The organism is Achromobacter sp. 2789STDY5608621 (assembly GCF_001299375.1).
GTDB lineage: Bacteria > Pseudomonadota > Gammaproteobacteria > Burkholderiales > Burkholderiaceae_B > Achromobacter > Achromobacter insuavis.
The window spans coordinates 89,230-130,626 of record NZ_CYTU01000003.1 but is presented as its reverse complement, the minus strand read 5'-3'; the positions used below and the strand labels follow the sequence as shown (position 1 = coordinate 130,626).

The following is a 41,397-nucleotide window of genomic DNA, read 5'->3' as shown; positions in this document are numbered from 1 at the left end:
CGCCGCTTTGGCGATATGGCGTTGCACCGTGGCCAGCGACAGCTTCAGCTCGGCGGCGATGTCGGCCTGCTTCATGCCGTCCAGTTGCGACAGCAGGAACGCCTTCACCACCGGCGCCGGCAGGGTGTCGAGGCGGCGATCCAGTTCGACCAGGGTCTCGATCAGGATGGCGCGGCTTTCGGGGCTGGGCGTCGTCTGCTCGGGCAGGGCGGCCAGCGTCGCCAGATAGGCTTCCTCGATGCGCCGCCGCCGCATGAAATTGGACAGCACCCCCTGCGCCACCGTGGTCAGCAGCGCGCGCGGCTCGCGCACCAGCGGCGGCTCGTCGCGGGCGATCAGGCGGATGAAGGTGTCGTGCGCCAGGTCGGCCGCGTCGAACGAATTGCCCAGCCGCCGGCGCAGCCAGCCCTTGAGCCAGCTGTGATGGTCGACATAGAGCATCTCGATGCTGGGCGGGGGCATGGTCGTTCCAATCGGGGGCGGGGCGCGCGTGAACGGGCAGCCCGGATAATGAGAATGATCCGCAATTCTATAACTAGGGAAAGCGGCCCCGCAAGGCGAGGGGCGCGCGTCCCTTGTCTGCTTTCAGGCATCCCTCGCCCGCCTTTATGGCGCCACGGTCATTCCTGCGCGCGCCACGACTTGCGCCGCCGCGCCCGCGGCTTGGGGACCACGCCGATGCGAGGGTCGCGCGCCAACGCCAACTCCACCAGCCGGGTCGCGACGCTTTCGAAGGCCTCGTCGGTCTGCGGCAGATACAGCCACTTGCCCAGCACCGGATGCGGCAGCAGGCTAGGCAGCTCGGCCAGCAGCGCCGCATGGCGGTCCTGCGAGGAACACACCAGCACGCCGCTGAAGGGTTCCTCGCGGTCGGCCACCACCAGGTACAAGGCGCCGTCCAGGTAGGCGGCGTCGCAGCCGAACATCTTGCGATGCAGGTAGCCGGCGTCGCGCTCGATGGGGTCGAGGATCCACAGCAGCGAATTGACGCGGGCGGCGCGGCGCCGGGCGGGGGGCTGGAACGGGTCGGGGCGGCGGGACATGGCGAAGGCGTGATGCGTGAACACGGGGGCTGGGTCAGACGATAGCCGATCCTCGGGACGGCCGCCCCGCGTCCGCACAAAGCAGATATGCGATCCCGCGCATAGCGCCGCCGCCGGCCCGCGCCTACCATGCTGCAAACACAAAAACCCCCAGGGTGGAGACAGCATGAGAATGGCAAGTGCGCTGACCGCGGTCAGCCTGTGGCTCGGTGCGGGCCTGATATCGGCGGCCGTGGCGGCCGGGGCCTATCCCGACCGGCCGGTCAAACTGATCGTGCCGTTCCCGGCCGGCGGGGCCACCGACCTGATGGCGCGCTCGCTGGCGCAGGGCCTGGGCGAAAAGCTCGGCCAGACCGTCGTGGTGGAGAACCGCGGCGGGGCCGGCGGCGCGATTGGCGCCGAGGCCGTGGCCACCGCCGCGCCCGACGGCTACACGCTGCTGTACTCGACCATGGGCGTGCTGACCATCAACCCGTCGCTGTACCCCAAGCTGCGCTACGACCCGCAGCGCAGCTTCGCGCCGGTGTCGCTGACCAACCTGACTTCCAATCTGCTGGTGGTCAACCCCGCGCTGAAGGTCGATTCGGTGGCCGCGCTGGCCGAACTGGCGCGGCAGCGGCCGGGCGAGCTGACCTTCAGCTCCTCGGGCAACGGCACCACCAGCCACCTGGCGGGCGAGATGTTCAAGACGGCGGCGCATGCCGACATCCGCCACATTCCCTACAAGGGCACCTCGGGCGCCATCAACGACTTCCTGGCCGGCCGCATCTCGATGATGATCGACACCTCGTCCAACTTCATCGAGCAGGTCAGGCAGGGCAAGGTGCGGGCGCTGGCCGTGACCAGCCGCCAGCGGCTGGCGGCGCTGCCCGATGTGCCATCGATGTCGGAGACGCCGGGGTTCGAGGACTACGAGGTCAGCCTGTGGTCCGGCGTGCTGGCGCCGGCGGGCACGCCGCGCGCGATCATCGATCGGCTGAACGCCGATATCGAGGCGGTGATGACCGCGCCGCAGATGGTCGAGCGCATGGCCGGCTACGGCATCCAGACCACCCACAGCACGCCCGAAGCCTTCGCCGAACGCATCCGCGTCGATACGGCGAAATGGGCGCGCATCATCGAACAGTCCGGCGCGCGCGCCGATTGAGGCCACGGCCCGGCTCGCGGCCCGCCCGGCGGCCGGGCCCCTGGAAGGAAATCCCATGCGATTGATGCTTCGATCCCTGTTGGCGACGGTGGCCCTGTCCGTCGGCGCCGCGTCCGCGGCGGCGGCCTATCCCGACCGACCCCTCATCCTGGTCAATCCCTATGCCGCCGGCGGCCCCGCCGACGTGGTGGCGCGCAGCCTGGCGCGGGCGCTGGAAAAGCGCCTGGGCCAGCCGGTGGTGGTGGAGAACAAGGCCGGCGGCGGCGCCTCCATCGGCACCGGCTTCGTGGCGCGCGCCAAGCCGGACGGCTACACGCTGCTGCTGGGCACCTCGGCCGGCCATGTGGTCACGCCGCTGATGCAGAAGACCGCGTACGACGGCGTCAAGGGCTTCGCCTTCTGCTCGGTGGTGGCGGTGCAGCCCATCATGCTGGTGGTCAATCCGTCGCGCGGCATCCGCTCGGTGGCCGAGCTGATCGCCCGCGCCAAGGCCGAACCCGGCAAGTGGAGCTACGGCTCGGCCGGCGTGGGCGGCGCCACGCACCTGGGCGCCGAGCTGTTCCAGCAGGTCGCCGGGGTGCAGCTGAACCACATTCCCTATGCCGGCGCCTCGCCCGCCATCAACGACGTGGTCGGCGGCCAGACCGACCTGGCCATGCTGAACCTGTCGGCCAGCCTGCCGTTCATCCGCCAGGGGCGCCTGCTGGCGCTGGCCTATGCGTCGGACAAGCGCTCGCCGCTGCTGCCGGACGTGCCGACGCTGGCCGAGGCCGGCGTGGCGGGCGCGGACGCGGCCACCTGGTACAGCCTGGCGGCGCCGGCCGGCACGCCCGCCGACATCGTGCGCACGCTGAGCGACACCGTCCGGGCCGTGAACGACGATCCCGACTACCGCCGCGTCATGCGGGAGCAGGCGATAGAGTTGATGGCGTTGTCGCCACAGGAAGCGGACGCCTACGTCGCCAAGGACCAGGCCGACATGCGCCGGCTACTCGGCGCGCTGGGGCTGCTGGCCAAATGAGGACGCGAGGAACGCATCCATGAATTTCGATTTCAGCCAACTGAGCACCACCAATGCCTTCAAGCTGCTCTCCAGCGTGGTGGTGCCGCGCCCCATCGCCTGGGTGGTGAGCCAGTCGGCGCAGGGGCAACGCAACGCCGCGCCGTTCTCGTTCTTCAACGTGGTCAGCAGCGATCCGCCGATCGTGGCGCTGGGCATCGGCCCGCGCGGCGGGCAGTTGAAGGACACCTCGCGCAACATCCTGGAGACCGGCGAGTTCGTCATCAACCTGGTGTCGGCCGAACTGGCCGCGCAGATGAACCACACCAGCCTGGACTACGTGGCCGACGTCGATGAGCTGACGCGCGCCGGGCTGGCGACCGAGCCCTCGCTGGTGGTCGCGCCGCCGCGCATCGCGCTCAGCCCGGCGGCGCTGGAATGCCGCGTGTGGCAGGTGCTGGACGCCGCGCCGCAGCGCGTCATCGTGCTGGCGCGGGTGGTGGCGCTGTACCTGCGCGACGACGCGCTGCTGGACGCGCAGCGCTTCCATGTGGACACCCCCGCGCTGCGCCTACTGGGCCGCATGCACGGCGCCGGCTGGTACGCGCACACCAGCGACCTGTTCCAGATGCGCGCGCCGGACGCCGCCAACGATCCGGCGGTGCGGCCCGCGCAGGGCCATTGAACCGCATCACGATATCGAATCTCCTGGGAGCCTCTTGATGAAACTGCATTGGTCGCCGCGCTCGCCCTTCGTGCGCAAGGTGATGATCGTTCTGTACGAAGCCGGCATTGCCGACCGCGTGACGCTGGTGCGCACGCCAGTCGCCATGGACAAGCCCAACTTCGACCTGGTGGCCGACAACCCGCTGATCAAGCTGCCGACGCTGGTGCTGGACGACGGCACGCCGGTCTACGACTCGCGCGTCATCTGCGCCTATCTGGACGGCCTGGCCGGCGCCGGCCTGCTGCCGGCGGACCCGGCCGCGCGCCTGCTGGCCGAGCGCCGCCAGGCGCTGGGCGACGGTTTCCTGGACGCGCTGCTGCTGTACCGGCAGGAACGCAACAAGCCGGTCGAGAAGCAGACCCAGGCCTGGCTCGACGCCTTCGCGCTGAAGACCGGCGCCGTGCTGGCCGTGCTGGAAGCCGAGGCGCCGGCCCTGCGCGCCAGCCGCTTCGACCTGGGCCTGATTGCCATCGGTTGCGCGTTGTCGTATCTGGACTATCGTTTCCCGGACCTGGCCTGGCGCGATGGCCATCCGGCGCTGGCCGCCTGGCACCAGGACTTCAGCGCGCGGCCCTCGGTAGCGCGCAGCCAACCCGACGAAACGCCTTGAGCGAAGGACGATGATGAGCCGCATTCCCCTGCCCACGCCCGACAGCATGAGCGACGACCAGAAGCGCGTCTACGAGCGCATCGTCTCCGGTCCGCGCGGCCGGCTGGTCGGCCCCTTGCGCGCCGCGCTGCACAACCCCGAGCTGGCCGAGCGCTGGCAGGCGCTGGGCGCCTTGCTGCGCTTTGGCACCAGCCTGCCGCCGCGCGTCAGCGAGCTGGCCATCGTGGTCACCGCGCGGCGGTGGAACAGCCAGATCGAATGGCACATCCACGCCCAGGCCGCCCGCGCCGCCGGCATTGCGGACGCGGTGCTGGACGCCATCCAGGCGCGGCGCGAGCCGGCCTTCGACAACCGCGACGACGAGATCGTCTACGCCTACGCCCGCCAGCTGCAGGAGACCGGCCAGGTCGAGCCCGCCCTGTATGCCGAGGCGGTGCAGCGCTGGGCCGCCGTCGGCGTGGTCGAGCTGACCGCCGTCATCGGCTACTACACCATGGTGTCGATGACGCTGAACGCGCACGAGATCCCGATGCCGGACGACGCGCCCGCGCCGCTGGACCTGCCGCAACAGGACGGCCATCCGGCGCTGAGCCGGCTGGCGCCGCTGGCCGGGGAGGGCCAGGCATGACCGCCGCCCGCGCCTACGTGCCCGACCGCGTCGAGACGCCGCGCATGCCTGCCGCGCCCGTGCAGCCCCTGCCGCCGCGGGCCTGCGACACGCACTGCCACGTGTTCGGCCCCTACGACCGCTTCCCGCTCTGGCACCCGTCGTCCTATGCCGCGCCCGACGCGCCGGCGACGCGTTATCTGCGCATGCTGGACACCCTGGGCGCCGCGCGCGGCGTGCTGGTGCAGCCGGCGCCCTACGGCACACACCCCGATGCCTTGCTGGACGCGCTGGCGCAAGGCGGCGATCGCCTGCGCGGCATCGCGGTGGCCGACCCGTCGGTCAGCGATGCGCAACTGCAAGCCCTGTATGACGGCGGCGTGCGCGGACTGCGCTTCGTCGAGGCGCGCGACCCCGCCGGCAACCTGTTTCCGGGCAGCGTGGGGTTCGACCAGGTCGCCGCGCTGGCCCCGCGCATGAAACACCACGGCCTGCACGCGCAGCTGTGGGCGCCTTGCGATACCTATCTGCGCCACCTGCCGGCGCTGGCGAAGCTGGACCTGCCGCTGGTGATCGACCACCTGGGCAGCCTGGTCCCGGCGCGTGGCGACCAGGACCCGGCGTTCCAGCTGCTGCGCGGCCTGCTGGCCGACGGCCGCCTGTGGATGAAGCTGACGCTGTGCCGCGTCGGCAGCGCGCCGGACTACGAGAATGCGCGCTTCATTCACGACGCCTTCGTCGCCGCCAACCCCGACCAGGTGCTGTGGGGCTCGGACTGGCCGTTCGTGCGCATGGGCGAGTCGGCGCCGTCCGCCGACGCCCTGGTGGCGGTGGCGCAGCGCTGGCTGGGCGATGACGCCATGCGCCGCAAGGTCTGGGTCGACAATCCCGCGCGGCTCTACGGCTTCGATTGAAGCGCCGGCCCCGTCAGGGGCTGGCGTGCCACACGCCTTCGCCGCCGATCTCGCGCACCAGGCTCTGGATCTGCGCGGCCACTTCGGTGACGGTGCGGCCCGGCCCCTTGGCGCGGGCGAACGCCATCGAGATGATGCGGCCCATGGCCGGATCGCGCAGCGCGGCGATGCCCAGGCGGCCTTCCTGCACCTCCTGCCAGACCGCGTGCAGCGGCAGCACCGTGTACATGTGTTCGTGCTCGACGATGGACTTCATCAGCGGCAGCGAATCGGCCTCGATCAGCGGCGCGATGCTGATCTTGCGCGCCCGCGCCAGCCCGTCCAGCGCATTGCGCAGGCCGTTGGGCGCGCCGGGCAGGATGAAGGGCAGGCCGTCCAGCTGTTCGAACGCGACCTCGCCGCCGCGCGTCAGCGGGTCGCCCGCCGCGCCCACCAGGTACGAATCGACCGAGGCCAGCGCCTGTTCGCCCGGCGGGCACTTGTCGCCGTAGCGGTACAGGATGGCGATATCGACGCGGCTGTCGGTCAGCCATTCCTCGATCTGGCCGCTGGAGCCTTCCAGGATCTTCAGGTGCACCTTGGGAAATTGCTTGCGCAGCCGCGAGAACAGCCGCCGGATCAGCGGGTGCGCGGTGGACGGCAGCAGCCCCAGCGTGACCTCGCCGGCCGGCTCGCGCGCCTCGCCGTTCAGCTCCAGTTCCAGCCGCTCGGCGTCGCCCAGCAGCGTGCGCACCAGCGGAAACAGGCGCTCGCCCACTTCCGACAGGTGCACGCCGCGCCCGGTGCGGTTGAACAGCCGCGCGTTGCACTCGCGTTCCAGCGCGTTGATGCGGCGGCTCAGCACCGACTGGTCCTGGTCCAGATAGAGGGCGGCGCGCGAGATGCTGCCCAGTTCCGCGATCGCCAGGAAGGCCCGCCACTTGTGCAGGTCGGCGGTGACGTCCAGGCTCAGGCCCGTGGCTTTGGCAGGCGGCATGATCGATAAGGCGGCAACGAAAGAGACGGCATAAGGGTACGGCAAAAGCGGGCCGGCATGGGACTATTCCAGCCCCAGCTTGCCGCGCCGGATCACCTCGCCCCATTTCTTCGACTCGGCCTGCATCAGCGCCTGGTAGGCCTCGGGCGTGGTGGCCGTGGGGATGGCGCCCTGGTCGATCATCTTCTGCCGCAGGGCCGGCTCGGCCAGGGTCTGGGCGATGGCCTGCGACATCTTCTGCACGATCTCCGGCGGCGTCCCGGTCGGGGCGATGATGCCGTAGTTCGATTCCACGATCACACCGGGAAAACCCGCTTCCTGGGTGGTCGGCACGTCCGGCAGGCCCTCGAAGCGCGTCGGGCTGGCCACCGCCAGCGTGCGCAGCTTGCCGGCCTTGATGAAGCCCAGCACCGCCGAGGCGTCGCCCGGGAACATCTGCACCTCGTTGGACAGCAGCGCCGTGACCGCGGGCGAGGCGCCCTTGTACGGCACGTGCATGATGTCGATGCCGGTCTGCTGCTTGAGCAGCTCGCCGCCCAGGTGCGGCGTGGTGACGTTGCCGGCCGAGCCATAGTTGTACTTGCCGGGCTGGCGCTTGGCGCTGGCGACGAAATCGGCCAGCGTGGCGTCGGGCAGGGACGGGTTGACCACCAGCACCAGCGGAATGCGCGCCACCAGCGACACGTACTGGATCTTGGAGACGTCGTACGGCACCTTCATGACGTGCGGCAGGCCGGTGATGGCGCCGGGCACGCCGAAGCCGAAGGTGTTGCCGTCGGGCGTGGCGCGCACCGTGGCGTCCACGCCGATGGTGCCGCTGGCGCCGGCCTTGTTCTCGATCACGATGGTCTGGCCCAGCCGCTGGCCCAGCGCCGGCGCCAGCAGTCGCGCCAGGTTGTCGACCGAGCCGCCGGGCGGGTAGGGCACGATCAGCCGGATCGGCTGGCTCGGCCAGGGCGCGGCGGCGTGGCCCGGGGCGGCAAAGGCGGCGCCCAGCAGCAGGGCGGCCGCCGTCAGTGCGGTAGCGTGTTTCATCTGTCTCTCTCCTGTGGCGCCGGCTCGCGGCCGGCGCGTCGTTGTCATGCGCCTTCCAGCCCCAACTGCTTGGCGTAGATATTGCGCTGGATCTCGTTGGTGCCGCTGAAAATGGTTGCCGCCAGCGCGTTGACGTACGGCGCCAGCGCATGCACCTGGCCGTTGCCATAGCCCAGGCGCATCGCCGCGCCGCCGTATTCCTCGGCGATCTGGATCAGCAGGGCGCCCAGCCGCTCGTGCGTCTCGGTGGCCCAGACCTTCAGCAGCGACAGCTCGGGCGGCAGCGGCCGGCCGGCCTTGGCCAGCTCGGCGAAGACGCTGTACATCGCGGTCAGGTCGGCCGCGTCCAGCCGCAGCTCGGCCAGCCGGTCGGCGAACGCCGGGTCGGCCAGCAGGCCGCGCTGGCGCGCGATGCTGAAGATCTGCTGCAGGGCATGGTTGGCGTGCTTGGGGCTGCCGCTGAACAGGCGCTCGAAGCCCAGCAGCGCCTTGGCGATGCCCCAGCCGGCGTTCAGCTCGCCCACCAGGTTGGCGCGCGGCACGCGCACCTGGTCGAAGAACACCTCGCAGAATTCCTCGTGGCCCGAGAGCGTGCGGATGGGGCGGCGGCTCACGCCCGGGCTGGCCAGGTCCACCAGCAGGAAGCTGATGCCGGCCTGCTTCTTGACCGTCTTGTCGGTGCGCACCAGCATGAACATGTGGGTCGCGTCCTGCGCCAGCGTCGACCAGGTTTTTTGGCCGCTCACGATCAGGTCGTCGCCGTCCACCAGCGCTTCGCAGCGCAGCGAGGCCAGGTCCGAGCCGGCGTTCGGCTCCGAATAGCCCTGCGCCCACACCGCCTCGCCCGACAGGATGCCCGGCAGGAAACGGGCGCGCTGTTCCTCGGTGCCGTGGCGGATCAGGATCGGCCCCAGCATCACCAGCCCCTGGTCGGGCGCGCGCGCCACGCCGTGGCGCTCGGCCTCTTCGATGAAGGCGATCTGGCGCGCCGGCGACAGCGCCATGCCGCCGTGCTCGCGCGGCCACGACGGCGCGATCCAGCCCTGGCGCGCCAGCGTGAAATACCAGTCCTTGATCTCGTCCCAGTGCAGCCGCCACGGCACGTGGCGCAGGTGCTCGGGATAATGGGCGCGGAAGAAGCCGCGCGCCAGCCGGCGGAAATCGGCTTCCGGCATGCCGTTCCAGTCGGCCTCGCGCGGAAAGTCCGTGATGGGCGCGGCGTCGTCGTCATCGGCGCCGGGCGCGGGCAGCGCCGCCAGCGCGCCGTAGCGCTGGCGATGGGCGGCGGCATTGCCCAGCCAGGCCGCCAGGTGCAGCGCGCTGCGGAAATACAGGCTGACGTCGCATTCCTCGGTGTAGCCGATGGCGCCGTGCAGCTGGATCGCCAGCCGCGCCGCCTCCAGGCCGGCGCGCGCGGCGCGGGCCTTGGCGCGGCTGGCCACCGTCTTGCGCAGGGTGGCGTCGCCCGGCCGCGCGGCCAGCGCATCGAGCGCGTCCAGCAGGCTGTTGGCCGCCAGCTCGACCTGCATGGCGGCATCCACCAGCCGGTGCTGCAGGGCCTGGAACGACGCCAGCGGCCGGCCGAACTGCTGGCGCGTGTTCAGGTAGGCCACCGAATCGGCCAGCGCCTGCCGCGCCACCCCCACCAGTTCCGCCGACTGCATCAGGCGGCCCAGGTCCAGCGCCTCGTCGACCGCGTCCAGCACGCCGTCGCGCGCCAGCAGCGCGTCCGCCGGCACCACGGCCGACTCGATCGCCAGGTGGCAGGCGGCGCCGCCGTCGGCGCGCGCGTGGACCTGCGCGGTCACGCCCGGCGTGCCGGCCGCGACGAAGAAGAGGGCGGTGCCGCGCTCGCCATCGGCCGTGACCAGCCAGCCATCGACGCCGGCCCCCGGCACCACGTGGCGCTTCTCGCCATTGAGCACATACGCGCCCTCGCGTTCGATCACGCTGACGCCGAAGGCCGTGGCGGCCTCGCCGGCCTCCAGCTGGCCCTCGGTTTCCTGCCAGGCCAGCCCGAGCAGCGTTTCGCCGCCGCACACGGCCTGCAACAGCGCGTCGCGCCGCGCAGCATCGACCGGCTCGATCCGCGCCAGCAGCGCCGCCGGCAGCACGCCGGCGCCGACCAGCGGCTCCAGCAGCTGCGCGCGGCCGGCTTCCTCCAGCACCGCCGCCATCGCCCGCCAGCCCAGGCCCAGGCCGCCCAGCGTCTCGGGCACGCTCATGCCGAGCCAGCCGACCTCGGCGATCTCGCGCCAATAGTCGCGGTCCGGCGGCGTCTCGGCGCGCTTGCGCTGGCGCTGGTCGCGCCGTTGCAGGAAGTCGCGCGCGCTGTCGCGGATCTCTTCGATCAGGTCATGGTCCACGCCGCTCATACGATGCCCTCCGCCTGCAGCCGGGCGATCTCGTCATCGGACAGCCCCAGTTCGGCGCGCAGGATCTCGGCCGTGTGCTCGCCCAGCAGGGGCGGCGGCAGGCCGCCCGCGATCGGCGTGCCGGAAAAATGGATCGGGTTGCGGATGACCGGCAGGGCGCCCAATTGCGGATGCTCGACGCTGCCCAGCATCTCGCGGTGGCGCACCTGCGGGTCCTCGAACACCTGGTCCATGGTGTAGATGGGCCCGCAAGGCACGTTGGCCGCCGCCAGCGCCTGATTCCAGTCCTGCACGCTGCGGGCGCGCAGCGCCGGCTCGATCAGCCGCGACAGCGCCGGCTGCGCGGCGGCGCGCTTGGGGTTGGTATCGAAGCGCGCATCGCGCCCCAGCTCGGGTAGCCCGATCACCTCGCAGAAGGCGCGGAACTGCGAGTCGTTGCCCACCGCCACCATCAGGTGGCCGTCCCGGCATTCGAAGGCGCGGAACGGCGCGGTGATCTGCGAGGCCGAACCCATGCGCGCCGGCAACTGGCCGCTGGCCAGATAGTTCATGCCGATGTGCGACAGCGCTGCGATCTGCGCGTCCAGCAGCGCCAGGTCGATGTGCTGGCCCGCGCCCGACACCTGGTCGCGGTGCCGCAGCGCCGCCAGGATGGCGCATACCGCATAGAAGCCCGCCGTCAGGTCCGACACCGAGTAGCCCGCCTTGACCGGCCCCGCGCCCGGCTCGCCGTCGGGCACGCCGGTCACGCTCATCAGCCCGCTCATGGACTGGAAGATCGGGTCATAGCCCGGCAGATGGCTGTACGGCCCGCTCTGGCCGAAGCCGGTGATCGAGCAATACACCAGGCGCGGATTGACCGCCGCCAGCGCGGCATAGTCCAGCCCGTAGCGGCGCAGGTCGCCGGCCTTGAAGTTCTCGATGACGATGTCCGCCTGCCGCGCCAGCCGCCGCACCAGCGCCTGGCCCTCGGGCCGCGAGATGTCGATGGTCAGCGACTTCTTGCCCCGGTTCATGGCCACGAACGACGAGGTCTGCGGGCTTGGCGCGCCATCGCGGCCGGGCAGCGGATAGCCCTGGTGGCGCACGTCGTCGCCGCGCCCGGGGCGCTCGACCTTGATCACGTCGGCGCCGAAGTCGGCCAGCATCTGCGCCGCCCACGGTCCCGAAAACACCCGGCTCAGGTCCAGTACCTTCACGCCGTCCAACGCGCTCGTCATGTCGTCTCCTTGGTATTTTTGCGAAGTGTAGGCAGCGCCGGGCCTTGCACCTACGGCGCCGCCGCAATAGCTGTTATGCGTGGGGTCCGTGCCGCTAACGGCCCTGGAACACCGGCGCGCGCTTTTCCAGGAAGGCGCGGCGCGCCTCCATGGCGTCCTCGGTCCTGGCGATGGCCGCGGTCATGTCCTGCTCGTAGCGATAGCCGTCGCGCAGGCTCATGTCCTCGATGGCGTTGAGCGTCTGCTTGGCCAGCATGGTCGCCAGCGGGCTCTTGGCGGCCAGCTCGCGCGCCAGTTCCAGCGCGCGCGGCATCAGCGCGTCCGCCGGCAGCGCTTCCTCGACCACGCCGAGCCGGTACAGCTCGTTGCCGTCCACCCGCAGCCCGGTCAGCATCATGCGCCGCAGCCGCGAATGGCCGAACAGCCGCATGCCATGGCGGCCGCCGCCCAGCAGCCCGACGTTGATCTCCGGCAGGCCCACCACCGCGTCGGACGCCGCCAGCAGGATGTCGCACGAAGCCACGATCGCCAGCCCCGCGCCCAGCGCCGCGCCGTTGATGGCGCCCACCACCGGCTTGGCGCATTCGCGGATCGCATGGAAGCACTCGCGCGTGCGGCGCGAATGCTGCGGCAGGTCGCCCGGCCCCTTGATGGTGGCGGCGCGGTTCTTCAGGTCGGCGCCGGCGCAGAAGGTCTTGCCCTGGCCCGACAGCACCACCGCCCGCACCTCGGGCGTCTCGGAAATGCGGTCCAGCACCCACGACAGCTCGTTCATCATCTCGGTGCTGAGCGCGTTGACGGGGGGATTGGCCAGCAGGATGGTGGCGACGCCGCCGTCGAGGCTGACGTCCAGCGCGGTGTAGGGCCCGGCCAGGTTTTCCGGCATGGTCATGGTGTGTCTCCTTGTTCTTTGGCCGGATGGGCCGGTCAGATGATCTTGCGGTCGCGGTAGTCCTGGATCTGCGCCGCGCTCAGTCCCAGTTCGGCCAGCACCTCGTCGGTGTGCTGGCCCAGCAGCGCCGGCGCGCGGTCCACCCGCAGCGCCGATTGGCCGAAGCGCAGCGGGTTCATCACCTGCGGCACCTCGCCGGCGGCGGGGTGGGGCAGGCGCCGCAGCATGCCGCGGTGCAGCACCTGCGGGTCCTCGAACACCTCGGGCACCGTGTTGATCGAGCCGGCCGGCACCCCGGCCCGCTTGAGCAGGTCCAGCCAGTGGGCGCGCGGCTCGCGGATGAAAATGGCGTCCAGCAGCGGATCGAGCGTGTCCAGGTTCTTCACGCGCTGGCTGTTGCTGACATAGCGCGGATCGCGCGCCAGGCCGGGCTGGCCCAGCGCCTCGCACAGGGTGGCGAACTGCGCGTCGTTGCCCACCACGATGACGATGTCGCCATCGGCGCAGGCAAAGGTGCGCTGCGGCTGGATATTCGGGTGCGCCGTGCCGGTGCGGCGCGGCACCCGCCCGCCCAGCAGGAAGTTCATGGCCTGGTTGGCCAAGAGGCCCACCTGCACGTCCAGCATGGCCACGTCGATGTACTCGCCCTGGCCGGTCTGCGCGCGCCGCAGCAGGGCGGCCACGATGCCCAGCGCCGCGTACACGCCGGTGGTCAGGTCGACGATCGGCACGCCCACCTTCTGCGGCCCGCCGCCCGGCCGGTCGTCGCGCTCGCCGGTCACGCTCATCAGCCCGCCCATGGCCTGGATCAGGAAGTCGTAGGCCGGCTCGGCCGCGCGCGGCCCGGTCTGGCCGAACCCCGTGACCGAGCAATACACCAGGCGCGGGTTGATCGCCGACAGCGACGCATAGTCCAGCCCCAGTCGCGCCAGTGTGCCGACCTTGTAGTTCTCCAGCACCACGTCCGCGTCGCGGCACAGCTGCTTGACCAGCGCCTGGCCCTCGGCCGTCTGCAGGTCCAGCGTGATCGAGCGCTTGCCCCGGTTGGTGGCCACGAAGTAGGCGCCGTCCGCCGTGTCCTGGCCCTGCTCGTCCTTCAGGAAGGGCGGCCCCCAGGACCGGGTGTCGTCGCCCTGGCCGGGCCGCTCGACCTTGATGACATCGGCGCCCAGGTCGGCCAGGATCTGGCTGGCCCACGGGCCGGCCAGCACGCGGCTCAGGTCGAGCACTTTCAGGTTTGATAACAGCGGCTGCAACGCCTTCTCCTTGACTGCTGTGAAGTGCGGCCAGTCTAGGATTTCCGCGCCGCGGCAGGCTCCACCCGGATGGCAAAGCTGTTATGCGTGATGGGACGCCGTCCCCGGTACAATTCGGCCCATCATGCCCGGGTCGCAAGGGGCATTCCGGTAGTCCGTGCAGCGTAGACAAAGGTCCCCCGATGCGCCTGAACCAGTGCCAGAATTTCCACGACTTCCGCCGCATGGCGCGCCAGCGGCTGCCCGGCCCGATCTTCAACTACATCGACGGCGCCGCCGACGATGAGACCACCTATCGCCGCAACACCGAGGCCTTCGAGGCCTGCGACCTGGTGCCCGACGTGCTGCGCGGCGTGGCGGATGTGGACATGTCCGTCACCGTCATGGGCCAGAAGCTGGCCTTGCCGGTCTACTGCTCGCCCACCGCGCTGCAACGCCTGTTCCACCACGACGGCGAACGCGCCGTGGCCGCCGCCGCCGGCAAGTTCGGCACTATGTTCGGGGTGTCCTCGCTGGGCACCGTCAGCCTGGAGGAGGCGCGCCAGATCAGCGGCGGCCCGCAGGTCTACCAGTTCTACTTCCACAAGGACCGCGGCCTGAACCGCGACATGATGGCGCGCGCCAAGGCCGCCGGCGTGCAGGTCATGATGCTGACGGTCGACAGCATCACCGGCGGCAACCGCGAGCGCGACAAGCGCACCGGCTTTGCCATCCCGTTCCGCCTGAACCTGGCCGGCATCGCCCAGTTCGCCATCAAGCCGGCCTGGGCCATCAACTACGCCACCCACGAGCGCTTCCGCCTGCCGCAGCTCGACGGCCACGTCGACATGGGCGGCGGCGCCATGTCCATCAGCCGCTATTTCACCGAGATGCTCGATCCCGCCATGACCTGGGACGACGTCGCCGCCATGGTGCGCGAGTGGGGCGGCCAGTTCTGCCTGAAGGGCATCATGTCGGTCGAGGACGCCAAACGCGCCGTCGACATCGGCTGCACCGGCATCGTCCTGTCCAACCACGGCGGCCGCCAGCTCGACGGCTCGCGCAGCGCCTTCGACCAACTGGCCGAGATCGTCGACGCCGTCGGCGACCGCATCGACGTGATGATAGACGGCGGCGTGCAGCGCGGCACGCACGTGCTCAAGGCGCTGGCGCTGGGCGCCAAGGCGGTGGGGCTGGGCCGCTACTACCTGTTCCCGCTGGCCGCCGCCGGGCGGCCCGGCGTGGAGCGGGCGCTGGAACAGATGCGCGTGGAGATCGAGCGCGCGATGAAGCTGATGGGCTGCCGGACGGTGGCGGAGCTGCAGCGGCGGCATCTGCGGTTCCGTTGAAGCAGCTGCCGGCGGCGGGTTTGATACAGTCGCGGAACTGCCCGATAAACAGAAACACCCTGCCGGTGGACCGCCGCCCGTCAGTTGGATAGCAATCCGGCTTGCGGGATGTCGAGGACCGGCCGGGCCCGGATCGTCGACGCTTTGGAGTCTTCATGCACATTCGTCCCCGTCTGACCGCTTCGATCGCCGCGCTGACGCTGGCGCTGCTGGCCGCGCCGCCGGTCATCGCCGCCTCTGCCCAAGCCGAAGCCCCCGCGGGCGCGACTACCTGCGCCTTCAGCGCCTGGGCCAACTACGACAAGCCGTCGATCACCGTGCGCGACGCGCCGTCCGCCAGCGCCAAGGCCCTGGGCCAGATCCCCGCCAAGCCCGCCGCCGGCGAGCCGGAGTATTCGTACAGCGTCACCTTCGACGTGAAGGAAGCCAGGGACGGCTGGCTCAGGATCGCCAACGCCAGCGATGCCTACAACGAGGAAGAATATCCGGAGCGCGCGCCGCGCAAGCTCTACAAGGGCGAAGGCTGGATCCGCGCCGACGATGCCCGGGTCGGCATCCAATCCGCGCGCGGCTATGCCAAGCCCGACGCCGCCAGCCAGCGCCTGGTGGACCTGGGCAGCGACTGGCTGACCGAAATGGGCAAGATCCAGGGCATCCGCGCCTGCCATGAAAGCTGGGTGCTGCTGGATTACCTGGTGGATCGCAAGCGCTCGCCCAAGGACGAGATCGTCGAACGCCCCAAGGGCGAGCAACTGGTCGGGCGCGCCTGGTTCCGGGGGCTGTGCGACGTGCAGGAGACGAGCTGCGACATGAAGTCGGTGGACCGGTAATGGCAGGCTTCATGCCGGTGATCCTGGCGCGGGCACCCATTGCGGAACCGGAATAGGGCGACCCGTGGCCGACTCCAGGATGGTTCAGCAGTGCCTATTCATGACTTCAGTGGATGAGGCTGACTTCGCTGCCGCGCTATTGAAAGCACGTCCCTCGATCCGCTTCATCGACATGCAGGAGCAGCCGGACGTCGAGCGGCCGGGATACAGGAATCGAATCGATGCGTGTGGCGGGGTTCACGTGACGATCGTGGATGCATCCATCATCTCCGAAGCGGATTTTCACAATCGCTATGTGAAACGTCATCCCTCGGGAAAGGGGTGGATCTACGCGCTGGTGGGATCGGGGCTGGTCAGCCTTTTGAGGTCAAGAACCGCGGACTTTCTTCCGGATTCCCTGCTCAACGGCGAGCTGCGGGCGTCCATTCCGGCGGGTGATGAGAATACTGAGGCATTCGTGGCGATCGTGCTGCGTGAGGCGAGGGCGCGCGGACAGAAGGTGGTGTCAATTGACGCTGCGACGGGTCAGCGCGGAGCACGGGTTGATCGGAAATTCATTGCGTGGCCAGACGCGGCACGGAAATTTGATGGCCTGAACGGCGCCTATCTGGCCAATGGAGCACATGCACTCTTTGCTCCGAAGGGTGCTAGCGCCGCCTGATACTCCTTCGCGATGCTGTTGCACGATTGTCGAACGCGTCAAGGGCAGGCAACCCGCCGGGCGTGCGCGGTTCGGCGGGCTCGGCGATGTGGAGTGGATGGCTTGCGATATGAAGTCGGTGGATCGGTAACGTTCCGGGGCTCGTCGTGCCGAACCCGCAGTTCACGACATCAGGAGCGCGAGTCAGGATAGCGCTCTCAGGGCGTTGTCGGTACGTCCTAAGTATTCAGCTCCCCACTTGACACTACCAATTGAATGAGATCGTATCTCATTATTTTCTTTGCGATGCTGATGCGCCTAGCCGATAAACGCTTGGCGGCCCTTGTCCCCCTGAAGAGGGAACGATGATCATTGTTGGAAAGTTGGTAAAGATGGCGGTTAAGGTTCTCGCGTTGGTCATGGCCGCGGTATGTATATCAACCGTGGAACCAATGCGCGCGGCGCGAGCGTTCGAGACTATCACCGAGTACGAAACCGCTTTCCAACAGCAAAACGGGGGCCGGAATCTGCGGTCTCTAAGTGTGCATCCCAACGGTCAGTATTGGCTGTTTTTGGAATGCCTCGATCAGGAAGATAGTTGTTTTGTCATGCGCTACAACTTAGGGTCGGGAATACTCTCCCGTTTTGTGTTGCCTGAAGGTTATTCGTATTCTTACGCGCATTATTCGCCTCGCGGCACATATATCTTGATGAGTCGCAACCCTCTCTATGGTAGGACCTACGCAGACTCTCAACGAGGGGTGAGCGCGTCTCAGATTTTGATGATGCGAAGTGATGGCACGGATCTTCGAATTTTGCCAGTTTCCCCTGGCGTGAACCTTTCGCCGGGAATGTCTCCGGACGAAAGGAAAATCGCGTTCTGGAGAAGTGATCGAGTTTTGCCTCCCGGCAGGGTTTCGTTATTGGATTTGAATATTTGGGAATACGATCTTTCGTCTAAGTCTGAGAGATTATTTACTGGCAAGAAGTTCGATTTTCTGAGTGGCAGAGAGTTGTTCTATCGCAATGGCAATGAAATCTTTCTTGGTTCTTATGGCCCGAGCTCCCGGTTAAGAAATCCGGGTTATGGAAAGAAATATGATGGCAATGAAATTTTTACGCTAAGTCGGGGGCAGCTTGAAGATCCAGTGCCTGTTCAATATCCCAATGTCATCAATGCCAGTTTTAGGACTGCTGATGACCAGGGAAATGTCTTTGTGTGGGCTGGCACGATTCAAGATCCATCTCAGGGCCTGATGCGTGTTTCTCCCGATCAGCGTCAAACCATTTGGAGAGCACGTACGCGCAGCTACCCCAAAGAACTCGCGGCGGACCCGGCGGGTCGTTTTGTGGCGGCAATATTCTGGGATCTTCCCATGAGTCGAGGTGAAAAGCGGGTGGGGTTTGCCAAATTCAGTCTTGAAACCCAGTCCTGGGAGAACGTGCGCGTACCCTCTGTAGAGCAAGCCACATTGATCCAAGTGTCTGCTGCAGATCTCTAAAACTGCGAGGCTCAGCTATACAAGCTCGGCGTGGTTTCTCTTTGAAGTGCTTCTCCGTTGCCCGGTTCGGCCAATTCAATATTGGAGTTGATTGATAATGCGCTACCACTTCTGTTCATGACTTCGATGAGGTGGCTAAATGGCTGCAGAACAACAATCAACTGGTGTTGATGGGTTTACTGTTTTTGATGCGTCAGCTTGGATGCCTGTTTACGGCGAGTGGTGCGGTCCTGGATGGTCTGCTGGGCAGAGAAATCCAAATATAACAATCCAGCAAATGCTGGACAGTCCTGTACTGATGCTTCCGGGAGGCCAGGCGAGTGTTATCGACACAATATGCAAGGCGCACGACATCGCTTATGCGAAGGCAGCGGGACAACCCAACGAGGCATATTTGATCGCTGAGGCAGATAGAGCCTTGCTTGAAGCATTGCGAGAGGTGGACTTCAAATCTCTTCCCGAGCAGGAGAGCGGATATGCGACGTTCATGGCGTTTGCTTTCTATCACAAGCTGATGATTATCGACTGGCCTCGGGCGGGTGTTGAGGCGCTTTGGGAAAAAATAAAGAGCCTCACTGCTTGGGTAGCGGGCATGCTGGATCGGCTCAACGGCTTGACGTATACGGATATTTTCGGCAATACCATTTTTGGAACGTCATTTTCCGGAAATGTGGAAGGTCTGGCCTATGTGATAAAGGGAGTGACCGGCACAAGGCCAGGTGGTAGAACTGCGACATTCACTCATTACAAAGACGGTTATCAGGACCTGTACTCTGGCGTTGATAGTGCTTATGACCCCAATGCAGGTGCAGTCCTCAAAGTATGGGTTGACGGAACGATTACTCTAATTGAGGGCCTTCGACAGATTCAGTTGACCAGCCCATCGGCGACTGGTGTGCCACAACCATTGGCTGGAAGTTTCGTTAACCCTGTGCCCGGCGCGGGCAAGGACCCTAACGCAGCGCGTTTTTTCTGGAACGGGTTTTACGTTTTTGACGGCACGCGATGGTCGAAAAAGGCATCCGGAGAATTCGATGCTTGGGTTTGCGTCTCTAATGAATGCGTAGCCGTACCCAAGATGGCACGATAAATGCTGAACATCGGGCCTGGTTGCTGCCCGATTGCCTCATGCATCGCAAGCGTTTACCCAGGAATGAGATCGTCGAGCGCGCAGGAGCGAGCAACTGGCCGGGCGCGCGAGGTTCGGCGGGCTTTGCGATGTGTGGCAGAAGAAATGCGATATGAAGTCGGTGGATCGGTAAGTCAATAAATTTCCCCGTTTATCGCGGGGGGGGGCTTCCATCTGGGAGCCGGCACCAATCACACGCGTGCCACGCGCTCTCCCTCAGCGCAACCCTGCGGGAAGCCTTCCGACTCATGCGATGCTTATTAGCAACACTAATGCACATGAGAATAGTTCGCATTAAACTTCCTTTCGCCTTGTTTCACCCGCTCTGCGAAAGGAAGCCATCATGCAAGACCCGCGGCCCGTCGGCCTCCACCTCTCCCGTCGTCCACGCGCCACCCTGCGGCGCACCACCAGCCTGGTATTGATGGCGTTAGCCAGCGGCGCCGTCCTGGCGCAGGAGAGTGGTGTCGCCACCTTGCCCGCCGTGCAGGTCCAGGCCGATGGCGACCCGACCACCACCGAGGGCACCGGTTCCTATACCCCGCGCGCCACGTCCGCCAGCACCGGCCTGCCGCTGTCGCTGCGCGAAACCCCGCAGTCGGTCACCGTGGTCACGCGCCAGCGCATCGAAGACCAGGACATGCGCTCGATCACCGACATCCTCGGCAACACCCCCGGCATCTCGGTGCAGAACTACGACAGCGAGCGCTACACCTTCAGCTCGCGCGGCTTCGCCATCAGCAACTACCTGTACGACGGCGTGCCCACCAGCTTTGATATCGGCTACGCCGGCGGTGAATCGTCGCTGGACTCCATCATCTATGACCGCGTCGAAGTGGTGCGCGGCGCCACCGGCCTGCTGACCGGCGCCGGCAACCCGTCCGCCTCGGTCAACCTGGTCCGCAAGCACGCCACCAGCCGCGAATTCAAGGCTGACCTGAGCGTCAGCGCCGGCACCTCGGACGCCTATCGCGCCAGCGCCGACCTGTCCTCGCCGCTGAACGCCAGCGGCAGCGTGCGCGGCCGCATCGTCTCGGCCTACCAGGACAACCACTCGTACCTGGACGGCTACCAGAACCGCAAGAAGGTCTTCTACGGCGTCGTCGACGCCGACCTGACCGCTCGCACGACGTTGAGCGTCGGCTTCAACTACCAGGACAACCAGCCGCGGCGCAGCAGCTGGGGCGGCTTCCCGTTGTGGTACGCCGACGGCGGCCGCACCGACTGGAAACGCTCGCTCAACACCGGCGCCGACTGGACCAAGTGGGCCAGCACCACCGAAGGCGCCTTCGCCAGCCTGGAGCACCGCTTCGACAACGATTGGCGCGTGCAGGCCAGCGTCTCGCATTCCAAGCACGAAATGGATGGCAAGCTGCTCTACCTGTATGGCTGGCCCGACCGCAGCACCGGCCTGGGCATGGGCGCCTCGGCCCAGCGCTACTACGGCGACCGTAAGCAGAACAGCCTGGATATCAAGGCCTCCGGCCCCTTCTCGTTGTTCGGCCGCCAACACGAAGCGGTGGTCGGCGCCAGCTTCACCCGCCAGTACGCCGAATTCTTCAACCGCGGCGCCGTCTCGCCGGCGCCGATCGGCAACTTCCTGGAATGGGACGGCTCGTACCCCGAACCGCAGTGGAGCGACACCTCCACCCTGGCCAGCCGCTACACCACCAAGCAGGCCGGCTGGTACGGCGCGCTGCGCTTCAGCCTGGCCGATCCGCTCAAGCTGATCGTCGGCGGCCGCTACAGCACGTGGAAGACGGACTCGGTCGGTTTTGGCGGCGGCAGCCGGCAGGCGTTCGACAAGGACGCGTTCGTGCCCTACGCGGGCCTGCTGTACGACATCAACGAGAACTACACGGCCTATGTCAGCTACACGGGCATCTTCAACCCGCAGAGCTTTCAGGATCGCAACGGCAGCTGGCTCGATCCGCTGGAAGGCAAGGCCTACGAGGCGGGGGTCAAGGGTGAGTTCCTCGATGGCCGCCTGAATGCGTCGGCATCCGTGTTCCAGGTCAACCAGGACAACCTCGCGCAGGAAGACACCGGCTATCTGATTCCCGGCACCATCAACCAGGCCTACCGCGCCACCAAGGGCACCCGCAGCCGCGGCTTCGACCTGGAACTGTCGGGCGAGGTCTCGCCGGGCTGGAACGTGGCGGCCGGTTGGTCGCACTGGACCGCGCGTGACGGCGAGGGCAGCCCGATCCAGACCGACCAGCCGCGCAGCCTGGTGCGCTTGTTCACGACCTATCAGTTGCCGGGCCATTGGAACCGGTTGACGGTGGGCGGCGGCGTCAACTGGCAGAGCCACGTCTACACGATCGCCAACGGTCCCAATGGCGAAGAACGCGTGGGGCAGGGCAGCTATGCGCTGGTCAACCTGATGGCGCGCTACAAGTTCGACAAGAGCCTGTCGGCGCAGCTGAACGTCAACAACCTGATGGACCGCAAGTACTACTCGCAGATCGGCTTCTACAGCCAGGGCGCGTGGGCGGCGGGGCGCAGCGCGACGTTGACGATGCGGTATCAGTATTGAGGTGACGGAGGTATAGCGTCAGTCTGAATAATCGCCCGAAACTGACGCGCTAGCCCATCCTTCAACGAAGGGCCTACGTACCCAAGCTGAGCGTGGGTGGGTGAGCGCTCGTGATTGGCATTAGGTGGCATCGTCAGAATAGACACCCATGCCTGACGAGACTCCGATGTGCCAGCGACTGGAGTTCAATCCGTAGGCTAGTCCATTGGAAGTTCGGGATCACTTTTCCCGTTGATTGGTCCGCGCCATAGTCGAGGGGCGGTTTGAGGGTAGCGGTTCTTCTTTGCTGCCACAGGAATATAAAAATAGATAAAATATGTTACCAACAGAATTGTGACGCACAGCCTGTCCTCCCAGGCTCATTACATCGAGGTAACCAATTGGCCATGACGACCATCGAGAGTCAGGACCTGACGATCGCCGGGGTTCTGCAGAGTTTTTACGTAGTTCCCGACTACCAGCGAGAATATGTCTGGGAGACTGATCAAGTAGAACAGCTACTTGGAGATATCTTTGGGGAGTTGGGCAGTCGTGCTGAGGGTGCGGTGCCGGAATATTTCATCGGCAGCATCGTAGTCTGTCCTGGGCCGAGTGGTGTTCTGGAACTGATTGACGGGCAGCAGCGGATGACGACGATCTACGTCGCTTTGTGTGCAATTCGTGACCATTTGGTAGAGCTGAGACAGACCCCTCCAGGAGCTCTAGGGGCGCAGATCGCCGCGACGTCCACTGATGTCAATGGCCAGGATCATTATCGGCTTCGGATGGATCTTCAGTACGAAGACAGCGGCGGCATGCTGCAACGGTTGGCCGCACAAGATAGCGATAATTATCCTGTTGAAAAACTGACCCGGTCGATGGCCAATATTCACAATGCGTATTTGACCGCGCGTAGCTTCTTGCAGCGGGAATTTGGGCTCAATAGTGAGGCGACGCGCGCTTTTTACGGTTATCTGACTAACCGGGTAAAACTCATACGTATCCAGACCCAGGATGTAGCCAAGGCGTTAAAGGTATTTGAAACGATTAACGACCGAGGGGTAGGCCTGGATTCGATGGATCTGCTGAAGAACCTTTTGTTCATGAAGGCCAGTCGAGATAATTTCGAGAAACTCAAGGTCACCTGGAAGGAGCTTCAGGACACAATATTTGCGATGGGTGAGAAGCCATTGCGATTTCTACGTTATTTCATATTCAGCAATTATGACGTCGATGTTTTGCGGGAGGATGAGATATATGGGTGGTTGACCAAACACGAAGCACTTTGCGGATATGCGAATAATCCACTGGCTTTTGCGAAGGAATTGGTGGCATCGGCATCTGCTTACCGTAATTTCTTCTCGGGCAAAGATCAAAATGGTAACGCTAATCGCTTTCTGGAAAACATGCAGTACCTAGGGGGCAAGGCTGCCCGCCAGCATTTGATCCTATTACTTGGGGGCCGTCATCTCACTGGGGAGCTGTTTGACCGTCTTTGTTCGGAAGTTGAGAACCTCTTTTTCTGCTATGTGATCACGCGTGAGCCTACACGTGACTTTGAGCGAGACTTTGTACGCTGGGCAGCTGAACTTAGGCAGGTGAAAACTTCTGATCAGTTCGAAAAATTTGTCGCGGAGAGATTCACTAGCGCACGGATTGCGTTGTCCTCCAGGTTTCTTGACGCTATGCGTCGCCTTACTTCTAAATCTGTCCAAAAATACCGCTTGCGCTATATTCTAGCAAAATTGACTCAATTCGTTGAGCTAGAAGCGTATGGGGAAAGTGAGGGCACCCGTTGGCTCAATCGATATATTAATGGCGGCTTCGAAATAGAACATATTCTTCCGGAGAACCCCAGTAGTGAGGCAGTGTCCGAGTTTGGGGGCGGGGATTTGGATGAATTGGCCCAGCGGTTGGGTAATCTCGTTTTGGCAGAGAAATCTATCAACGCTTCTTTGGGCAATCGACCGTATTCAAAAAAGCGCCATGTGTACCTGCAATCGCAACTGTTGCTAACGCGAGTGCTGCCTGAAAGGCCAAAAATCGGATCGAACACGAGGATTGACCGCACCGTCGCGGCGCTGAGCCCTTTTGATAGTTGGAATGCAGACGCAATAGAAAGACGACAATGTCTTCTGGCTGATTTGGCATGGCGAGCCTGGGGCATCGTCGGTGGCGTGTCGAGTGTCCAGTCGACAGAAGTAATCGTTTAGAGTGACGATGTTGATGAGAAATCAGGCACCGAATTTCGATGTCATTGGTGTTCGTGATATTCACGGGTTCAAATGCCGGTTTTTATTTTCGGAGCGGTCGGTTTCGTTCATTTACTTCTCAGTGTCGGGTCGTGGCTTTTGGGGTATGGGTCTCGCCTACGGCGGGAGGTGCGCAACCGTTGTACGACACCAGAGTCGCGGAATAACTTTGATTCTTATTGGCGGCGGGCTAAAGCCACAGTCCCGCATTTGCATGGCATTCGAGAGCAAGTAAATGGACCAATTGGTAGATCGATTTTTTAGTGATTCCAACGTACAGCGCTTAACGGCATCCACAGCTACTTGGGAGCCGCTTCGGATTTGCTATCCAAAGGAAGTAAATGTCTCGCGCTTTATCGCGTGGTTACTGGATCCGACTGAGGGGCACGGACTTGGCGACTTGGCTATCCAGTCGCTTTTGGTCCGAGCATGGGTGCAGAGCGATCAAGCAAATCTAGATCTACCGACCCGTCGCTTCCTATCTCCGGCCAACATACAGACCGAAGGGTTTTCGGCTTCCATGGTGACTACCGAGGTAGAACTCGCAGGTCGATATCTAGATATCCTTGTGGTTGATCCAGGGCGCAACCGTTACGTAGCAATTGAAAATAAATTCGGTGCACACCAATCCGTGGGGCAGTTGAAAGACTACCGTAGAGCTTTGGAAAAATTATTCCCGAAATATCGCGGGGTATACATTTTTCTTGACTCAAATGAAGCTAACCCTAAGGATGATCAGTGGATTCCCATCGGATATGATTGGTTAGCGGAATTTTTGCATGAAGCAGAGGCCAGAGAAGCGACAGCTGATCATGTGCGCGTTGCACTGTCGCAGTTTCGCAGCGTGATTGAGGAGGAGGCGGACGAGGCTGTGGCTGAGACGGCTTATGGTCGACTGGTAACCGAAGTCGCTAGCACGCACACAGATGTAATCGGGCTGATGGCGGATTGGGCTGCAGATTCTAGAAAGGGGGCTAGAGCGTACATGCTCTCGCAATTGATCAAGGATGCTGATACTCTGCACGGGAAGGCCCGGCTTCGTCTCTTTCAACTTTACTGGCGGCGTACTTCAGTATGGGATGATTGCATTCGCGAGATGCAGTTCGCTCCGTTCATTCATGCCATGCGAGCAGAACACGCCGATCTCATTGTTAATACCAAGCGCGTGAGAATATCGGTTTCTTTGCGAAAATGGCAACCGTTGGTGGAGATGGATGCACGTTACCTTCCCGCGGGCGTTACTGTCTGGCGAACAGGGGAATCATTCAAGGTGATCACTTTCATTCAATTGAATGATGTGCGCGTCGATCTGCGTGAGGGGGTATTGAAAATCGCGGCCGAAGCGCGCTTAGAGAACGGGATAAACCGGAGGGTTCATGATGAGCAATCGTTTGTAGCGTTGCGTCGTCGAAAAGATCTTGGCTTGGAACGAGCGATTGAAGATGCGGCTTCCCAATTGCATTATTTGCAGAGCATTCTTCCCATCTCACGCTGAGCATAAGCGTTTCGTTGGAGAATTGAGCCGTGTCGATTGAAAATGGTTGAATGCGGCTACTCCGCCGCGCTTCTCCCGGGCGATGGGCGCACGGAGCGTTGCGCGATTCTGATGATGCGCTATCGGTATTGAATGCTACGGGCATCAGTGTTGCGCGTTGCCATACTCGACCACGGCGATATTACAGAATGCACGAACCAGCGCCAGCCGCGGCGATCCGCGCGACCAGATCAGGCCGAAGCGGCGCGGCTCGCAGGGCTCGGGTAGCGGCAGGGCGAGCAGGCCGAGCCGTTCGATCGCGCCGTTGGTGGAACGCGGCAGGATCGCCACGCCCAGGTCGCGGCTGACCATCACCGCGATCGATTCGATGGCGTTCAGCTCGAACCGTTCGCGCGGTGTGATGCCGACGCGCCGCAGGTAATCGTCGATGTGTTGGCCGCCCCAGTCGCTGCGCTGGTAGCGGATGAACGGCTCCGCCGTCAGCAGGCTGTGCGGGTGGCGCCCGGCATGGCGCGGCGCCGCCGCCAGCACGTAAGGTTCTTCGCGCAGCAACTGCCAGCCCAGGCTCTTGGACAGCGGGTAGGGCGCTTGCAGCGCGATGGCGGCGTCCAGTTCGCCGCTTTCGATGGCGGGGTAGAAGCGCGCCGAATGGCCAGGCTGGATCTCGACGTTGATCAAAGGATGGCGCCGCACCAGGTGTTCCAGGATGGCCGGCACCATCGAATTCAGCGCCGTGTTGCCGGCGCCCAGCCGCAGCTCGCCCATCATTTCGTCGGAACGGGCCAGGTAGCGGATCTTCTCGATCCGTTCCAGCACCTCGCGCATCGGCTCGATCAGTTCGGTGGCCTTGGCGGTCAGGTGTACGGTGCGGCCGGCGCGCGCCACCAGCGCCACGCCCAGCTCCTGCTCCAGCTTGCGGATCTGCTGCGCCACCGCGCCGTGGGTCAGCCCCAGGCGCCGGGCGGCCTCGGCCATCGAGCCATGGCGCGCCACGGCGGCCAGCGTGTGCAGGAAGTCGGTGTTCATGATGATAGATATTCTATCGTCTTATCGTAATTTGGCTGTCCCCGGCCGGGTGTCTCCAGCGCCACAATGCCCCCAGGAGACATCAATGAGAAGCAAGCTTTTCGTCCCGGCCTCGCGCCCGGAACTGTTCGACAAGGCCCTGGCCAGCGCGGCCGATGCGCTGTCTTTCGACCTGGAGGACGCGGTCGCGCCGACCCGCAAGCAGGAAGCCCGCGCCGCTTTGGCCGCCTGGCTGGGCGCGCCCGCGGTCGCCACGGCCAATGCGCAACATCCCAAGAAAATTATCGTCCGCGTCAACGCTGCGGACACCCCCGACTATCCCGCCGACCTGGCTGCGCTGCGCGGCCTGCCCATCGACGTGCTGAACCTGCCCAAGGTCGAAAGCGCCGCCGCGTTGCGCGCCGCGATCGACGAGGCCATGGAAGCGGGCTTCGCCGGTGAATTCCTGGTCACCGTCGAAACCCCGCGGGCGCTGGCCGACGCCGCGCAACTGGCCGCGGCCCATCCCCGCGTTGCCGGCTTGCAGTTGGGCCTGGCCGACCTGTTCGAGCCGCTCGGCATCGAGCGCTACCAGCCCGACACGCTGCGCATGGTGATGCTGTCGCTGCGCCTGGCCGCGGGTTGCGCCGGCAAGTACGCCATGGACGCGGCCTATGCCCGCGTGCGCGACGCCGACGGCTTTCGGGCCGAGGCGCAACTGGCGCGCTCGCTCGGGTTCCTGGGCAAGTCGTGCGTGCATCCCAGCCAGATCGTCATCGCCAACGAGGTGTTCGGTTTCAACGCCGAAGAGGTCGCGCAGGCCGAGCGCATCGTGTCCGCCAGCCGCGAGCATGACGGCGTCGGCGCCTTCCTGCTCGACGGCAAGATGATCGACGCCCCGTTCGTGCGCCGCGCCCAGGACGTGCTGCTGGCCGCCGGCCGGGTAGCGTGAGGCCGGTCCCGACACCGACAATGAGTGAATTCCCCATGCAACAAGCATCCCCCGCCGACCTGCCGCTGGCCGGCATCAAGGTCCTGGACCTGAGCGCCTATATCGCCGGCCCCTATGGTTGCGCCCTGCTGGGCGACATGGGCGCCGACGTCATCAAGGTCGAGCCGCCCGAAGGCGACAACCTGCGCAAATACCCGTCGACGCTGGCCAGCGAAAGCCGCGCCTTCCTGGGCATCAATCGCAACAAGCGCGGCCTGTGCCTGAACCTGAAGGAAGCCGCCGGCCACGAGATCCTGCTGCGCCTGGTGCGCGAGGCCGACGTGCTGGTCCACAACTTCCGGCCCGGCGTGCCCGAGCGCCTGCGCATCGACTTCGCCACGCTGTCGGCGGTCAACCCGCGCCTGGTCTATTGCGCCATGACTGGTTATGGCGCGGTCGGCCCGATGGCGCGCCACGCCGGCTACGACCAGGTGCTGCAGTCCATGACGGGCATGTGCGCGGCCCAGGCCAAGGCCGACGGTCCGCCCGAGGTGCTGTACGGCTCGGTGGTCGATTATTACGGCGCCGCGCTGATCTCGAACAGCGTGGCGGCGGCCCTCTACCGCCGCGAGAAGACCGGACGCGGCCAGGCGATCGAAGTCTCGTTGCTGGGCAGCGCGCTGGCGATGCAGTCGGCCCGCCTGGTGTGGGCCGACGGCGAATCGCGTCACATCGAGCGCGACATGCGCTCGGGCGGCATCACCGGCATCCATCCCACCCGCGACGGCCACCTGTACCTGTCGGCCAATACGCCGCATTTCTGGCGCGCGCTGTGCGGCCACCTCGACCTGCCTGAGTTGGCCGAACACCCCGACTACGACTCCGTCAAGAAGCGCGCGGCGCAGGCCGCCGTGCTGGTGCCGCGGGTGCGCCAAGCGCTGTCGCGCGCATCGGCGCGCGAATGGGCCGAGCGCTTTGGGCAGAGCGTGCCTTGCGCCGAAGTGCGCCCGGTCGAGGACATGTTCGACCATCCCCAGGTCGAAGCCATGGGACTCATGCGTCCGTACCACAACCCGCAGGCCGGCGATTACCTCGGCCTGGCGCAATGGGCCCATTTCGGCGACGCCGCGCAAATGCCCGTCGGCGAGCCCGGGGCAGGGCACGGCGACTCCGGAGCGGGGCGCGGCGAGTCTGGGACGCGGCGCGGCGCGCCCGGCCTGGGCGAACACAGCGAAAAAATTCTGTCCACCCTGGGATACACCGCGTCCGAAATCGACCGACTGCGGCAATCCTCGGTGGTGCAATAGCCAGCAAAACGATCACAAGACTCGTCCGAGACAGAACGAGGAGACAAAAAAATGCGTCCACGCTACCAGCAGCGTCCCGAAGGCTCCAACTGGGGTGATTTCGGCGACGACGACCAGCTCGGCACCCTGAACCACCTGGACCGCCAGACACGCCTGGCCGCCGTCGCGGAAATCCGGGAAGGGCTGTCTTTTTCCCTGAGCCTGCCATTGACGGTGCCGCGCGCGCCCGTGCTCAACCCGCGGCGCAAGGGCCCGGTAATCCAGCCCGCCGAGAAGAACGGCGTGCCGGTCTACCGCTATCCCCTGGCGCGCGACGTGCCGGGCGCCACCGACGTCGTCAGCGACGACCGCGTCACGCTGTCGCCGCAGTACTCCACGCAATGGGACGCCCTGGGCCACGTCGGCGCGATGTACGACGCCCACGGCACCGGCCAGCCGCAGCCCACCGGCTACAACGGGTTTACCGTCAGCGAACCGCGCGCCGACGGCTTCACCGGCACGCAGGACCTGTCCATCGCGCCCATGGCGCGGCACGGCATCCAGGGCCGCGGCGTCATGGTCGACCTGCGCGCCCGCTTCGGCGACGCGCATCGCAAGGTCTCGTACCAGGACCTGATGGACGTGATGCAGGCCGACGGCGTGCAGGCGCGTCCCGGCGACATCCTGTGCCTGCACACCGGCCTGGCCGACCTGGCGCTCACCTTGGGCGACGACGAACAGGAACGGCTCAAGACCAGCTGCTGCGTGCTGGACGGCGCCGACGCGCAATTGCTCGCCTGGATCAAGGACAGCCGCATCGCCGCCATCGCCGCCGACAATCACGCGGTGGAACTGCGCAACCATCACCTGGAATCGGGCAGCGGGCCGCTCTTGCCGCTGCACGAACAATGCCTGTTCAAGCTGGGCCTGCCGCTCGGCGAACTCTGGCACCTGACCCCGCTGGCGCACTGGCTGCGCCAGCATGGCCGCCACGCCTTCTTCCTGACCGCCGCACCGATGTACGTGCCCGGCCTGGTGGGCGCGCCGGTCAACCCCATCGCGACCGTCTGACCTCGGGCGGATCGCGCCACGATCCTTGATCGATTCAACATCCCCGCAGGGGAGACGTGAGGAGCACACATGAAGAAAACCCGTCACGCGGCCCTGGCCGCATTGCGTCCCGTGGCCGCCGCGTTGGGCCTGGCCTGCACCCTGGGCGCGGCCCAGGCCGCCGGCTACCCCGACCAGCCCATCACCGTGGTGGTGCCGTACTCGGCCGGCGGCGGCGCCGACAACGCCGCCCGCATCATCGCGCAAGGCATGGGTGAAGTCGCCGGCCAAAGCGTCGTCATCGAGAACAAGGGCGGCGCCAGCGGCTCCATCGGCGCCGCCTACGTGGCCCGCGCCAAACCCGACGGCTACACCGTGCTGTACGACGCCTCCGCGTTCTCCATCAACCCCGTGCTGCGCAAGCTGCCCTACGACGCCAAGAAGGACTTCATTCCCGTCTCGCAGGCCGTCAGCGTGCCCAACATCCTGGTCGCCGCCACCGGCTCGGCCTTCAACAGCCTGCCGGACTTCATCAAGGCCGCGCGCGCCAATCCCGGCCGCTACACGTACGCCTCGTATGGCCCGGGCAGCCTGGCGCAGATGGCCGCCGAACTGCTCAAGAAGGATGCCCAGATCGACGTTGTGCACGTCCCGTACAAGGGCGGCGCGCCGGCCATCGTCGACGTCATGGGCGGGCAGGTCGACGTCTACTTCGCCAACGCCGCGTCCAGTCTGAACTACGTCAGCACCGGCAAGCTCAAGGCGCTGGCCGTCTCGTCGGCCGCGCGCATGCCCGACCTGCCCAACGTGCCCACGGTCAGCGAAGGCGGCGTCAAGGCCTTCGATGTCGTCGAATGGAACGGCTTCTTCCTGCCCGCGGGCGCCGACCCGCAAGTCGTCGCCAAGTTGCAGGACCTGGTGCAGAAGGCGCTGGCCCGCCCCGAAACCCGCGACAAGCTCGCCAAGCTCGGCCTGACCCCGGTCGGCAGCAGCGCGGCGGACTTCGCCAAGTTCGTCGACGCCGAGCAGGTCCGCTGGGCCGAGGTCGTGAAAACCAATAACATCACCGTGAACTGATCGGAAGGGGCGGGCAGCGCCGTTGCCCGCCCCGCCGATGCAAGCCCCCAAGGAGATGCCGCAATGAGCCGGGAAGACGATTTCGAGCGCGGCCTGGCCAACCGCCGCGCCGTGCTGGGAGAAGAATGGGTGCAGCGCTCGCTGGACCGCGCCACCACCTTCACCGCCGACTACCAGAACCTGATCACCCGCTACGCCTGGCACGACATCTGGAGCCGTCCGGGCCTGCCGCACAAGGCGCGGCGCATGATGGTGCTGGCGGTGACCCTGTCGCTGGGCCGCTGGGAGGAATTCGAGCTGCACGTGCGCGCCGCCCTGACGGCGAAGGACGAATCGCGGCTGAGTCCGGATGAACTGAAGGAAGTGCTGCTGCAGAACGCGATCTACGCGGGCGTGCCGGCGGCGAATACCGCGTTCAACCTGGCGCAGGGAATTCTGCGCGAGGTGGCGGAGGAGATCGGGTATGTGCTGGCGCCGGCGCAGGCGCGGCAGGCGGATCTGTTTGGAGACGGCGGCAAGTGAGCCTGGCATGGCGGGCGCACCGGTGACGCCTGCAATGACCGGAGAAAAGGGGCCTGCGTCCCGCGCGGACGGCCCCCCGACGCACAATGTCCCATTAATCGCGCCGTTCTGTCTCAGCGCGCGGTATTTGCGTTTCTTATCTCGATCATCCGTGTAAATTCGCCCACGCTTTCACGCTCCAGACGGTCGCCACGGCGCGACCGGCCGCGATGAAGCGTTCCGCAATTCGACTGATGCTCAAGATCATCCATGCTCGCAAAACTACGTCGCAAGGCAGGCTGCGCTCTCTTTCTCTCCCTCGGCATCGGCGCGGCGCTCGCAAGCGGGGCGGGGAACGAGCCGGATCCCGCGATCACGGACCCGCATTTTCAGCTGGCGCCGGGCTATCTGCCAAAAGAGCGGCTGCCCGACAGCCTGGAACTGCTCGGGCCGCCGCCCGCCGCGGCCAGCGCGGCGCTGGCGCGCGATGAAGAGGCCAGGGCGGCGACCGTGCCCCTGCGCAATTCCGCGCGCGCCACGCTGGCCCGCCTGGATGCGGATCTGCAGTTTCCGCAACCGGCCCGCAGTTTCTCGTGCGCCATGGGCTTTGCCATCACCGAAGGGCAGACCCCGCACCTGTACCGGCTGATGCAGAAAGTGCTTACCGATGCCGGGCTGTCCACTTACGGCGTCAAGAACACCTACAACCGCGCGCGGCCGTTCGTGGTCCACGATGAAGGCACGTGCTTTCCGGAACAGGAACCGCTGTTGCGCAAGGATGGTTCATACCCGTCGGGGCACACGGCGGCGGGCTGGGCCTGGGCGCTGGTGCTGGCCGAAGTCAATCCCGAGCGCGCCAATCGCCTGCTGCGGCGCGGCCTGGAGTTCGGGCAAAGCCGGGTCATCTGCAACGCGCATTGGCAAAGCGACGTGGACGCCGGCCGCACGATGGGCGCGGCCACGGTGGCGCTGCTGCGTGACAACGCCGAGTTCGTGGCGGACCTGAATGGCGCGCGCCAGGAGGTGCGGGCGATGCAGGCCGCCGGGGCGGCGCCGGGCCTGGATTGCGCGGCGGAGGAAGCGGCGCTGTCGCAACCGCGATGACGCGTTCTCCCCTTATCACGCTGCCGCATCGAGACACCATGAAATCCTTTTTCGCCGCCCTGATTGCCCCGAGTCTGGCGCTGGGCCTATGCCAGGCCGCGTTCGCCGATGGCGCCCTGCCGATCAGCCCATTGATGGACAAGTCATCGCGCTCGGCCGCGCAGTGGCAATTCAACGCCAGCCCCTACGCCTGGGCGTCAGGCATCCGCGGGACGGTGGGCCAGTTCGGCCAGCCAGCGACCCGCCTGGACTCCAGCTTCAGCGACGTGATGAGCGAGCTGGACCTGGCTTTCATGGGGGCGATGGAGGCGCGCTATCAGCGCTTCTCGTTGGTCGCGGATGTCATGTACGCGCAGCTCTCCGCCGGCGGCAGCATTGGGCGCGGCGTGCTCGGCAGGCGCGTCGATGTCACGTCCAAGTCCTTCTCCGGCTTCTTCGGGGCGGGGTACGAAGTGCTCGGGGGCGACCAGGGGCACCTTGACGTCATCGGCGGCGGACGGCTCTGGTACGCGAGCACCAGGCTCTCCGTGAAAGGCGGCCTGCTGGATGGCCGTGGCGAGCGCGACAGCGCCACCTGGATCGACGCGGTCGCCGGCCTGCGGGGGCAGTATGCCCTGAGCGACCACTGGTACCTGACCGGCTGGGGCGTGGTGGGCGCGGGGCAGGCCAAGCTCGACTGGGACGCGACGGCCGCGGTGGCCTATCAGTTCAAGTCAGACCTGGCGGCGGTGCTGGGATACCGCGCGCTGGGCGTCAACTTCAATCGGAATGGCTTTGTCTACAACGTCATCCAGCAGGGGCCTATCCTGGGGCTGTCCTACCGGTTTTGAGTCCGCGCGGCGTTTGAGCGGCTCACGGCCGGCTGTGCGCGGAAAAATGGCTGGACAGCGCGTTGTCGCCGTCGGTGGCGGGTGGACAACCCCGCCGGCCGCTGTCGCTGGCCTCGTCTGGCGCCAGACCAAAGCGCGCAATGAATGACTTGCGAAATCGCGCCATGTCCCGAAAACCGAAATGCGCCGCGACCTGGCTCGCCGGTTGCGCGGCGTGGCGCGGATCGACCAGGCGGGCATAGGCCGCATCCAGCCGCTTACGCTTAATGACGTGGGCAACGCCGCCCAGGTCGGCAAAGACGCGGTAGAGATGCGCGCGCGACACCCGGAACCGTTGCATCAGCCGCTCCGGGCCGAGATCGGGCTGCGTCAATTGATGGTCGATATAGTCCAGCACGCGCATGCGCAATGCCTGGCCCAGCACCGAGGTCGGCGAATGCTCGACAGGCGCCGCGGTGACCAGGCCCGCGGAAAGCAGCGTGCCCAGCGCCTCCAGCGCCGCCGCGTCTTCGCTCGCGGAGAGCTGGCCCGAGACCGCGTGGAAGCCGCAAAGGTAATCCTTGAGCAGGCGCGTCATGGGATTGCCCGCCTGCAGCACCAGTCCGTGAAGGTCGCGCGCGCCCAGCGCCTGGTTGATACCGGCCCGGGGAACCGTCATCGCCAGGCGTTGCCCGGCGTCCACCTGGCAGTGGTAGGCGCGCGCCAGGTCGATGAAGCAGATGCCTCCCGGGCCCGCCACCACATCGCGGCCGTCGAAATCCCCATGTATGGAGCCCGCGACCACGACATGCACCAGATAATGGTCCAGCCCGCTGCGGGCGATCGTCGGCCGGTCGCGCTTGTAGCGCTGCGCATTGAAGGTCGTGGCGCCCAGCGTCAACCCGCCCAGGTGGCGGATGCGCATGGTGCCCTCGAGCGTGGCCCCCTTGTCGCTGGAGACCACGGTCGTGTCGCAGAACGGGCGCGTCACCTCGCGCCAGTAATCATTACGAAGCGAGGGGGCAATGCCATCGGTGGAAATGAACGCTTCCAGGCAGGTCATGGTGACGTTTTACTCCAAATCGGGCGCGTCGAAGGCTAGGGCGAGACGCGTTGCGGCTCCGGAAAGCGCCAGCGGCCGTCCAGGATCGCCTGGCCCGGCTGATACAGCCTGACGGTGTAGTTCCAGCCCGCCATCGTGGGCAGGCAGTTCGGGATCTTGCCGTCGCAGCCGCCGAACTGGATGGCGATCGAGCCGTCGGCGCTTTTCTTGGCGGTCAGGTTGTTCAACGAGTAGGCGCCATACGGGTTCTTTTCGAAGTAGCCTTGCGCGTTGTAGACGCTGACCGACCAGAAGCTGTCGACGGGCACCTGGCCGACCGTGAGCCGATAGATGGTCTTGCCATCATTGTCGGGCACGGCCCCGCCGAGATAGGTGGCGTCCTTGGCGGGGTTTCCGCCCCAGCCCGTGGCGGTGCCGATCAAGTGCTGGATGGGGTCGACGCTGTCCTTCGTGCCGAACGCGCGGTTGTAGTTGGGCACCGTCGAACCCAGCACCAGCAGCGCATCGCGAACGGTCTTCTGGCTGGCCGCGTCCCACTTCGGCACCACGAATTCGCCCGTGCGGACCTGGTCGACGGCGATGGCGTCCTGCAGCGCATGCACCTGGCGGATATCCTCGGGCGAGGCGGGATCGACCAGCGTGCGGATCGCCACGAAGACATAGCGGGTGCCAATCGCCTCCTTGCTCAGGGTATGGCGGCCGGCGCCGTAGAAGACAGCCGGCACGTAATGGTTCTGGTCGACCACCTGCATCGACATGAAGCGCTTGCCGGTCTTGGGCAGGGTGATGGTCACCGGGCCGGCATCCAGGTCGAACACGGCGCTTGAATACAGCGTGTCCCGGTTCATGCGGATGACATTCTGCGCGTCGATCGAAACCGGCTCGCGGCTATGGACGAACCGCCCGAAGCTGCCATCGGCCACGATTTTCGCCATGTACAGGTCGGTCTCGGCCCGCACGAAATTGTCGACGCCCACCGGGATGGCGGCATCGGGAGAGGACTGCGCGTGGGCGGCGCCGGCAATGGCCATCGTCAGGACAACGAGGCGGGAGGCGGAGGTGCGTGACATTGAGGTCCTTCGATCATAGGGGCTTGATGCCGCATTCCAAAGCGCTTACGCGCTGCTCGCGCGTGGCTTGCCTGGGCTGCGGGAGGGTCGAGGCGGACTGTACAAGAACGGTCCGCGGCGGGCTTGCCATTTGGTGCCAAAAAAGCGCATGCGCGCCGGCCCGTCCCGCCACCGAGGCTTCGGGTCAGGCGCGATGGCGCAGCGCCGCCCGGAAGCGCGCGGGGTTCTGCCCGGTCCATCGTTTGAACGCGCGCGTGAAATGCGAGGGATCGCTGTAGCCGATCATGTAGGCGATTTCCGTGGCGGAATAGCGGTGTTGCCCCATGAGCCGCAGCGCCTCGCATCGGCGCGTCTCGTCGTGCAAGGCGTCGAAATCGACGCCGCTGGATTTGAGGCGTCGTTGCAGCGTGCGCGGCGACAGGCCGATGGTCCTGGCGATCCAGGCGAGTCTGGCCTTGTCCTGATCGGACATATGCGTGGCGAGCAGGCTCGCCGTATTGATCGCGCATTCCAGCGCCGCGGTGATCTTGCTGGCATCGTCCTTCAATGTGCGCAGGGGGCTGTCGAGCAGATCGCGGTCGAATTCGATCATGTCATGCTCGGCGCCGGTCACGATGTTCGGCCCCAGGCTCGTCTCCAGGGCGTCGTCGCCCCGTGTCCGGGGCGTTTTCAGATGCACCCGTATGGCCGAGGCGTCGCCGGCCATGAGGGGAATCTTCCGCAGCACGGCCAGGCTGCCGAGAATGAACTGCCGCGGATCCGCGTCTAGCCGGCCGGTGAAGCTGTGAACCAGCCGGGTGCTGCGGCCCTCCGTGACGATGCGGACCCTGCCGCCCTGGTGCAGCATTTCCGCATTGTTGGCGGCCATGGCGCACGCTTGCGCGATATTGGCCGAACGCAAGACCAGGTGGCCCCATGCCCCGAGCGAACGCAGTTCGGTCAACTGCCCCACATGGGCGCCGCCGAACGGGTCCTGCGTAATGCGGGCCATTTCATTCGCGATGTGGAAGCAGGCCTGTCGGGGCAGCCAGATATCGGGGTTCTGGAAAATGTTCGGCGAGATGCCCAGACGCTTGAAGAACTCGAGCGGGGACACGCCTCGACTGGCGAGGTAAGGGGCCATCTGCAGGAAACTGCGCAGCTTGATGGATGGCGCGTAGGGCGGTGCGGGTTCGGACACGGAACAGGAATGGCCGGCTTGAGAGGGAATTCCCGGCCGAATTTACCCCGAGGTCTTCCGCCCTGAGCGCATGACCTGGCCCGGTGAGACGAATCGCCGCAAATGATGAGACATTTGGCGCGGCGGCCGTGTGGAACCTTCACGGCATTGTGGCGTCGGGAGGCCGTTTCCCGCCCGACGCCTTTCAGCGGGCCGTCTGCCGAATTATTTCGCCGAGAATTTATACGCCGTCCGCCCATCCGGCGTGAACGTATACGTGACGTACATCGGAATCGTCCGTGCGCAGGCCTCGAAATTCCATGCCTCCCGCGCCGATCCCGAGATCAGCGCGGTGCCGGCGGCGTTGGCGCGGATGTCGTCGGACTTGCTGACCAGCGCGACAGCGACGGATTTCGGCGTTTCCTTGCAGCCGCTGGTGATGGACAGCAAGGGCACCAGCTTTTCCAGCACGTAGGGGGGGTCGGTGGTGAGCGGTTCTCCCTTGACCGGAATGCCCCTGACGTCCTGCCGATACGTGGTCGGGGCGGCGCAGGCGGCCAGCAGGACGAGGGGAAGAACCAGGGCGGAACGGCGCAGCCGGGGGGCAGACAGGGCGGGTTTCGGATTGGGCATTGTTATCGGGGGATCCTGTATCGACTTGGTTTCTGCGGTCCCATCGCAGGCGGCGGCAGCGCCCGCTGATAGTGAAACGAATATAACGGATCAGTATCCGGGCGCTGATCGGCAGGCATCACTCAATACCGAATCACCACCGGCTCCGTTCAGCACGCGATGCCCCTTGTGTTTCCGTGTCACGCCGGCACGGACTCGCCGGTAACTATAATCCCCCCTCGATCCCCGCTTTGACGGCATTTCCCGCCGTGTCTCATGTCCGCCACGCCCCTACGCGTGCTGTCCGTCATCCCGCCGATGACGCAGCTCAATACGCCATACCCGTCCACCGCCTACCTGACCGGCTTCCTGCGCTCCCGCGGCGTCACGGCCACGCAGGAAGACCTGGCGTTGGCGCTGGTCTTGCGCCTGCTGTCGCCCGACGGCCTGCGCGCCGTGGCGGCCGAGGTGGACGCGTTGCCGCTGGACAAGCACACCCCCGCGATCCAGGCCTTCGTCGCCATGCAGCCGCGCTACCTGGCCACCATCGCCCCGGTGATCGCCTTCCTGCAAGGGCGCGACTCGACGCTGGCGCACCGCATCGCCGGCCGTAACTTCCTGCCTGAAGGCCCGCGCTTCGCTTCGCTGGATGTGTACATGGACGACGAGGGCGGCGACCCGCTGGGCTGGGCCTTCGGCGCCCTGGGCCTGCAGGACCGCGCCAAGCACCTGGCCACGCTGTACCTGAACGACCTGGCCGACGTGCTGCGCGACGCCATCGATCCGCGTTTTGAATTCGTGCGCTACGCCGAATCGCTGGCCGGCAGCCAGCCGACCTTCGACCCGCTGGCCGAAGCGCTGGCCGCGCCGCTGAACCTGGTCGACGACACCCTGCGCGACCTGACCCTGGAAGCGTTGGCGCGCCACCAGCCCACCATGGTGCTGCTGTCGGTGCCGTTCCCGGGCGCCGTCTACGCCGCCTTCCGCATCGCCCAGGCCATCAAGGCGCAAGACCCCAGGATCATCACCGTGCTGGGCGGCGGCTTCGTCAACACCGAACTGCGCGAACTGAAAGACCCGCGCGTCTTCGACTATTTCGACTTCGTCAGCCTCGACGCCGGCGAACGCCCCTTGCTGGCGCTGATGGAACACGTCGAAGGCAAGCGCTCGCGCCAGCGCCTGGTGCGCACCTTCCTGCGCGACGCCGACAGCGGCGCGGTGCGTTACGTCAACCTGGTCGAGCCCGACGTCGCCTTCGCCGAAGTCGGCACGCCCACCTGGGACGGCCTGCCGCTGGACCGCTACCTGTCGCTGCTGGACATGCTCAACCCCATGCACCGCCTGTGGAGCGACGGCCGCTGGAACAAGCTGACCGTGGCCCACGGCTGTTACTGGAAAAAGTGCAGCTTCTGTGATGTCAGCCTGGACTACATCGGCCGCTACGAAGGCGCCTCGGCCACCGTGCTGGCCGACCGCATCGAGGCCATCGTGCAGGAAACCGGACAGACCGGTTTCCATTTCGTCGACGAGGCCGCGCCGCCCAAGTCCCTCAAGGCCCTGGCCACGGAACTGATCGCGCGCAACGCCGGCATCTCGTGGTGGGGCAACATCCGCTTCGAGAAGACCTTCACCCCCGAGCTGTGTGAACTGCTGGCCGACAGCGGCTGCATCGCCGTCTCGGGCGGCCTGGAAGTCGCCTCGGACCGCCTGCTGAACCTGATGAAGAAAGGCGTGTCGGTCGACCAGGTGGCGCGCGTCACCCGCGCCTTCACCGACGCCGGCATCCTGGTGCACGCCTACCTGATGTACGGCTTTCCCACGCAGACCGTGCAGGACACCGTCGACGCGCTGGAATACGTGCGCCAGCTGTTCGAAAACGGCTGTATCCAGAGCGGGTTCTTCCACCGCTTCGCCTGTACGGTGCATTCCCCGGTGGGGCTGAACCCCGAGGAATACGGCGTGACGCTGCGGCCGCTGCCGGACGTGACGTTCGCCAAGAACGACATCGGCTTCGACGACCCGACCGGGGTGGATCACGACGCGCTGGGACGGGCGCTGAAGAAGGCGATCTACAACTACATGCACGGGATCGGGCTGGACGAGGACGTGCGTAGCTGGTTTCCGTTCAAGGTGCCGAAGACGACGGTGGGGCGGCATCGGATTGCGAAGGCGTTGAGCCAGCACGCATAGGGCGTTTGCCGGCCGGGCCGGGCTTTGCCGTCCCGTGCCGACGCGCCGTGAAGCCACGGATACCGAGCCATCGCCACGGCCCGGTATCCGTCGGGTATCGACGCCCCGCCAGCCGCCTAGAAGTCCACCGACGCCGACAGCATCACCGAGCGCGGCGATCCCAGGCGCAGATAGCCCTCGGACGCCGACGACCAGTAGTCCTTGCCGAACACGTTGTTGACCGTGGCGCGCAGCGTCACGGGATGGTCGAACGCGCGCGTCGCATAGCGCACGCCCAGGTCCCAGCGCGTCCAGCCGGGGATGCGGCGGGTGTTTTCCAGATTCTGGTATTGCCAGCTGGTCGACAGCGCGCGGGCGCTCAGCGTCACCCCGGGCGCAAACGACGGATCCCATTCCATGCCGATGTTGGCCATCCAGCGCGGCACGCCCACGGCGCTGTTGCCTTCGGTGTCGGCGCTGGCGGTGCGCGTCATCTTCGGCTGGATATACGTCACGCCGCCCAGTAGCCGCACGCCCGGCGCGAGTTCGCCGAACGCATTCAGCTCCACCCCGCGATTGCGTTGCTCGCCGCTGACGTCATAGCGCGTCACGCCGCCACTGAACGTGGTCAGCCCGGCGGGCTGCTTGATCTGGAACAGGCCCAAGGTGGTCGTCACCGAGCCGAAGTCCACTTTCACGCCGGCCTCGACCTGCTTGGTCTTGATCGGCGCGAAGATCTCGCCCGCGTTGGACGTGCCGGCCGGGGCGATGGGGCCGGTGGTCAGGCCTTCGATGTAGTTGGCGTACAGCGAGACATGGTCCCACGGCTTGACCACCAGGCCGAACGCCGGCGTCACCGCCGACTTGTCGTAGTGCGAGGTCTCCTTGCCCGTCACATAGCTGTAGTTGGTGGCCTTCACCGTCTGGTGGCGCACGCCGGCGGTGAGCTGCACGCGGTCGTCGGCGAACGACAGCGTGTCGGCCAGCGCGATCGTGGGCAGCTTCAGCAGCGAGGTGCGCGGCGGCGAACTCGACAGGCCGTCGATGGACGGCTTGGGAATTTCCACCGGGTCGTAAAGGTTGGACGGCGACATGCCGAAGATGTAGTAGTCGTAATAGCCGGCGCGCTGCTCGAACGTGGAATAGCTCAGGCTCACCTCGTGCTTGACCGGCCCGGTATTGAAATTGCCGCGCGCGCCCCACACCGACGATGTGTTCTGCTCGAAGCTGGGCCAGTAATACGGCCGCATCAGCAGTTCGCCGCCCTGGCCGACCACGATGGGATCGGCGTACAGGTAGCGGTTCTCGCTGCGCCGGTAGCCCACGCCGCCGAACACCGTCAGTTGCGGGGTGATGTCGTATTCGGCGCGCAGCACGCCGTAGTTGTCGCGCGACCTGGAATAGCCCCAGTCCGGCGAATAGCCCTTTGACGCCTTGGGCGCGCGCGGCACCGGCAGGTTGTCGCCGAAGATCAGCACCCCGGAATCGCCCGGCGCGTCGATGTCATTGTTCTGGTGGCCCGCGTCCAGCGAAACGCGCAGCCGGTCGCCGCGGTAGTCCAGCGCCACCACGGCCGTGCCCAGTTGATTGGACTGGTTCTGCACCGCGGTGTCGCCATCGCGGTACGAGCCGTTGAAGCGGATGCCGAATTCGTTGTTATCGCCAAAGCGCCGGCCCATGTCGATCATGCCGCCAAAACGCGAATCGGACTGGTAGGTCGCGGTCAGGCGCGTCAGGGGTTCGTCGCCGGCGCGCTTGGGCACCACGTTGATGCCGCCGCCCACGCTGCCGCGCGGGCTCATGCCGTTGAGCAGCGCGGTGGGGCCTTTCAGCACTTCGACCCGTTCCACCGCGTCCATCGCGATGGTGCGCAGCGGCAGCATGCCGTACAGCCCGTTGAACGACACGTCCTGGTTGCGCACCGGAAAGCCGCGGATCTGGAATTCGTCGCCGGTGCCGGCCACCGAGCCCTGGCCGTCGTTGACCGTGCGCACCGAGGCGTCATTGGCCAGCACGTCGGCGATGGAATTGGCTTGCTGGTTCCGGATCAGTTCGGACGTGTAGC

Annotated in this window: 36 protein-coding genes; 22 read left to right on the top strand and 14 right to left on the bottom strand. The window is 65.9% G+C overall.

Annotated elements, in window-relative coordinates:
- Positions 1-462, bottom strand: a 462-nt coding sequence (locus tag AOZ53_RS04760; RefSeq protein ID WP_054487203.1) for a sigma-70 family RNA polymerase sigma factor, incomplete at its 3' end; no start/stop codon positions are given.
- A 158-nt stretch (positions 463-620) separates the two neighbouring features.
- On the bottom strand, positions 621-1,043 hold the full coding sequence (locus tag AOZ53_RS04755) for a hypothetical protein (protein ID WP_054487202.1): 423 nt from the start codon (positions 1,041-1,043) through the stop codon (positions 621-623).
- Between the two features lie 166 nt (positions 1,044-1,209).
- Between AOZ53_RS04755 and AOZ53_RS04750 the strand changes: the two genes are divergently transcribed.
- The 6 genes from AOZ53_RS04750 (at position 1,210) to AOZ53_RS04725 (ending at position 6,048) form a co-directional block, all read left to right on the top strand.
- A complete protein-coding gene (locus AOZ53_RS04750; protein WP_054429772.1) occupies positions 1,210-2,190 on the top strand; it encodes a Bug family tripartite tricarboxylate transporter substrate binding protein in 981 nt (326 codons plus the stop codon).
- Between the two features lie 64 nt (positions 2,191-2,254).
- Positions 2,255-3,211, top strand: a complete 957-nt coding sequence (locus tag AOZ53_RS04745) for a tripartite tricarboxylate transporter substrate binding protein (protein WP_082385514.1) — start codon at positions 2,255-2,257, stop codon at positions 3,209-3,211.
- A 19-nt stretch (positions 3,212-3,230) separates the two neighbouring features.
- Positions 3,231-3,875, top strand: a complete 645-nt coding sequence (locus tag AOZ53_RS04740; RefSeq protein WP_054429770.1) for a flavin reductase family protein — start codon at positions 3,231-3,233, stop codon at positions 3,873-3,875.
- 37 nt (positions 3,876-3,912) lie between these two features.
- The gene (locus AOZ53_RS04735; RefSeq protein WP_054487200.1) at positions 3,913-4,527 is read left to right on the top strand and encodes a glutathione S-transferase family protein; all 615 of its coding nucleotides are present in this window, start codon (positions 3,913-3,915) and stop codon (positions 4,525-4,527) included.
- Positions 4,528-4,540: 13 nt separating this feature from the next.
- A complete protein-coding gene (locus AOZ53_RS04730) occupies positions 4,541-5,155 on the top strand; it encodes a carboxymuconolactone decarboxylase family protein (protein WP_054487198.1) in 615 nt (204 codons plus the stop codon).
- On the top strand, positions 5,152-6,048 hold the full coding sequence (locus tag AOZ53_RS04725) for an amidohydrolase family protein (protein ID WP_054487039.1): 897 nt from the start codon (positions 5,152-5,154) through the stop codon (positions 6,046-6,048). The genes AOZ53_RS04730 and AOZ53_RS04725 overlap by 4 nt, the downstream gene beginning before the upstream one ends.
- Positions 6,049-6,061: 13 nt before the next feature.
- Here AOZ53_RS04725 and AOZ53_RS04720 read toward each other — a convergent pair whose 3' ends face one another.
- The 6 genes from AOZ53_RS04720 to AOZ53_RS04695 all read right to left on the bottom strand — a co-directional run bounded on the left by AOZ53_RS04720 (position 6,062) and on the right by AOZ53_RS04695 (position 13,802).
- Positions 6,062-7,024, bottom strand: coding sequence for a LysR family transcriptional regulator (locus AOZ53_RS04720; RefSeq protein WP_049073298.1), 963 nt, complete (start codon positions 7,022-7,024; stop codon positions 6,062-6,064).
- A gap of 63 nt (positions 7,025-7,087) precedes the next feature.
- Positions 7,088-8,059 (bottom strand): tripartite tricarboxylate transporter substrate binding protein, encoded by a 972-nt coding sequence (locus tag AOZ53_RS04715; protein ID WP_054478069.1) that lies wholly within the window; start codon positions 8,057-8,059, stop codon positions 7,088-7,090.
- A 44-nt stretch (positions 8,060-8,103) separates the two neighbouring features.
- Positions 8,104-10,434 (bottom strand): acyl-CoA dehydrogenase, encoded by a 2,331-nt coding sequence (locus tag AOZ53_RS04710; RefSeq protein ID WP_082385512.1) that lies wholly within the window; start codon positions 10,432-10,434, stop codon positions 8,104-8,106.
- Entirely contained in the window at positions 10,431-11,654 is a 1,224-nt protein-coding gene (locus AOZ53_RS04705; RefSeq protein WP_054487037.1) for a CaiB/BaiF CoA transferase family protein, read from the bottom strand. The genes AOZ53_RS04710 and AOZ53_RS04705 overlap by 4 nt, the downstream gene beginning before the upstream one ends.
- A gap of 94 nt (positions 11,655-11,748) precedes the next feature.
- Positions 11,749-12,546, bottom strand: a complete 798-nt coding sequence (locus tag AOZ53_RS04700) for an enoyl-CoA hydratase/isomerase family protein (protein WP_156333254.1) — start codon at positions 12,544-12,546, stop codon at positions 11,749-11,751.
- 35 nt (positions 12,547-12,581) lie between these two features.
- Entirely contained in the window at positions 12,582-13,802 is a 1,221-nt protein-coding gene (locus AOZ53_RS04695; protein ID WP_054429765.1) for a CaiB/BaiF CoA transferase family protein, read from the bottom strand.
- A gap of 182 nt (positions 13,803-13,984) precedes the next feature.
- On the opposite strand from AOZ53_RS04695, the gene AOZ53_RS04690 reads away from it, so the two are divergent.
- The 8 genes from AOZ53_RS04690 (at position 13,985) to AOZ53_RS33250 (ending at position 25,496) form a co-directional block, all read left to right on the top strand.
- On the top strand, positions 13,985-15,130 hold the full coding sequence (locus AOZ53_RS04690; protein WP_054487035.1) for an alpha-hydroxy acid oxidase: 1,146 nt from the start codon (positions 13,985-13,987) through the stop codon (positions 15,128-15,130).
- Positions 15,131-15,285: 155 nt separating this feature from the next.
- Positions 15,286-15,960, top strand: coding sequence for a hypothetical protein (locus AOZ53_RS04685; RefSeq protein ID WP_054487033.1), 675 nt, complete (start codon positions 15,286-15,288; stop codon positions 15,958-15,960).
- 100 nt (positions 15,961-16,060) lie between these two features.
- Positions 16,061-16,621 carry a hypothetical protein gene (locus AOZ53_RS04680; protein WP_231690562.1) on the top strand — a complete coding sequence of 187 codons (561 nt, stop codon included), beginning with the start codon at positions 16,061-16,063 and terminating at the stop codon, positions 16,619-16,621.
- A gap of 344 nt (positions 16,622-16,965) precedes the next feature.
- Positions 16,966-18,102 carry a TolB family protein gene (locus AOZ53_RS34080; protein WP_156333253.1) on the top strand — a complete coding sequence of 379 codons (1,137 nt, stop codon included), beginning with the start codon at positions 16,966-16,968 and terminating at the stop codon, positions 18,100-18,102.
- A 139-nt stretch (positions 18,103-18,241) separates the two neighbouring features.
- Entirely contained in the window at positions 18,242-19,192 is a 951-nt protein-coding gene (locus AOZ53_RS34075) for a hypothetical protein (RefSeq protein ID WP_156333251.1), read from the top strand.
- A 382-nt stretch (positions 19,193-19,574) separates the two neighbouring features.
- On the top strand, positions 19,575-21,770 hold the full coding sequence (gene fhuE, locus AOZ53_RS04675) for a ferric-rhodotorulic acid/ferric-coprogen receptor FhuE (RefSeq protein WP_054487029.1): 2,196 nt from the start codon (positions 19,575-19,577) through the stop codon (positions 21,768-21,770).
- Between the two features lie 386 nt (positions 21,771-22,156).
- Positions 22,157-23,962: a DUF262 domain-containing protein gene (locus AOZ53_RS33255; protein WP_231689747.1), complete on the top strand. Its 1,806-nt coding sequence runs from the start codon at positions 22,157-22,159 to the stop codon at positions 23,960-23,962.
- Positions 23,963-24,236: 274 nt separating this feature from the next.
- Positions 24,237-25,496: a PDDEXK-like family protein gene (locus AOZ53_RS33250; protein ID WP_082385508.1), complete on the top strand. Its 1,260-nt coding sequence runs from the start codon at positions 24,237-24,239 to the stop codon at positions 25,494-25,496.
- A 144-nt stretch (positions 25,497-25,640) separates the two neighbouring features.
- Here AOZ53_RS33250 and AOZ53_RS04670 read toward each other — a convergent pair whose 3' ends face one another.
- On the bottom strand, positions 25,641-26,522 hold the full coding sequence (locus AOZ53_RS04670; RefSeq protein WP_054487027.1) for a LysR family transcriptional regulator: 882 nt from the start codon (positions 26,520-26,522) through the stop codon (positions 25,641-25,643).
- Positions 26,523-26,607: 85 nt separating this feature from the next.
- Here AOZ53_RS04670 and AOZ53_RS04665 point away from each other — a divergent pair, with 85 nt between their 5' ends.
- The 7 genes from AOZ53_RS04665 to AOZ53_RS04635 all read left to right on the top strand — a co-directional run bounded on the left by AOZ53_RS04665 (position 26,608) and on the right by AOZ53_RS04635 (position 33,280).
- Entirely contained in the window at positions 26,608-27,453 is an 846-nt protein-coding gene (locus AOZ53_RS04665) for an HpcH/HpaI aldolase/citrate lyase family protein (RefSeq protein WP_054487025.1), read from the top strand.
- Between the two features lie 35 nt (positions 27,454-27,488).
- Positions 27,489-28,739: a CaiB/BaiF CoA transferase family protein gene (locus AOZ53_RS04660; RefSeq protein WP_054487023.1), complete on the top strand. Its 1,251-nt coding sequence runs from the start codon at positions 27,489-27,491 to the stop codon at positions 28,737-28,739.
- A 51-nt stretch (positions 28,740-28,790) separates the two neighbouring features.
- The gene (locus AOZ53_RS04655; protein ID WP_054487021.1) at positions 28,791-29,789 is read left to right on the top strand and encodes a cyclase family protein; all 999 of its coding nucleotides are present in this window, start codon (positions 28,791-28,793) and stop codon (positions 29,787-29,789) included.
- A gap of 69 nt (positions 29,790-29,858) precedes the next feature.
- Positions 29,859-30,845 carry a Bug family tripartite tricarboxylate transporter substrate binding protein gene (locus AOZ53_RS04650; protein ID WP_054429756.1) on the top strand — a complete coding sequence of 329 codons (987 nt, stop codon included), beginning with the start codon at positions 29,859-29,861 and terminating at the stop codon, positions 30,843-30,845.
- Positions 30,846-30,908: 63 nt separating this feature from the next.
- Entirely contained in the window at positions 30,909-31,367 is a 459-nt protein-coding gene (locus AOZ53_RS04645) for a carboxymuconolactone decarboxylase family protein (RefSeq protein ID WP_054429755.1), read from the top strand.
- Between the two features lie 249 nt (positions 31,368-31,616).
- On the top strand, positions 31,617-32,450 hold the full coding sequence (locus tag AOZ53_RS04640) for an acid phosphatase (protein ID WP_054487019.1): 834 nt from the start codon (positions 31,617-31,619) through the stop codon (positions 32,448-32,450).
- Positions 32,447-33,280 carry a hypothetical protein gene (locus AOZ53_RS04635; protein WP_231690561.1) on the top strand — a complete coding sequence of 278 codons (834 nt, stop codon included), beginning with the start codon at positions 32,447-32,449 and terminating at the stop codon, positions 33,278-33,280. The genes AOZ53_RS04640 and AOZ53_RS04635 overlap by 4 nt, the downstream gene beginning before the upstream one ends.
- Before the next feature lie 22 nt (positions 33,281-33,302).
- On the opposite strand, the gene AOZ53_RS04630 is transcribed toward AOZ53_RS04635, so the two are convergent.
- From AOZ53_RS04630 to AOZ53_RS04615, 4 genes are all read right to left on the bottom strand, one after another.
- The gene (locus AOZ53_RS04630; RefSeq protein WP_054487015.1) at positions 33,303-34,322 is read right to left on the bottom strand and encodes an AraC-like ligand-binding domain-containing protein; all 1,020 of its coding nucleotides are present in this window, start codon (positions 34,320-34,322) and stop codon (positions 33,303-33,305) included.
- A gap of 35 nt (positions 34,323-34,357) precedes the next feature.
- Positions 34,358-35,392, bottom strand: a complete 1,035-nt coding sequence (locus AOZ53_RS04625; protein WP_054429751.1) for a DUF1254 domain-containing protein — start codon at positions 35,390-35,392, stop codon at positions 34,358-34,360.
- A gap of 184 nt (positions 35,393-35,576) precedes the next feature.
- On the bottom strand, positions 35,577-36,572 hold the full coding sequence (locus tag AOZ53_RS04620; RefSeq protein ID WP_231690560.1) for an AraC family transcriptional regulator: 996 nt from the start codon (positions 36,570-36,572) through the stop codon (positions 35,577-35,579).
- 204 nt (positions 36,573-36,776) lie between these two features.
- A complete protein-coding gene (locus AOZ53_RS04615; protein WP_054429750.1) occupies positions 36,777-37,184 on the bottom strand; it encodes a hypothetical protein in 408 nt (135 codons plus the stop codon).
- 255 nt (positions 37,185-37,439) lie between these two features.
- Here AOZ53_RS04615 and AOZ53_RS04610 point away from each other — a divergent pair, with 255 nt between their 5' ends.
- Positions 37,440-39,353 carry a B12-binding domain-containing radical SAM protein gene (locus AOZ53_RS04610; protein WP_054487013.1) on the top strand — a complete coding sequence of 638 codons (1,914 nt, stop codon included), beginning with the start codon at positions 37,440-37,442 and terminating at the stop codon, positions 39,351-39,353.
- 116 nt (positions 39,354-39,469) lie between these two features.
- Here AOZ53_RS04610 and AOZ53_RS04605 read toward each other — a convergent pair.
- Positions 39,470-41,397: TonB-dependent receptor (locus AOZ53_RS04605; protein WP_054487012.1), on the bottom strand; the 1,928-nt coding region annotated here is incomplete at its 5' end.

What these genes read in the sequence shown, in the direction of transcription:
- AOZ53_RS04755 (WP_054487202.1), bottom strand. Translation starts at nt 1,043, where the DNA reads ATGTCCCGCCGCCCCGACCCGTTCCAGCCCCCCGCCCGGCGCCGCGCC.
- AOZ53_RS04750 (WP_054429772.1), top strand. Translation starts at nt 1,210, where the DNA reads ATGAGAATGGCAAGTGCGCTGACCGCGGTCAGCCTGTGGCTCGGTGCG.
- AOZ53_RS04745 (WP_082385514.1), top strand. Translation starts at nt 2,255, where the DNA reads ATGCTTCGATCCCTGTTGGCGACGGTGGCCCTGTCCGTCGGCGCCGCG.
- AOZ53_RS04740 (WP_054429770.1), top strand. Translation starts at nt 3,231, where the DNA reads ATGAATTTCGATTTCAGCCAACTGAGCACCACCAATGCCTTCAAGCTG.
- AOZ53_RS04735 (WP_054487200.1), top strand. Translation starts at nt 3,913, where the DNA reads ATGAAACTGCATTGGTCGCCGCGCTCGCCCTTCGTGCGCAAGGTGATG.
- AOZ53_RS04730 (WP_054487198.1), top strand. Translation starts at nt 4,541, where the DNA reads ATGAGCCGCATTCCCCTGCCCACGCCCGACAGCATGAGCGACGACCAG.
- AOZ53_RS04725 (WP_054487039.1), top strand. Translation starts at nt 5,152, where the DNA reads ATGACCGCCGCCCGCGCCTACGTGCCCGACCGCGTCGAGACGCCGCGC.
- AOZ53_RS04720 (WP_049073298.1), bottom strand. Translation starts at nt 7,024, where the DNA reads ATGCCGCCTGCCAAAGCCACGGGCCTGAGCCTGGACGTCACCGCCGAC.
- AOZ53_RS04715 (WP_054478069.1), bottom strand. Translation starts at nt 8,059, where the DNA reads ATGAAACACGCTACCGCACTGACGGCGGCCGCCCTGCTGCTGGGCGCC.
- AOZ53_RS04710 (WP_082385512.1), bottom strand. Translation starts at nt 10,434, where the DNA reads ATGAGCGGCGTGGACCATGACCTGATCGAAGAGATCCGCGACAGCGCG.
- AOZ53_RS04705 (WP_054487037.1), bottom strand. Translation starts at nt 11,654, where the DNA reads ATGACGAGCGCGTTGGACGGCGTGAAGGTACTGGACCTGAGCCGGGTG.
- AOZ53_RS04700 (WP_156333254.1), bottom strand. Translation starts at nt 12,546, where the DNA reads ATGACCATGCCGGAAAACCTGGCCGGGCCCTACACCGCGCTGGACGTC.
- AOZ53_RS04690 (WP_054487035.1), top strand. Translation starts at nt 13,985, where the DNA reads ATGCGCCTGAACCAGTGCCAGAATTTCCACGACTTCCGCCGCATGGCG.
- AOZ53_RS04685 (WP_054487033.1), top strand. Translation starts at nt 15,286, where the DNA reads ATGCACATTCGTCCCCGTCTGACCGCTTCGATCGCCGCGCTGACGCTG.
- AOZ53_RS04680 (WP_231690562.1), top strand. Translation starts at nt 16,061, where the DNA reads ATGACTTCAGTGGATGAGGCTGACTTCGCTGCCGCGCTATTGAAAGCA.
- AOZ53_RS34080 (WP_156333253.1), top strand. Translation starts at nt 16,966, where the DNA reads ATGATCATTGTTGGAAAGTTGGTAAAGATGGCGGTTAAGGTTCTCGCG.
- AOZ53_RS34075 (WP_156333251.1), top strand. Translation starts at nt 18,242, where the DNA reads ATGGCTGCAGAACAACAATCAACTGGTGTTGATGGGTTTACTGTTTTT.
- fhuE (WP_054487029.1), top strand. Translation starts at nt 19,575, where the DNA reads ATGCAAGACCCGCGGCCCGTCGGCCTCCACCTCTCCCGTCGTCCACGC.
- AOZ53_RS33255 (WP_231689747.1), top strand. Translation starts at nt 22,157, where the DNA reads ATGACGACCATCGAGAGTCAGGACCTGACGATCGCCGGGGTTCTGCAG.
- AOZ53_RS33250 (WP_082385508.1), top strand. Translation starts at nt 24,237, where the DNA reads ATGGACCAATTGGTAGATCGATTTTTTAGTGATTCCAACGTACAGCGC.
- AOZ53_RS04670 (WP_054487027.1), bottom strand. Translation starts at nt 26,522, where the DNA reads ATGAACACCGACTTCCTGCACACGCTGGCCGCCGTGGCGCGCCATGGC.
- AOZ53_RS04665 (WP_054487025.1), top strand. Translation starts at nt 26,608, where the DNA reads ATGAGAAGCAAGCTTTTCGTCCCGGCCTCGCGCCCGGAACTGTTCGAC.
- AOZ53_RS04660 (WP_054487023.1), top strand. Translation starts at nt 27,489, where the DNA reads ATGCAACAAGCATCCCCCGCCGACCTGCCGCTGGCCGGCATCAAGGTC.
- AOZ53_RS04655 (WP_054487021.1), top strand. Translation starts at nt 28,791, where the DNA reads ATGCGTCCACGCTACCAGCAGCGTCCCGAAGGCTCCAACTGGGGTGAT.
- AOZ53_RS04650 (WP_054429756.1), top strand. Translation starts at nt 29,859, where the DNA reads ATGAAGAAAACCCGTCACGCGGCCCTGGCCGCATTGCGTCCCGTGGCC.
- AOZ53_RS04645 (WP_054429755.1), top strand. Translation starts at nt 30,909, where the DNA reads ATGAGCCGGGAAGACGATTTCGAGCGCGGCCTGGCCAACCGCCGCGCC.
- AOZ53_RS04640 (WP_054487019.1), top strand. Translation starts at nt 31,617, where the DNA reads ATGCTCGCAAAACTACGTCGCAAGGCAGGCTGCGCTCTCTTTCTCTCC.
- AOZ53_RS04635 (WP_231690561.1), top strand. Translation starts at nt 32,447, where the DNA reads ATGACGCGTTCTCCCCTTATCACGCTGCCGCATCGAGACACCATGAAA.
- AOZ53_RS04630 (WP_054487015.1), bottom strand. Translation starts at nt 34,322, where the DNA reads ATGACCTGCCTGGAAGCGTTCATTTCCACCGATGGCATTGCCCCCTCG.
- AOZ53_RS04625 (WP_054429751.1), bottom strand. Translation starts at nt 35,392, where the DNA reads ATGTCACGCACCTCCGCCTCCCGCCTCGTTGTCCTGACGATGGCCATT.
- AOZ53_RS04615 (WP_054429750.1), bottom strand. Translation starts at nt 37,184, where the DNA reads ATGCCCAATCCGAAACCCGCCCTGTCTGCCCCCCGGCTGCGCCGTTCC.
- AOZ53_RS04610 (WP_054487013.1), top strand. Translation starts at nt 37,440, where the DNA reads ATGTCCGCCACGCCCCTACGCGTGCTGTCCGTCATCCCGCCGATGACG.